General features: G+C 58.9%; 49 protein-coding genes and 4 pseudogenes (1 of these 53 only partly in view). 26 read left to right on the top strand and 27 right to left on the bottom strand.

Going from position 1 to position 42,217, the window contains the following annotated elements:
- From ACODTZ_RS17690 to ACODTZ_RS17630, 13 genes and pseudogenes are all read right to left on the bottom strand, one after another.
- Positions 1-212 (bottom strand): annotated as a pseudogene (locus ACODTZ_RS17690) (IS110 family transposase); the annotation flags it as partial.
- 211 nt (positions 213-423) lie between these two features.
- Positions 424-1,169 (bottom strand): annotated as a pseudogene (gene arsH / locus ACODTZ_RS17685) (arsenical resistance protein ArsH).
- Positions 1,126-1,548: an arsenate reductase (glutaredoxin) gene (gene arsC / locus ACODTZ_RS17680; RefSeq protein ID WP_489027019.1), complete on the bottom strand. Its 423-nt coding sequence runs from the start codon at positions 1,546-1,548 to the stop codon at positions 1,126-1,128. The pseudogene arsH (ACODTZ_RS17685) and the gene arsC (ACODTZ_RS17680) overlap by 44 nt, the downstream one beginning before the upstream one ends.
- Positions 1,549-1,550: 2 nt before the next feature.
- The gene (gene arsB, locus ACODTZ_RS17675) at positions 1,551-2,609 is read right to left on the bottom strand and encodes an ACR3 family arsenite efflux transporter (protein ID WP_489027018.1); all 1,059 of its coding nucleotides are present in this window, start codon (positions 2,607-2,609) and stop codon (positions 1,551-1,553) included.
- A 1-nt stretch (position 2,610) separates the two neighbouring features.
- The gene (locus ACODTZ_RS17670) at positions 2,611-3,138 is read right to left on the bottom strand and encodes an arsenate reductase ArsC (RefSeq protein ID WP_489027017.1); all 528 of its coding nucleotides are present in this window, start codon (positions 3,136-3,138) and stop codon (positions 2,611-2,613) included.
- Between the two features lie 14 nt (positions 3,139-3,152).
- Positions 3,153-3,566, bottom strand: coding sequence for an arsenic resistance N-acetyltransferase ArsN2 (arsN2, locus tag ACODTZ_RS17665; protein ID WP_489027030.1), 414 nt, complete (start codon positions 3,564-3,566; stop codon positions 3,153-3,155).
- Positions 3,567-3,577: 11 nt separating this feature from the next.
- A complete protein-coding gene (locus tag ACODTZ_RS17660; RefSeq protein ID WP_489027016.1) occupies positions 3,578-3,940 on the bottom strand; it encodes an ArsR/SmtB family transcription factor in 363 nt (120 codons plus the stop codon).
- 61 nt (positions 3,941-4,001) lie between these two features.
- On the bottom strand, positions 4,002-4,781 hold the full coding sequence (locus tag ACODTZ_RS17655) for a sulfite exporter TauE/SafE family protein (protein ID WP_489027015.1): 780 nt from the start codon (positions 4,779-4,781) through the stop codon (positions 4,002-4,004).
- Complete coding sequence (locus ACODTZ_RS17650; protein WP_489027014.1) at positions 4,778-5,209, bottom strand: DUF6691 family protein; 432 nt, start codon at positions 5,207-5,209, stop codon at positions 4,778-4,780. The genes ACODTZ_RS17655 and ACODTZ_RS17650 overlap by 4 nt, the downstream gene beginning before the upstream one ends.
- A complete protein-coding gene (locus tag ACODTZ_RS17645) occupies positions 5,206-5,616 on the bottom strand; it encodes a YeeE/YedE family protein (RefSeq protein WP_489027013.1) in 411 nt (136 codons plus the stop codon). Before ACODTZ_RS17645 ends, ACODTZ_RS17650 begins: the two co-directional genes overlap by 4 nt.
- Positions 5,613-5,954 (bottom strand): sulfite-sensing transcriptional repressor BigR, encoded by a 342-nt coding sequence (bigR, locus tag ACODTZ_RS17640; protein ID WP_489027012.1) that lies wholly within the window; start codon positions 5,952-5,954, stop codon positions 5,613-5,615. The genes ACODTZ_RS17645 and bigR overlap by 4 nt, the downstream gene beginning before the upstream one ends.
- Positions 5,951-7,249 (bottom strand): bifunctional sulfur transferase/dioxygenase Blh, encoded by a 1,299-nt coding sequence (gene blh, locus ACODTZ_RS17635; RefSeq protein WP_489027011.1) that lies wholly within the window; start codon positions 7,247-7,249, stop codon positions 5,951-5,953. Before blh ends, bigR begins: the two co-directional genes overlap by 4 nt.
- A 335-nt stretch (positions 7,250-7,584) precedes the next feature.
- Positions 7,585-8,418, bottom strand: a complete 834-nt coding sequence (locus tag ACODTZ_RS17630) for a universal stress protein (protein WP_489027010.1) — start codon at positions 8,416-8,418, stop codon at positions 7,585-7,587.
- A gap of 186 nt (positions 8,419-8,604) precedes the next feature.
- Here ACODTZ_RS17630 and ACODTZ_RS17625 point away from each other — a divergent pair, with 186 nt between their 5' ends.
- Both ACODTZ_RS17625 and ACODTZ_RS17620 read left to right on the top strand, forming a co-directional pair.
- Positions 8,605-8,928, top strand: coding sequence for a TraR/DksA family transcriptional regulator (locus ACODTZ_RS17625; RefSeq protein ID WP_489027009.1), 324 nt, complete (start codon positions 8,605-8,607; stop codon positions 8,926-8,928).
- Positions 8,929-8,954: 26 nt separating this feature from the next.
- Positions 8,955-10,820, top strand: coding sequence for a heavy metal translocating P-type ATPase (locus tag ACODTZ_RS17620; RefSeq protein WP_489027008.1), 1,866 nt, complete (start codon positions 8,955-8,957; stop codon positions 10,818-10,820).
- On the opposite strand, the gene ACODTZ_RS17615 is transcribed toward ACODTZ_RS17620, so the two are convergent.
- Positions 10,817-11,638: a universal stress protein gene (locus tag ACODTZ_RS17615; protein ID WP_489027007.1), complete on the bottom strand. Its 822-nt coding sequence runs from the start codon at positions 11,636-11,638 to the stop codon at positions 10,817-10,819. The genes ACODTZ_RS17620 and ACODTZ_RS17615 overlap by 4 nt on opposite strands.
- Positions 11,639-11,766: 128 nt before the next feature.
- Between ACODTZ_RS17615 and ACODTZ_RS17610 the strand changes: the two genes are divergently transcribed.
- Both ACODTZ_RS17610 and ACODTZ_RS17605 read left to right on the top strand, forming a co-directional pair.
- Entirely contained in the window at positions 11,767-12,225 is a 459-nt protein-coding gene (locus ACODTZ_RS17610; protein WP_489027006.1) for a pyridoxamine 5'-phosphate oxidase family protein, read from the top strand.
- A 359-nt stretch (positions 12,226-12,584) separates the two neighbouring features.
- Positions 12,585-13,232: a BON domain-containing protein gene (locus ACODTZ_RS17605; RefSeq protein WP_489027029.1), complete on the top strand. Its 648-nt coding sequence runs from the start codon at positions 12,585-12,587 to the stop codon at positions 13,230-13,232.
- A gap of 124 nt (positions 13,233-13,356) precedes the next feature.
- Here the strand turns inward: ACODTZ_RS17605 and ACODTZ_RS17600 are convergent, their stop codons facing one another.
- Together ACODTZ_RS17600 and ACODTZ_RS17595 are read right to left on the bottom strand one after the other, a co-directional pair.
- Positions 13,357-15,264 (bottom strand): hybrid sensor histidine kinase/response regulator, encoded by a 1,908-nt coding sequence (locus tag ACODTZ_RS17600; RefSeq protein ID WP_489027005.1) that lies wholly within the window; start codon positions 15,262-15,264, stop codon positions 13,357-13,359.
- Positions 15,242-15,973, bottom strand: coding sequence for a helix-turn-helix domain-containing protein (locus tag ACODTZ_RS17595; protein WP_489027004.1), 732 nt, complete (start codon positions 15,971-15,973; stop codon positions 15,242-15,244). The genes ACODTZ_RS17600 and ACODTZ_RS17595 overlap by 23 nt, the downstream gene beginning before the upstream one ends.
- 121 nt (positions 15,974-16,094) lie before the next feature.
- Between ACODTZ_RS17595 and ACODTZ_RS17590 the strand changes: the two genes are divergently transcribed.
- Positions 16,095-16,838 (top strand): response regulator, encoded by a 744-nt coding sequence (locus ACODTZ_RS17590; protein WP_489027003.1) that lies wholly within the window; start codon positions 16,095-16,097, stop codon positions 16,836-16,838.
- On the opposite strand, the gene ACODTZ_RS17585 is transcribed toward ACODTZ_RS17590, so the two are convergent.
- Positions 16,801-17,244, bottom strand: coding sequence for a hypothetical protein (locus ACODTZ_RS17585; RefSeq protein WP_489027002.1), 444 nt, complete (start codon positions 17,242-17,244; stop codon positions 16,801-16,803). The genes ACODTZ_RS17590 and ACODTZ_RS17585 overlap by 38 nt on opposite strands.
- Before the next feature lie 205 nt (positions 17,245-17,449).
- On the opposite strand from ACODTZ_RS17585, the gene ACODTZ_RS17580 reads away from it, so the two are divergent.
- Positions 17,450-17,959, top strand: coding sequence for an Hsp20/alpha crystallin family protein (locus tag ACODTZ_RS17580; RefSeq protein WP_489027001.1), 510 nt, complete (start codon positions 17,450-17,452; stop codon positions 17,957-17,959).
- Positions 17,960-18,037: 78 nt separating this feature from the next.
- Here the strand turns inward: ACODTZ_RS17580 and ACODTZ_RS17575 are convergent, their stop codons facing one another.
- Entirely contained in the window at positions 18,038-18,685 is a 648-nt protein-coding gene (locus ACODTZ_RS17575; protein WP_489027000.1) for a BON domain-containing protein, read from the bottom strand.
- Positions 18,686-18,793: 108 nt separating this feature from the next.
- Positions 18,794-20,095, bottom strand: coding sequence for an NRAMP family divalent metal transporter (locus ACODTZ_RS17570; RefSeq protein ID WP_489026999.1), 1,302 nt, complete (start codon positions 20,093-20,095; stop codon positions 18,794-18,796).
- 247 nt (positions 20,096-20,342) lie between these two features.
- Here ACODTZ_RS17570 and ACODTZ_RS17565 point away from each other — a divergent pair, with 247 nt between their 5' ends.
- From ACODTZ_RS17565 to ACODTZ_RS17520, 10 genes and pseudogenes are all read left to right on the top strand, one after another.
- Positions 20,343-21,977 carry an MBL fold metallo-hydrolase gene (locus ACODTZ_RS17565; protein ID WP_489026998.1) on the top strand — a complete coding sequence of 545 codons (1,635 nt, stop codon included), beginning with the start codon at positions 20,343-20,345 and terminating at the stop codon, positions 21,975-21,977.
- Positions 21,958-22,284 carry a hypothetical protein gene (locus tag ACODTZ_RS17560; protein WP_489026997.1) on the top strand — a complete coding sequence of 109 codons (327 nt, stop codon included), beginning with the start codon at positions 21,958-21,960 and terminating at the stop codon, positions 22,282-22,284. Before ACODTZ_RS17565 ends, ACODTZ_RS17560 begins: the two co-directional genes overlap by 20 nt.
- Positions 22,277-23,458, top strand: a complete 1,182-nt coding sequence (locus ACODTZ_RS17555) for an acetate/propionate family kinase (protein ID WP_489026996.1) — start codon at positions 22,277-22,279, stop codon at positions 23,456-23,458. The genes ACODTZ_RS17560 and ACODTZ_RS17555 overlap by 8 nt, the downstream gene beginning before the upstream one ends.
- Before the next feature lies 1 nt (position 23,459).
- Positions 23,460-25,880: a phosphoketolase family protein gene (locus ACODTZ_RS17550; protein WP_489026995.1), complete on the top strand. Its 2,421-nt coding sequence runs from the start codon at positions 23,460-23,462 to the stop codon at positions 25,878-25,880.
- Between the two features lie 127 nt (positions 25,881-26,007).
- Positions 26,008-26,433: a copper resistance protein gene (locus ACODTZ_RS17545; protein ID WP_489026994.1), complete on the top strand. Its 426-nt coding sequence runs from the start codon at positions 26,008-26,010 to the stop codon at positions 26,431-26,433.
- A 65-nt stretch (positions 26,434-26,498) separates the two neighbouring features.
- Positions 26,499-27,002 (top strand): annotated as a pseudogene (locus ACODTZ_RS17540) (cytochrome b).
- Between the two features lie 520 nt (positions 27,003-27,522).
- Complete coding sequence (locus ACODTZ_RS17535) at positions 27,523-27,909, top strand: EF-hand domain-containing protein (protein WP_489026993.1); 387 nt, start codon at positions 27,523-27,525, stop codon at positions 27,907-27,909.
- Positions 27,910-28,019: 110 nt separating this feature from the next.
- A complete protein-coding gene (locus ACODTZ_RS17530; RefSeq protein WP_489026992.1) occupies positions 28,020-28,703 on the top strand; it encodes a CBS domain-containing protein in 684 nt (227 codons plus the stop codon).
- A gap of 34 nt (positions 28,704-28,737) precedes the next feature.
- Complete coding sequence (locus ACODTZ_RS17525; RefSeq protein WP_489026991.1) at positions 28,738-28,890, top strand: hypothetical protein; 153 nt, start codon at positions 28,738-28,740, stop codon at positions 28,888-28,890.
- A gap of 27 nt (positions 28,891-28,917) precedes the next feature.
- Positions 28,918-29,895: an ABC transporter ATP-binding protein gene (locus tag ACODTZ_RS17520; RefSeq protein ID WP_489026990.1), complete on the top strand. Its 978-nt coding sequence runs from the start codon at positions 28,918-28,920 to the stop codon at positions 29,893-29,895.
- Between the two features lie 177 nt (positions 29,896-30,072).
- Here the strand turns inward: ACODTZ_RS17520 and ACODTZ_RS17515 are convergent, their stop codons facing one another.
- Positions 30,073-30,624, bottom strand: coding sequence for an NUDIX hydrolase (locus ACODTZ_RS17515; protein WP_489026989.1), 552 nt, complete (start codon positions 30,622-30,624; stop codon positions 30,073-30,075).
- A gap of 376 nt (positions 30,625-31,000) precedes the next feature.
- Here ACODTZ_RS17515 and ACODTZ_RS17510 point away from each other — a divergent pair, with 376 nt between their 5' ends.
- Genes ACODTZ_RS17510 through arsH (ACODTZ_RS17485) form a run of 6 tightly spaced genes read left to right on the top strand, consistent with a single transcriptional unit; the run spans position 31,001 to position 34,516 of the window.
- Positions 31,001-31,354 (top strand): ArsR/SmtB family transcription factor, encoded by a 354-nt coding sequence (locus tag ACODTZ_RS17510; protein ID WP_489026988.1) that lies wholly within the window; start codon positions 31,001-31,003, stop codon positions 31,352-31,354.
- The gene (gene arsN2 / locus ACODTZ_RS17505) at positions 31,348-31,785 is read left to right on the top strand and encodes an arsenic resistance N-acetyltransferase ArsN2 (RefSeq protein WP_489026987.1); all 438 of its coding nucleotides are present in this window, start codon (positions 31,348-31,350) and stop codon (positions 31,783-31,785) included. Before ACODTZ_RS17510 ends, arsN2 (ACODTZ_RS17505) begins: the two co-directional genes overlap by 7 nt.
- Positions 31,786-31,799: 14 nt before the next feature.
- Positions 31,800-32,327 (top strand): arsenate reductase ArsC, encoded by a 528-nt coding sequence (locus ACODTZ_RS17500; RefSeq protein WP_489026986.1) that lies wholly within the window; start codon positions 31,800-31,802, stop codon positions 32,325-32,327.
- Complete coding sequence (gene arsB / locus ACODTZ_RS17495; protein ID WP_489026985.1) at positions 32,327-33,385, top strand: ACR3 family arsenite efflux transporter; 1,059 nt, start codon at positions 32,327-32,329, stop codon at positions 33,383-33,385. Before ACODTZ_RS17500 ends, arsB (ACODTZ_RS17495) begins: the two co-directional genes overlap by 1 nt.
- A gap of 2 nt (positions 33,386-33,387) precedes the next feature.
- Positions 33,388-33,813, top strand: coding sequence for an arsenate reductase (glutaredoxin) (gene arsC / locus ACODTZ_RS17490; protein WP_489026984.1), 426 nt, complete (start codon positions 33,388-33,390; stop codon positions 33,811-33,813).
- On the top strand, positions 33,740-34,516 hold the full coding sequence (arsH, locus tag ACODTZ_RS17485) for an arsenical resistance protein ArsH (RefSeq protein ID WP_489026983.1): 777 nt from the start codon (positions 33,740-33,742) through the stop codon (positions 34,514-34,516). The genes arsC (ACODTZ_RS17490) and arsH (ACODTZ_RS17485) overlap by 74 nt, the downstream gene beginning before the upstream one ends.
- 4 nt (positions 34,517-34,520) lie before the next feature.
- On the opposite strand, the gene arsK is transcribed toward arsH (ACODTZ_RS17485), so the two are convergent.
- Both arsK and ACODTZ_RS17475 read right to left on the bottom strand, forming a co-directional pair.
- Complete coding sequence (gene arsK / locus ACODTZ_RS17480; protein ID WP_489026982.1) at positions 34,521-35,759, bottom strand: arsenite efflux MFS transporter ArsK; 1,239 nt, start codon at positions 35,757-35,759, stop codon at positions 34,521-34,523.
- Entirely contained in the window at positions 35,716-36,075 is a 360-nt protein-coding gene (locus ACODTZ_RS17475; protein ID WP_489026981.1) for an ArsR/SmtB family transcription factor, read from the bottom strand. The genes arsK and ACODTZ_RS17475 overlap by 44 nt, the downstream gene beginning before the upstream one ends.
- A gap of 42 nt (positions 36,076-36,117) precedes the next feature.
- On the opposite strand from ACODTZ_RS17475, the gene ACODTZ_RS17470 reads away from it, so the two are divergent.
- Positions 36,118-36,633, top strand: a complete 516-nt coding sequence (locus tag ACODTZ_RS17470; RefSeq protein ID WP_489026980.1) for a DUF6428 family protein — start codon at positions 36,118-36,120, stop codon at positions 36,631-36,633.
- 116 nt (positions 36,634-36,749) lie between these two features.
- Here the strand turns inward: ACODTZ_RS17470 and ACODTZ_RS17465 are convergent, their stop codons facing one another.
- Positions 36,750-37,655: a LysR family transcriptional regulator gene (locus ACODTZ_RS17465; RefSeq protein ID WP_489026979.1), complete on the bottom strand. Its 906-nt coding sequence runs from the start codon at positions 37,653-37,655 to the stop codon at positions 36,750-36,752.
- A 101-nt stretch (positions 37,656-37,756) separates the two neighbouring features.
- On the opposite strand from ACODTZ_RS17465, the gene ACODTZ_RS17460 reads away from it, so the two are divergent.
- Entirely contained in the window at positions 37,757-38,680 is a 924-nt protein-coding gene (locus ACODTZ_RS17460) for an SDR family NAD(P)-dependent oxidoreductase (RefSeq protein WP_489026978.1), read from the top strand.
- A gap of 68 nt (positions 38,681-38,748) precedes the next feature.
- Here ACODTZ_RS17460 and ACODTZ_RS17455 read toward each other — a convergent pair whose 3' ends face one another.
- From ACODTZ_RS17455 to ACODTZ_RS17440, 4 genes and pseudogenes are all read right to left on the bottom strand, one after another.
- Entirely contained in the window at positions 38,749-39,195 is a 447-nt protein-coding gene (locus ACODTZ_RS17455; protein ID WP_244763870.1) for a carboxymuconolactone decarboxylase family protein, read from the bottom strand.
- Positions 39,196-39,290: 95 nt separating this feature from the next.
- Positions 39,291-39,728: pseudogene (locus tag ACODTZ_RS17450) on the bottom strand (cupin domain-containing protein).
- A gap of 15 nt (positions 39,729-39,743) precedes the next feature.
- On the bottom strand, positions 39,744-40,496 hold the full coding sequence (locus ACODTZ_RS17445) for an SDR family oxidoreductase (protein WP_489026977.1): 753 nt from the start codon (positions 40,494-40,496) through the stop codon (positions 39,744-39,746).
- A gap of 11 nt (positions 40,497-40,507) precedes the next feature.
- Positions 40,508-41,020, bottom strand: a complete 513-nt coding sequence (locus ACODTZ_RS17440) for an RrF2 family transcriptional regulator (RefSeq protein ID WP_489026976.1) — start codon at positions 41,018-41,020, stop codon at positions 40,508-40,510.
- 176 nt (positions 41,021-41,196) lie between these two features.
- Between ACODTZ_RS17440 and ACODTZ_RS17435 the strand changes: the two genes are divergently transcribed.
- Positions 41,197-41,601: a YybH family protein gene (locus ACODTZ_RS17435; RefSeq protein WP_244763874.1), complete on the top strand. Its 405-nt coding sequence runs from the start codon at positions 41,197-41,199 to the stop codon at positions 41,599-41,601.
- On the top strand, positions 41,601-42,217 hold the 5' portion of the coding sequence (locus ACODTZ_RS17430; RefSeq protein WP_489026975.1) for a bifunctional transcriptional activator/DNA repair enzyme AdaA. 385 nt of this gene lie beyond the right edge of the window; only the first 617 of its 1,002 coding nucleotides appear in the window; its start codon is at positions 41,601-41,603; its stop codon lies beyond the right edge, outside the window. The genes ACODTZ_RS17435 and ACODTZ_RS17430 overlap by 1 nt, the downstream gene beginning before the upstream one ends.

The raw sequence follows: 42,217 nt of genomic DNA, 5'->3' as shown, positions 1-42,217 counted from the left end.
TCATGTCCAAATGAGGTCAGTAGCCGCGCCCAATGATGGGAACCACCACAGGCCTCGATCGCGACCGAAGTTGGCGGGCAGGTCGTGAAGAAGTCGATCATCTCCTTGCGTCGCATTTTCTTACGCAAGACCGGCTTTTCTTCACCGTTCACGCCGTGCAGCTGGAAGACATGCTTTGACGTATCCATGCCAATACGAATAATCTTGTCCATGGGCGGCCCCTTCGATTGAGATCTCAACAGCTCATTCTGGCACATTTCGATGCCGTTCAGGGGCCGTCCACTCCATCATCAAGACAAGGCGGCCTCGATCGCGAAGCCGCTATCCGGGTGCGGATGACGCTGGAAGGCGCGATGGTCGCGCATGGCCGCCTTCGTCGGCGGCTACGGTGACAAAACGGAGCTTCGTCGGCGTAGGCTGAGGTCAGATCGACTTCAATTGCACCCGCTGTTCGAGCTTGGCGGCGTTTTCCTTCCGTTCGCTGTAGCGGTCACTCAGGTAAGACGAGGTGTCGCGGGTCAGCAGAGTGATCTTCACCAATTCCTCGCATACGTCGACAACGCGGTCGTAGTAGGACGACGGCTTCATCCGACCTTCCGCGTCGAACTCCTGATATGCCTTGGCCACCGAAGACTGGTTGGGGATCGTGATCATCCGCATCCAGCGGCCGAGGATGCGGAGCTGGCCGACGGCGTTGAACGACTGCGAGCCGCCCGAGACCTGCATAACGGCCAACGTCTTGCCCTGCGTCGGTCGCACCGAGCCAACCGAAAGCGGGATCCAGTCGATCTGTGACTTGATGACGCCAGTCATCGCTCCATGGCGCTCGGGGCTGACCCATATCTGCCCTCGGACCACTCGGACAGTTCCCGAAGTTCCTGAACCTTGGGATGGCTGGCAGGTGCTTCATCGGGCAGGGGGAGACCCTTGGGATCGAAGACCCGGACCTCGCATCCCAAGGTTTCAAGAAGGCGTCGCGCCTCATGGGCCAGGAACCTGCTGTAAGAGACCTCACGCAGTGATCCATAGAGAATAAGGATGCGCGGCTTATGAACGGAGAACTGCGGACGGAGCGCATCAAGGTCGGGGTGGCGCAGATGCTGCTCTTCTAGGGCTGGGAATGGTTCAGACAATGCGCTTTCCCTTCTCGTCGAGCACCTTCTCGCCATCTTCCTTGGAGAAGGCGCCTTTGTGGGTGTCCGGCAAGATATCGAGAACGGCCTCGGACGGACGGCTCAACCGGGTGCCCAGTGGCGTGATGACGAACGGACGGTTGATCAAGATCGGATCCTTGGCCATCGCGTCGAGCAACTGGTCGTCGGTGAGCGCGGGATCGCCAAGCCCGAGTTCCTCGTAGGGCGTTCCGTTCTCTCGGATCGCTTCGTGCACCGTCAGGCCTGCATCGGCAATCATCTTCACCAACTCGGCCCGCGATGGCGGCGTCTTGAGGTACTCGATGACGTCCGGCTCAATGCCAGCGTTGCGGATCAACTCGAGCGTGTTGCGCGACGTGCCGCAGGCGGGGTTGTGGTAGATGGTGACGTCCATGGTCAGTTCCTTTCGGTAACGGCGTTTCGTGAGACCGCGGGCGCGGCCTCGTACCAGCGCTTGGAACGGTTCACGATCCAGACGACGGACAGCATGACCGGAACTTCGATGAGCACGCCGACAACCGTCGCCAGCGCCGCGCCCGACTGGAAGCCGAACAGGCTGATCGCCGCGGCCACGGCCAGCTCGAAGAAGTTGCTGGCACCGATCAGCGCCGACGGCCCGGCGACGCGGTGCTTCTCGCCCGACAGTCGGTTGAGCAAATATGCAAGCCCGGAGTTGAAGTAGACCTGGATCAAGATCGGAACGGCGAGGAGGCCGATGACGACCGGCTGAGCGATGATCTGCTCGCCCTGGAAGCCGAACAGAAGGACGAGGGTGGCGAGCAGCGCGACGAGCGACAGCGGCTGTAGTCTCGTCAGCAGCGTCTCGAGGGATCGTGTCGTGCCGTCCGCAGTCAGGCGCCTGCGGACGATCTGGGAGATTGCGACCGGGATCAGGATGTAGAGGACCACCGAGATCGTTAGCGTGTCCCATGGGACAGTGATCGCCGAGAGGCCCAGGAGCAGGCCTACAATGGGGGCGAATGCGACGATCATGATCGTATCGTTGAGCGCGACCTGCGACAGCGTGAAATGCGGCTCTCCCTTGGTGAGATTGGACCAGACGAAGACCATCGCTGTGCATGGTGCGGCCGCCAGGATGATCAAGCCCGCGATATAGGAATCGATCTGGTCTGCGGGTAGCAGAGGCCGGAAGAGCCAGCCTATAAACAGCCAGCCGAGGAGCGCCATCGAGAATGGTTTCACCGCCCAATTCACGAAGAGCGTCACGGCGATGCCGCGCCAGTATCCGCCGACCTTCGCCAGCGAGCCGAAGTCGATCTTCAGCAGCATGGGGATGACCATCAGCCAGATTAGCACGGCGACCGGAATGTTCACCTTGGCGACCTCGGCGGTACCGATGCCGTGGAAGACGCCAGGCATCACATGGCCAAGCGCGATGCCGACGACGATGCAGAGGAAGACCCAGATGGTCAGATAGCGTTCGAAGGTGGACATATCAGTCGGCCTTTGCGAATTTGACGAAAGCACCTTCGAACGAGCCGATCTGCCGTACATGCTGTTCCAGTGCAAGGCGGTCGATGGAGCCCAGCGGCAGGTTGACGAAGGCTATGATACGGTTCTTCAGGAAGCGGGCCGCCTGCGCGAAGGCGCGCTGGATCTCGATCTCCGTGCCGACGACCGCTGCGGGATCTTCGACGCCCCAGTGCGCTGTCATGGAATGGCCGATCCAAACGGGGCAGGCCTCGCCCGCCGCGCTGTCGCAGACAGTGAAGATAAATTTCATCTCGGGAGCGCCCGCCTCGGCGAAGACTTCCCAGCTTTTCGACGAGAAGCCCGTCGACGGATAGCCCAGGACCTCCAGTTCCCGGAGCGCATCCGGGTTTACTTCGCCCTTCGGCTGGCTGCCCGCCGAGAATGCCTTGAAGCGTCCGCCGCCGTCCTTGTTCAAGATGGATTTGGCGAGGACGGAGCGTGCGGAATTGCCCGTGCAGAGGAACAGCACGTTGTACATCTTGTCGGTCATGGTCTTCGTCCGTTTTAGGTCGGTGGCCGGTTGAGTTTCATGATCGTCGCGGACGCCGGGCAGAGGCCGGATAGCTGTCGGGCGGAAAGAATTCGTTCCGGCACGTTGTCGCGCGTCAGGGTTTCGAATCCTAGCGCCTTGAAGAACGTCGAGGCGGTTGTCGTCGCGAGATGGATCCCTGCTTCCGATGGCGCCCGCGCAATCATCGCCAAGACAAGGTTGCGCCCATATCCGCGCATTCTGAATTCCGGCATGATCACCATGGATCTGAGAAGGACGTCTGGCCCGCATTCTTCCAGCCCCGAGTAGCCGATCAGTACGCCGTCAGGATCACGGCACTCGAAATACTGCCGTCCCGGATCGTGGAGGTCGTCAGCCGGAAGTCCAGCGGCAGCCAGCGCCGTACTGAGGTCGGTTTCGGACGTAATCTGCCGCAGCCTTAGTTAACGCATGTCCCCGGTCCTTCCTGCGTGCAGCATAATGTCAGATCGGCAATCAGTGGCGCGCAAAGCTCGGCGTTCCCGCCGCAGCAGTCCTTAAGGAGGAACAGAGTGAGGGCGCGAAAGCCTTCGAGATCTGCCCGGTAGATAATGGAACGGCCCTGTCTCTCGCTCTTCACAATTCCAGCTCGCGACAGGGTCGCAAGATGTGCAGACATCGTGTTCTGCGGCACGTCCATTATGCGTGCAAGTTCACCAGCAGGGATGCCCGCCGGCTCGGATTTAACAAGCAGTCGGAAGGTTTCGAGCCTTGTCGTCTGTGCGAGGGCGGCCAGCGCAGCAATAGCGTTCTTTGAGTCCATGTATCCAGAATAATGGATATATGGCGTTGGTCAAGCTATCCAGTCGGGTTTTTCTCGGCACTCAAGCAGTTACAGCCCCCAAACTCCGGTAGAAAGTGTAGCCCGCGACGATGAAGATCAGCGCCGCGAAAAGACGGTTGACTATGCTCTTATAGGCGCTCAACCGCGTCGCGAGCATCATGCCGCAGACGCCGCCTGCGATGCCTCCACCGATGAACTCGACGGCGAGCCACCAGTCCACCAACCCGGACGCCGCATAGTTTAGCGCAGTCGCAAGCCCGAAGGTGCCGACGGAAAGGAGCGAGGTGCCGATCGCGTTGATCATCGGCATGCCGGTCGCAAGCATTAGACCCGGGACGATCAGGAAGCCCCCGCCGATCCCGAAGAAGCCTGACGCCGTGCCGGCGGTCAAAGCCACCGCTGCGGTGACAAGACACATTCTAAGATCGATCGGCCGGTTTTCGACGGACGTCGGCTTCCTCGGCTTGAGCATCATGGCGCCGACCATGACCATCAGAACGCCGATTAGGAAGATCAGCCGGTCTCCGTCCATCGCTTTGCCGAGGCTGGAGCCGGCAAATGCGCCGAGCACGCCGAGCGCGGAGAAGACAGCTGCGCAGCGCCACGATACATGGCCTTTAATGGCGTGGCTCGCGAAACTGGCAAAGGCGTTCACTGAGACTGCCAGCGCGCCGGTTCCGATCGCGATATGAGGCTGTGAGACGCCGACGACATAGAGGAGGAGCGGGGTCGCCAGGATCGAGCCCCCGCCGCCGAGAAGGCCGAGCATGAAGCCGACGATCGCGCCGGACCCAACGGCTGCAAGTACGGAAGCGCTCATGTCCTTCTGCTCCAGACCCGGTCGTAAAGTGTCATGCCAACCAGCATGGCGACGACGAACAGCACGGTCTGGGGAATGCCGACCGATAGGGAAGCGACCGCCGGGCCGGGACAGAAGCCGCCGATCCCCCAGCCCAGGCCGAACAGGGCAGAGCCGATAACCAGCGGCCCGTCGATCTTCCGGTTCGTCGGCACATGAAAGCCGTCGTCGAAGGCGGGATGGCGAATCCTCGTCATCATCTGCACGCCGATGAAGGCGACGGCGACGGCGCCGCCGAGGACGAAGGCAAGACTTGGATCCCAGTCACCGAAGATGTCGAGGAAGCCCTGGACTCGAACCGGATTGAGCATGCCTGAAAGTGACAGGCCGAAACCGAAGACGATGCCGGACAAGAGGGCCGCGCCAAACTGATAGATGTTCCTGCTCATAATCCCAGAGCTCGTAGAGCGGTGACCGCGACCACGCCGGCCGACAGGAATATAGCGACCGCCACCATTGATCTCGGCGAAAGTCGGGCAAGCCCAAGCACGCCGTGTCCGCTGGTGCAGCCCGATCCCATCCGTGAACCGAAACCGACAAGCAGGCCGGCGACGATGATCAGCGGCAATGTCGCGGTAATCTCGAGCGTCGGCCATTTACCGAATGTCAGCAGATAGGCCAGCGGGCCGAGCAGCAGGCCGAGTACGAAGGCAAGGTTGGTCGTGAGGCCGACGCCCTGGGTCAAGCGCCCGACGATACCGCTGATGCCGGCGATCCGCCCGTTCAGAAGCAGCAGCATCGCGGCGGAGGCGCCGATAAGCATGCCGCCGGCCAGAGACTGGAGATAAGTGCTCATGTCTCTTCCTTTACACAGAAGATGTCATAGAGGGCGCCGACGAGCTGAGCCGCCTTCACCTCCTTCAGGCGGTAGAAGATTTGCTTTCCCTCGCGTCGTGTTTCGACAATCCCGGCGTTTCGCAGCACCGTCAGATGCTGGGAAAGATGCGGCTGATGGATATCGAGCTTTTCTTCGAACTCGCTGACGGAGAACTCACCGTCGACGAGCGTGCACACGATCATCAGACGCGCCTGGTGCGACAACGTCTTCAGGAGATTGGCAACCTCTCCAGCCCGGCCGGCCATCTCTTCGGGGGAGAGACCTTTGTCCGCTTCAGGTTTGGAAACTGTCCTCATTCCCAGGCTGCTCCCTGCAGAGCGTCGAGTGGAAACTTCAGGTAGCGCTTTCCATTGGCCTCCGGCTCAGGAAGGCGTCCGCCCCGGATGTTCACCTGCAGGGCATGCAGAATGAGCTTCGGCATCGGCAGCGTCTTGTCACGCTTCGTGCGGAGCGCCACGAATTGCTCTTCGGTCACGCCGGCGAGATGCTCGTTGGCCTTCTTTTGCTCGGCTACAGTACTTTCCCAGCGCGGAGCACGACCGTTCGGCTGGTAGTCGTGCCCGGTGAAGATGCGGGTGTCGTCCGGGAGGGCAAGAATATCCTGGATCGACTTCCAAAGGATTCGGGCGTCGCCGCCGGGGAAGTCGGCGCGCGCCGTGCCGCTGTCGGGCATGAACATGGAGTCGTGCACGAAAGCTGCGTCACCGATCACGTAGGTGATCGAGGCCAGCGTATGTCCTGGCGAGAATATAACCTTGGCGTCGATGGAGCCGACCTTGAATGTCTCGCCGTGTGCGAAGAGTTGGTCCCATTGCGAGCCGTCGGTGGCCAGCTCAGGCCAGTTGTAGATGCCTTTCCACAGCGTTTGGACATCGACGACGCGTTCACCGATCGCGGTTCTGGCGCCCGTCTTCTCCTTTAGATACTGAGCCGCGGAGAAATGGTCGGCATGCGGATGTGTGTCGAGGATCCACTCGACGGTCAGGCCTTCATCGCGAACAAAGTCAAGGATCGCGTCAGCATTAATGGTCGCAGTAGATCCTGCCTTCTCGTCGAAGTCGAGAACCGGGTCGACGATCGCGCAGTTGCCCGTCGATGGATCGGAAACGACATATTGGACGCTCCAGGTGCGCTCGTCGAAGAAGCCCTTCACACGGGGACGACGCGCGGCATGTTGCTTGAGCCAGGCGGCGGCGGTGCTGGTGTCGAAGCCATGGGCGCGCCCGAACTCAACGACATCTTCGGCAATCATCCGGCCGTCGAGAGCCTCACCGATTAGATGGAGGCTGAGGGACCTCGTGCCCGACTTGCAATGAGCGAACACCGGGCCTTCGGACGCATCGACTGCCTTTTGAAAGGCCCGGACGTCGGCTTCGGTAATCGTACCGAGCGTGACGGGGACATAAGCGTAGGACAGGCCGCAACGCTCGGCCTCCTGGCTTTCGAGGACCGTGCCAGGCTGGGCGGCGTCTTCGTCGTCGGGACGGTTGTTGATAAGTGTCGCAAATCTCTGTTCACGCAGTGACCTGATGTCGTCGATGGTCGGCTGCGGCGAGACGGAGAGCTTCTCGGAAATCTTGATGACAGACATGACTGGTTCCGTGGTTAAATACATTATATATTATACTATAATGTATAATGAATGGCTTCAAGTGTGCACGATGACCAGAATGTCGCAGAAGATGAGGGGGCGTAGCTCGATGTATGCCGCGGGTCTGGCGCTGTAAGTTTGGGAACGACACTCCAATGATGAAGCGGGTTACTCCTTCGAGAACCAAACTAATTCCGTCAGATTGCGCACCATCAGGCGCCGGGCCCGCGGTCTTCCTTGTTTCCGACGGGCGGCTCGCATTTACTCTGGTTCACACCTTCAACATGCGTCGAAACCTTTATGGTTTGGGGGCGTGACGAGATTAATGCGCGGGGCTACCGCGATAGGAATATCGGCGTTCTGCCATCCTCGATCATATTGCGTGTGACACCGCCGAACAGGGTCTGCTGCCAGCGTGGATGATTGTACGCGCCCATGACGATCAGATCCGCATTAACGTCGATTGCGTGCTGCAGGATGACCTCATCGGACCTTCTGCCGCCGCTGGCCAGCCGGTCCACCTGGACATTGACACCGTGGCGGGCGAGGAATCCTCCAATATCTGCTCCGGGGTCTTCACCATTTATCCGTTCACTGGATACCGGGTCGACCATCGTGACGTAGACGCATTCCGCCGCCTTCAGAAAATCGAGTCCCTGGCGCGCGGCGCGCGATGCCTCATCACTCGAGTCCCATGCCAATAGCACCGCCTTCATCGTCGACCGAAGAGTTTTGGAGCCCCGATTTATGAGGACGGGCGTCGGCGAATGAAAAAGTGCTCCGCCGATGATCCGCTTCCTGAGATCCTCGTCGCTCGCCGCTTGACGGCCGATGAGAACGACGTCGGCATACAAAGCCCGCTCTGCTATGTCTTCCTGCGCCCAGGCAAACTCGGTGTAGATTTCCTGAACCTCGTATGACAACTCACTTCGCGAGAGAATCTCTCGAACCTCGTTTGTCCTTTCAGACAGTTCGTCGATTTCGCGTTGTTGGACGTCGAGCCACGTGATGGAGGTTGCCCCATAGGAGCCATCCATCGGAGCAGCGCCCATGCAGATGACCACGGCGCTGAGATGAGCACCAGCGTCGCGGGCAAACTCGATCGCGGCTTGAAGATCTTCCTTGTAGCTCCTGGAATTCAGGACACTCAACGTCGTGCAAATAGACATGTCGGCCACCTCCTGATCTGATGGTCACATGATAGGGTTGTTCGCACAGCTGTCCTTGATCTGCGTCAACCACCCATCATCGGGTGGGCTGGGTTTGCGAAATTCTGAGATTGAGCGAGATCAAAGCTCCGACCTTCCATGCGTGGCAGAGTTATCCTCGTTAAGCGCGATCAGGAGGAGATCCCAATGGATGCATTTAAAGTGAGGTCTCAGCTGGAGACGTTGAAGCGAGATCTCGTTCGTCGGCTTGAAGCGATTGGCGACGACCTATCCACACCCCTCGATAAAGACAGCGACGAGCGGTCCATCCAGGTCGAAAACGATGAAGTCCTTGCCGCAATGGGACAAGAAGGAGCTGCGCAACTCGGCGCCATAAATGCAGCCCTCGACCGGCTTGCGCATGGAACCTATGGTGACTGTGTTCGATGCCATGCACGTATCGACGAACGCCGGCTTTCAGCAATTCCATATGCTCCGCTCTGTGCCGATTGCGCACGATCCAACGAATGATGGGCACGCTAATCGCGTGAATTTCAATGTTTGTCGCAACGAATGCCAATACCGCGAGGCATGCGGCCGGTGGCAACATGGTGTTTCGCTTGTTGCGCCTGTTGCCACGGGCGGCCTTGCTCGCGTTGCTATCGGCGACATTCATCACGGCCGCCCTGATCTTTTACACCGCAGGGCTCTCTACCGCGTATGTCGCAGCTTTGGTCGCCGTCATTAGTGTCGTTCTTGCATTTCTTTGTGCAGAAGTCGTCGGCAAGGTCAGACAGGGAGACTTTGGGCTCGACTTGATTGCTGCCCTTGCGATGACATCGTCGCTGTGGTTCGGAGAGTATCTGGCCGGCGCGATCGTTGGCCTTATGTACTCAGGCGGGCAGTTTCTCGAAGCATATGCGCATCGACGAGCCGACGCGGGGATGTCGGCGTTACTCGCGCAGGTCCCGCGCACGACGCTCCGGTTTTCGGGGAGCAGCGTCGAGGAGGTCGAGGTTGGCGTCGTTGCCGTGGGCGACAGGCTACTGATCAGAAAAGGCGATCTGGTGCCAGCTGACGGCGTGCTGATTTCGTCGACCGCTTCCATCGACCAGGCGGTTCTGACAGGAGAGCCGTTTCCGATAACACTGGCGGAAGGTGCGACCGTTGCGAGCGGCGGAACAAACGTCGGAGACGTGATCGAAATACGTGTTGTCAATCGCGCCGAAGATAGCACCTATGCCGGGATTGTCCGACTGGTTGGGGCCTCGAAACAATCCAAGGCAAAGCTCATGCGCCTAGCCGATCGCTTTTCGATCTGGTTTCTTCTCGTCACTGTCGCGATCGCAGCGATGGCTGCAATAGTCTCCGGTGATCTGTCACGCGTCGTCGCAGTCCTGGTGGTCGCAACTCCATGTCCACTGATCCTTGCCGTGCCGGTCGCCTTGGCGGCTGGAACGTCCAATGCCGCCAAATTGGGCGTTCTTGTAAAAGGAGCAGGGCCGCTGGAGGCCCTCGCTCAGGTTTCTGTCGCCGTCTTCGACAAGACCGGAACCCTGACGACCGGAAAGCCCAGGGTCAGCGCGATCCATGGTCCAGAAACAGAGGAAAGGATACTTCGTCTCGCCGCTTCGTTGGACCAGGTATCGGGTCACGTGGCGGGCCGAGCGCTTGTCGATGAGGCCCGACGGCGCGGGATGCTGCTGACGACTCCGTCCGAAGTGACGGAGAACGCGGGCGCAGGGATCTCTGGGACTGTGGAGGGTTTACGCGTTAGCGTCGGAAAGGCAGGATATTTCGAGGGTAACGCGCCGGCGAGCGTGCAAAACATGAAGAATGCGATGATTGCCAACGTTTCATTCAACGGGGTGTACGCAGGAACGATTGCTTTTCAGGACACTCTGCGACCAGACGCCATGACATTGTTTGCGCAGTTGCGGGAATTGGGCTTCTCGCGTTTGGTCCTTGCATCGGGGGACGCTTTGCCGGCGGCAAGCGCTGTTGCGCGCTCGTTGAGTATGGATGACGTCAAAGCCGAGCTCACACCAGCGGACAAGGTAGATGTCATCGAAAACGAGCGACGCGGCGGAGCGGTACTTATGCTGGGAGATGGTGTGAATGATGCGCCGGCGCTAGCAGCGGCCGACGTGGGCTTGGCGGTCGGTGTGACGAATCTCGCCGCAGCGGCGGAGGCAGCTGACGTGGTTCTCATCAGGGACGATCTGTCCAAGGTCTCTTTGGCAATCAGGATCGCCCGTCGGTCGCGTAGCATAGCCTTGCAGAGCGTCTATGTTGGTATCGGCCTTTCGATTGTTGCGATGGGATTTGCCGCTGTCGGCCTTCTCCCGCCGGTAGCCGGCGCCTTGCTACAAGAGGTGATCGATGTGGCCGTCATCATGAATGCGCTGCGTGCTCTAACCTAATGCGCCATCAGGACGGGTAAATCACAGCCGCCGAGAAGTTCTCTGGTTACGCCGCCAAGAATGAACTCTCGAAGCCTGGAATGACCAAAGCCGCCGGCCACAAGTAAATCGGCATTGCGCTCGAGTGCCGCGGACTGAATGGCGAGTGCCGCGGACTGCTCACCGGCACGAATTGCAATATCGTCGACCTTGAGCCCGGTGCGAGCCAGGGTTGATAAGAACAACGCACGGGTTTTCTCATCGATCTCTTTATCGTCGGTAACCGTGATGACCTGCACAGTGCTCGCGCGGTCGAAAAACAGACGGGCGCCTGCTATCGCGCGCGCTGCAGTGACACTGCCATCCCACGCAATGGCAATGTTATCGACACGTCCACATACACGTGAGGTGGGGCATAGTATGATCGGTCGCCCGCTGTCGAACAGAAGCGCTTCCGACCGAGAACGTGTGACATCGCACGCTTCCAAGATTGAGAGATCCTGCGTTCGAGCGATCTGGGCAAAGGCGTCACAGACGAATGGCTCCAATGCTCTGAAGTCATGAACGTTCAATGCGACGCCCGCTTTGAGGGCAACCTCACCAATGTGATCCCGAAGCGATTTCCCGCAGTCGTGACTGTAGCGCTCGGCTTGCGCCCTAAGAAGATCCACATCGACGGCTGTTGGGAACGATTGACGAACACTCGATATCTTAACCTGCGGGATGCTTGCCAACAGATCGGCGTTACACTGCAAAGCCAGATCCACTGCGTTGTCAGCTATGGTGAAGGAGCTTGGATCGGGATAGGTCGATAATGGGAGATGGAACTGCGGCTTCATTCTGGCCTCCTGGAGTTGAACGGTCCTCATGATGCATGCAGCGTTGAGAGTTCGCATTGCGCTTCATCAAAGCCGGCTCGCAACAAAAGTCTTATGATCCTGCCATCTCAAACTCGGAGGGCACGGCCATGACGATCAAGCTGACGGAGATCAACCCCGGTGAGTGCTACCGCATTCTTGAGAGTGAGCGCTTTGGTCATCTCGCATGCTGCAAGGATGGCCAACCCTACGTGGCGGCGATCTATTTCGCTTTCTCGGGCGGCATCGCCTACAGCTTCACCATGCCCGGGAAGAAGCTCGACTGGATGCGGGAAAACGACAAAGTCTGCCTTCACATTGAGCAGCGTTCGAGCGCCGGCGGGTGGACGAGTGTCGTCGTCGAAGGTAGGTTCGAGGAGTTTCCTGACACCGACGAGCGACGAGGCGAGAGGCTGCACGCATGGTCTCTCCTCCAAAAGCATTCGGACTGGTGGGAAATAGGCTCGATGAAGCCTCACGAGCTTCCATTGTCCGATTGTTCTCCTCATGTGTTCTACGGCATTGTCGTAACGGCCGTGTCGGGACGCAGCGCGGTCAAAACGGAATGACGATCGCGGATTAAGCCAACGCGTCGCGCAACTCCGCTCTTGAGCACCGCTTCACCGGTCACACGATCGACGGTGTCGTCGCCAGGCATGGAGTGGTTGACGTAGATCACTTTTTCGAACTCCATCAAGCTGCCTTTTCAGTTCAAGCTGTCCTTCCAGATCGCCCGCACTACTCGCGCTGGTCGTGAGGGACGGCAACCGCCTTTTCGTGGCCGCCGACATGCAAACCCAGCAGCAGCCGAGAAGACAATTTACTGTCTGCTGAAATCCAGGGGGTGCTCTCCTGTTTGATGAAGATCAACGACGGAATTCTGCTGCGCTGGCACGATCATCGTGTCGCTAACCTGAAGGAGGTTGTTATGAACGACTTATATCTCAGACAAACGATTATCGATGAACTCGAATTCGAACCGAGCATCGATGCGGCTGATATCGGCGTCGCCACAGACAATGGGATCGTCACTTTGACCGGACATGTGCGCACGTACGCGGAAAAGGAAGCTGCGGAAAGGGTGGTCCGGCGCGTCAAAGGCGTCCGCGGCATTGCAGCCGAGATTGAGGTGCGAATTTTCGGAGCCAAGGAGACTGACGACGACGATATCGCACGCCGTGCTGTGAAGATGCTCGACTGGAATGTCTCCGTGCCGAAGGATTCAGTGCAAGTGCGCGTTCTCAAGGGTTGGGTGACGCTGCGCGGCGAAGTCGAATGGCAATATCAGAAAAACGCGGCCTATGATGCGGTACGCGACCTGGCCGGCGTTGTCGGTGTTTCCAACCTCGTCGAGCTTAAACCTCGTATCACCGCCATCGATATCAAAAAGCGGATCGAGAATGCGTTTCAACGCGATGCGGCGTTGGAAGCCGATGCGATCAAGATCGACGTGAAAGATAGGAAAGTCACGCTTTCGGGCAAGGTCAGGACTTGGTCCGAGCGGCAGGCTGCCGAGCGCGCAGCTTGGTCGGCGCCGGGCATCGCCACCCTCGATGACCGGCTAACAGTTGGCTGAAACCAGATCGCTTTGGGGAAAGGTGGCAACGCTGCCCTTCCCCAGGTGAAGGTGGCGAGACTATGAAGGAAGTGGGTCTTATCCTTTCCGACATAGGCGCGTGCAAGCCCGGCGCACCCAGGTATCATTCGTGCTTATCGAGCAACAGCCGAAGCCGCAGCGACATTTCCGATGCCGTATAGGGCTTCTTCAACCATTCCGCGCCGGCTTCGATCTCTCTTTCGGCAGCGTATGGCTCCGAGAAACCCGACGTGAGGAGAATCTTTACCCTCGGCCAACGCTGTCGAACCTTGCGCGCGAGTTCATCACCGTTCATACCCGGCATAGCAACGTCGGAGAACAATAGCGCCACGGTATGTCCTTCCTCCATTACCTTGAACGCGTCGTACCCGTTCGCGGCTTCGATGACATTGTAACCAAGCGCCTGTAAACGGCTGACCGTCACCCTGCGAACCCTGGCGTCGTCCTCAACTACCAAAATGGTCTCGGTGCCACCTGGGGGCATGGTCTCGGCGTCCTCGTCAATCTCCGGATTTGGGTCCTTTTCAGCGTCTGCGTGTGGGAGAAAGAGGCGCACGGTCGTGCCTTTGCCAGGTTCGCTGTAAAGCTGCAGATGTCCGGCCGATTGCTTCGCAAATCCGTAGACCATACTCAGTCCGAGTCCGGTTCCCGAACCTGTCGGCTTGGTCGTAAAAAACGGTTCGAAAGCCCGTTCCATCACCTCTGAAGACATGCCGGTGCCCGTGTCTGTAACGGATATCAGAACGTATCGACCGGCCCGGATGGCCGGGTACATTCCAGCGTAGTCCGAGTCGATCTCGACACCGGATACCTCCACTGTCAGGCGACCACCGTTCGGCATCGCGTCCCTGGCATTTATAGAGAGGTTGAGAAGTGCGCTCTGGAGTTGCGCCTTGTCGGCAAGGGCACTCAAACGGCGGCCCGGAACAATTGTCCTCAATTCTACGGAGTCGCCGAGCGTTCGCTGGACGAGGTCGGAAAACTCTCCGAGCAATGCGCCGACGTCGAGCACGGTCGGTGCAAGAGCCTGACGTCTTCCAAACGCTAGAAGCTGTGAGGTCAATCTAGCGCCATCGTCGGACGCCGATTGCGCTTCCCGCAAAAGGGACAACTGCCCCGGTTCAGATAGGCGGGTTTCAAGCATCTCGAGATTACCGCTGATGACAGCCAGCAAATTGTTGAAGTCATGTGCTAGCCCTCCGGTCAACTGCCCGACCGCTTCCATCTTCTGCGCCTGCCGCAACTCAGCTTCGATACGATGACGGCTGGTCAGGTCCCTGACGAAACCCGTGAAAATGCGCTTGTCACCAGCGACGGCCTCGCCGACGGACAGTTCCATTGGAAATGTAGACCGGTCCTTTTTGAGGCCGACGACCACCCGCCCGTAGCCGATGATCCGTCGGCGTCCAGTCCGAAGGTATGAATTCAGGTATCCGTCATGCGCCTCCCTGTCCGGGGTAGGCATTAGTATCGAGACATTTTGCCCGACAGCCTCGTGGTCGCTATAGCCGAACAGCTTTTCTGCCGCGGCGCTGAAAGAGGCGATGCGACCTTTATCGTCGATTACGATCATCGCATCGGGCACGGTAGCCAAGATCGACTGAAGGTGTGCCTGTCGCTCACGCAACTCATCCTCAACCTGCCGCATGAAGGTGACATCGTTGTTGGACTGGACGATTAGCGTTTGCGGATCACCAGGGTCGAGACCCGTCCACCGGGACACGATCGCCAGCCTGACGCCATCACTACGCCTGTGGTCCACTTGTCCGGTCCAGAACCCATTTTTTCGCACTTCACTGCGAAGCTCCTCCAGGTCCATCGGGAACTGCGTGTCCAGAAGATCGTGGACGACGTTGCCGAGGGCCTCCGCCGCAGACCAACCGTAGAGCCGCTCGCAACCCGAAGTCCAACGCTGGATCACGCCGTCGTAACCGTGGATGATCAGATTAGCGCCGTCGAACATGCGAATAATCCTTTCGAGGTCAGTCTCATTGGCAGCGTGTTCCAGCATAACGTGCTCCTGCCTCTTCGTCCTCGAAAGCGTTCGGCTCCTCATCGGCGCTGCGAGCCAGCGCCACCCGGCTTGCAACCTTGAACTGATGCTTCTCCACTGGCAAGAGAACGCCTTTGGCAACGAGCTTGGTTAAGGTCCTCGACACGGTCTCGATCGTCATGCCCAGATAATCGGCGATATCGGCGCGGACCATCGGCAAATTGAGCATTCGGCCGTCCCGGCCGCCGTGCCGCTCCAGCCGGTGCAACAGAAAAGTGCAAAGGCGCTGCTCGGCGTTCTTATGCGACAGAAGAAGCATGTGGTCCTGCGCGGCCGATATTTCGTCGCGGAGATGCGACAGTAGCTGTAGTCGGAAATCCGGCACCAGTTGCAGTTCTTCCTCGAGTGTGCGCTTGTTTATTCGCGTGAATGCCACTTCGTCGATGGCCTCGCCTGAAAACATGTAACGGTTGCTAAAAGACAAGCCGACCAGATCGCCGGCACCAAGGAAACCGTTAATGAGCCTGCGGCCATCGGGAAGAAACCGGCAGATGCGGACGTTTCCGGTCACGATGCGAAACACATGGCGAGCAGCATCGCCTTCGAAGAAAATCGAGGCACCCGTTTGCGCGGTCTCGATAGGTTGTCTCAGAAAGAGCGGCGCGAAGTCGATTGCTGCATTTATGCGTGGCTGTTCGAGTGAATGGATGTTTGACACCACTTGCATATGACAGTCCCTCCGCCGTTGTCTGGGGACGAGTTGAGCATCGCTTGGTGACACCGGAATGCGAGAGGCGTAATAATTGATGCGATCATGTGACAGTCTGTAACAACCGAAGAATGCTGGGATGACGGGTGAGACGACCAGGCGGACTCGCATACTTGTCGTGGACGACGATCCTCGCGTCCAGAGGATGCTTGCGCAGTACCTTGGCGAGGAGGGGTTCGACGTCGACGTCGCGGGCAGCAGCGCGCAGATGAACGCCAAAATGAAGGCCGCGAGGTTCGATGCTATCCTGCTAGACCTTGTCTTGCCGGGCGATACTGATGGAATTCAGCTTGCAAGGAGAATCCGTGCGGAGTCAGACGTTCCGATCATAATGCTGTCCGGACGCGACGAGGTCATGGACCGTGTTGTCGGTCTGGAGGTCGGCGCCGATGATTATATTGGCAAGCCGTTCCATCTTCGCGAGGTGCTCGCTCGTGTGCGAACAGTCCTGCGCAGACGGACCGTTTCCGAAGAACTAGCACCCGCGGAAGTCGAGATTTTGCGCTTTGCAGGCTGGCAGCTTGATGTGCAACGAAGGACCGTCACTGACCCTGCCGGTAACGAAGTGGCGCTATCGACAGGGGAGTTTGATATGTTGCACGTGTTCGCCACACATGCAGGGCGCGTCATGACGCGTGACATGCTGATGGATTTGACGCACAAGCGCAGTCGAGACAGCTTCGATCGTACGATCGACGCGCTGATCGTCCGGCTCCGTCGCAAAATCGAGGCGGATCCGGCGAACCCCCGCCTGATCAAGTCAGTCCGCGGCGTAGGCTATCTCTTCACAGCAAGGCTGGAGACGGTTTGTGGTCGACCCTGACCATCAGACCATGATCCCACCGACGAAATCTCTCGTCGTTTTCCATCTCCGCGAAATCGCTTGGAAACCGGGCCCAGATCCGCATGAAAGCGCATCCGGAAGATCTTCTTCTCAGTGCGGTGAAAAGCAGGTCTGTGATGGTCATGTCGTCGATCACGCTTGCTGCTATGAAGAGGGGAATATCCATCAATCGACCGGCGATCGGATGCGCCCCGATCCGGTAAGCGGCAAGCCCGCGCACATAACCGGCAGAATCCTTCAACGAGACGAGCGTCCACCGATCGGCATTAGCCACCAGCCGCGCCCAATCATCGGCAGCAAAGCGCGGGGCCGCCGCCTGGATCAGACCGAAGGTGACTAACGCATCGTCCGCGTGAAACAGACGGACGCAATATCCCGTTGTCATTGCGGCGTTCCTCCTCGACTAGGAGGAAATGTTCGCATGGTTCGACGGTCGGGGCTTTGTTCCAGGTCAATCCGCGTTCCGAGGACGCTCAAATCACAAAAGCCAGGGCGATTGACGGCGATCAAAGACCGAGAACGCAATCGGCTGTTCTATGTGAACGTCACCGCCTTTGAACGACGGAATTCTTGAGAGAAGGAGAATGACAATGGCAGAATCTGCAACGAAACTATCCCCAAAGACAGAGGCGAGGCCGGCCGCGGCAGTTGACCGCTGGTGGCCCTTGGACAGCCTCCGGTCCGAGATCGACCGCGTGTTCAACGACTTTGGCAGTCCGTCGATCTTCGACCGGGCCTTCAGCAGGATGCCTGCCGCGTTCTCGCGTGGTATGCTCGCCGTCGATCTCGCAGAATCCGAAAAAGCCTTTGAGTTGTCGGCGGAACTTCCGGGTGTTGATGCCAAGGATCTTGACGTCACGCTCGCCGACGGTGTGCTTACCATCAAGGGTGAGAAGAACGAGACCAAGGAAGAGCGGGAAAAGGATTATCACCTTTCCGAACGGCGCTACGGGTCGTTCCACAGAAGCCTGGAATTGCCGCGCGGCGTGGACAGCGAGAAAATCGAGGCGAATTTCTCCAAAGGTATTCTCAAGATAACACTGCCAAAGACGCCCGAACGGCAGAAAAACGACAAAAAGATCGCCGTCAAAGTGACTTGACGGTCAACACTCCGCTGCGCCGAATGGGTGGCGTACGGTGAGAGCGGAGAGAGGGAGGGGGTGACCCCTCCCTCATTTTTAGCTGATGGAGATGTGGTTCTCGACGGTGGCGACGCCTGGAACAGACCAGGCCGTCCTTTCGGCGACGCTGCGTTCGTGCCAGGCGCGCACGCCGCCTTCGAGAACGACCTTGTCGTCTTGAACCTTCACCGAGATGCCGCCAGCATCGACTTCGGCACTCCGTTTAAGTGCGTCCTCGATCCGACGGCGGACGTCCGGCACCGTTGGGCACGGTCGGATCGTCAGCAGATTTATGACGCCGACTAGGCCGCCGAGCTTCCTGACGGCACGTTCGGCGGCCGTCCTCTGGAACTGCCAACGCACTTCCCCAGACAAGGTCACCCAGCCGTTCTGCACCTTCACGTGCACCACGCCCTCTGGAAGCGCGGTATTCCAGGCGATGATGTCGATCGCCCGCGAGGCGATTTGGTCGTCCGCATGCTGCTTCTGATCCACAAATCGGACCTCGATCTCCGAGGCGAACGCACGAACCCCTTTAACCCGCGCAGCTACATCTTCTGCGGTTAGTTTTTCAGCGTAGGTAGCGACGTGCCCCGCAAGTGTCGCAATGCCTGTGTCGACCGCAACTCCTATATGGGCGGCGTCGATGCTCGGCTCGAACGCAAGCGCCTCAAGTATATCCTGTTGAATGGAATGGTCGTTCATATCTTCCTCCTTGGTTTCCGCGGCCCATCGCGCCACGGCATCTGAGGGTGCGCCCGTCGCATCCCATCGGCATTGCGCTCGATCAATTGCTGTTCGAGCGTCGGCTAGTCATGCGCTCGGGGGCAGCAACATCAGGAGCGCCGCGACGCTCATGATCAAGACCGCGATCCAGCCGACAAAGGCGTAGGCCGCACTGATGCGATACCTGCCCATCGTCTCGGAACGCCGCGCCACGATCAGGATCACTGCCATAAGCGGTACCGCAAGCACGCCGTTCAATATCGCGCTCCAGAATAAAGCCGTCATCGGCGATATCGGGGAGTATTGTGTACCTAATCCCAACAGGACGCTGACTGCGATCACCGTATAGAGGCCGCTGGCGTCCCGCGCTTTTCTTTCAAGACCGAAACGCCAGCCAAACGCTTCAGCAACCGCATATCCCACGGAACCGGCGAGAACGGGGACACCGATCATACCGACGCCGAGAATGCCGAGTGCGAAAATTAGAGATGCAAAATGCCCAGCAAGCGGCCGAAGAGCACTGGCGGCCTGTGCCGCCGTTTCGATCCGGTTGATGCCCGCAGGGTATAGTGTGGTCGCAGTCGCCAGGATAATAAAGAAAGCCGTCAAATTGGAGTAAAGCATGCCGCTCCAGGTATCCCAGCCAATCCGTCGGAGGTCCGAAGGAGCGGAACCGGAGTACCCAAGGAGGGGGCCGCGACCTTCCATATCCTCGACCTCCTCCGAAGCCTGCAAGAAGAGATAGGGACTGATCGTGGTTCCGAACACGCCAACAACCACCGCCGCGTAGGCGGAATTGAATGTGATGTGCGGCCAGAACGTTCTTTTGACAACCTCGATCCAATCGACGTGAACCGTGAACAACACCGCAGCGTAGGCGAGGAGTGAGATCGTCAGCCATTTCAGAAATCCAACATATCGATAGTATGGAACGAAAACCTGAAGCATCAGCGTTCCAATTACGAATAAAGTGGTCATTAAATGCCGATCGACACCTGTCACTAGCTCGGCTACCTCTCCCATGGCGGCGACATCCGCGGCGATGTTGAGCGTATTGGCGACCACGAGAGCGGTAACGACGCCGACCAAAACCGGCGCTGGAAATGCCTCCTTGATGTTGGCAGAAAGACCCTTGCCGGTCACTCGTCCAATGCGAGCGCAGGGCGCCTGAACAACAGCCATCAATGGGAAGCTTGCAGGCATGGCCCAGAGCATATTGAGGCCGAACTGCGCGCCGGCCTGAGAATAGGTGGCAATGCCGCTCGGGTCGTCGTCGGCAACCCCGGTGATTAAACCCGGTCCGACGCGTGCGAGCGGATGCTCGCTGAAGCGACCGAGCATACGCCGCCAGCTCGGAGCCCGGACTGTCTGTTTCGCGGCATCGGTCATCGTCGGGTCCCTCGCACTACGCCTGGGTTTGTTTTGTCTTGGTCAACACGCGTTATCTTCCTTCGCCCAGCGATTACGCTTTAGTATCGCTGCTTCGACACATTGATTTTCTGAGATGAGCTCGCTGCGAAGACGTCGTTGATTGCGCGACACATAAGGTCACGTGAAGCGCTCGCATGTCTTTGACCGGGATCAAGGCGTTGTCCGAAGCTCCGCGCTAGGGTCATGGATAGACAGAGGAGTTGTCATGGCCAATCCGACCCTTCACTTTCACGGCGCCGCGGGTTCCGTTACCGGATCGTGCTTCCTGCTGACGACGGATGCCGCTCGAATATTGATCGACTGTGGGATGTTCCAGGGATCGAAATCCGAAAAGGAATTGAACTACAACCCTTTCCCGTTTGATGTCGAAAAGATCGACGCAGTGCTGCTCACGCATGCACACATTGATCACTCTGGATTGCTCCCGAAGCTATCCAAGGCGGGCTTTAGCGGTCCAGTCTTTGCGACCGCGGCGACGATCGATCTCTGTGAGATTATGCTGCAGGATTCAGGACATATCCAAGAGACCGAGGTTCGTCAGCTCAACAGGCGGAACCGCAGACGCGCGCGCGAACCGGTCGAGCCAATTTACACGGCCGACGACGCTCGGAGCATGCTGCCGCAGTTCATAGCCGTTCAGTACGACGACTGGCGCGAGACCGCCGGCGGCGTCCGATTCCGGTATTGGAATGCCGGGCATCTATTGGGGTCGGCATCGATCGAACTCGAGGTGGTCGGGTCTGCGGGGCCAATCAGCTTGCTGTTTTCCGGCGATATTGGCTCAACGAACAAGCTTTTCGAGCAAGGTCCCAAGAGCCCGAGTGGCGTTGATTATCTGATTTGCGAAAGCACGTATGGCGACCGTGAGCGAGAGGACTTCGCCATGAAGGGGCGACGCGATCGGCTCAGGGACGTCGTTGTAGCAGCCAACAAACCCAACGGCGTACTTTTGATCCCCTCATTCGCAGTCGAGCGAACCCAGGAAGTATTGACTGATCTCGTCGCTTTGATGGATGAGAAAGGAATTCCGCGGTGCCCGATTATGATCGATTCACCGCTTGCCTCAAAGGCGACCGAAGCCTTCAAGAGGCACATAAGCGCTCTGGCAAACGGGCCTGCACTTCTCCGCGCGCTAAATTCAGCCAACGTCCGCTTCACCGAAACTCCCGAGCAGTCGAAGGCTCTTGATCTCGTCAAAGGCTTCCACATCATCATAGCAGCGAGTGGAATGTGCGAAGCCGGCCGTATCCGACACCGCCTAAAAAACTGGCTCTGGCGCCAAGATTGTACAGTCCTCTTTGTCGGCTTTCAGGCAGCCGGCACTCTCGGCCGCATCCTTCAGGACGGCGCAAAGGATGTGCGCATTCAGGGGGAGGAAATCCGGGTGTCCGCGAGAATGGAGACGCTTGACGCATATAGCGGCCACGCTGACGCCAGCGAACTTGATGAGTGGGTTGCGGAACGGTTGCCCGTCCGAAAGGGAATATTCCTCGTTCATGGAGAGGCGGCCGCGCGAGAGGCTATGACCTCCCGGATCTCCCGACATGCGGGGACGAGCATCCTACTCCCTTCGCTTGACGATGGTTACGAACTAACCAGGATGGGTGCGATTGTAATCGAGAAATCGACAAGACCTCGAATTCAGCCTGCATTGCCTGGCCACCCAGACTGGAACAATGACTATCAGAGTTTTGTTCTGGACCTATCGGACCGCCTGAAATTCATCGCCGATGAAAAGCGCCGCGCCATCTTGCTGCGCAGCCTCCGGCGCGCCTTAGACACTAACGCTCCGACCGCGGGTGAAGACGGGAGGCACACCGATGCTGATCATGGATCGTGACTGCAAGCGCGGGGGCGAACGCTTCGCGATACCCACGCAAGGGGAGATACAAGGTAAGCTTGTCGTTCTCGAGGTGGTAGCCATCACCTGCCTCAAAAGCCTTATCACTTCCAAAAGTGCGGCAGAGATCGCAAGGCTTGAGGAAGAGATAATCTTAACGATGAAAGAGCAGTGCGCGCCATACGGTCTGTCGCCGGAAGACGAGATCGCTGTCGATCAATATGCCCGAGAGTTCTTCGATGCGGCGGAAAAAGCCGCTGTGGAGCCGTTGCACGCGTCTGTCCCAAGAGCCACGCACCATGGATAACGTTGCGCTGACCTTTAATGCGGGCTCGTCCAGCCTCAAGCTTGGGGTATTCAAGGTGGAAGACCACCAGGCAGTACGCGTAGGCGGCGGCTTGGTGGCCCTTGGTGAGGAACCGCGGTTTGCGTACGAGGTCCTGGATCATAAAACCATCGTTGCGTTGCCAGGGCACACTGAGATCGACGCCCGCCTTGTGTCTTTGGTCGTCGACCTGATTTTGGCGAAGAAGCGCGCTCCGGCAATGGTCGGCCATCGCGTGGTTCACGGTGGGCTGGAGTTCGATAGCCCGGCCATCATCCGACCCGACATCCTGTCCAGGATTGAAGGCCTTACGGCTCTCGCGCCGATTCATCTTCCTCCGGCTCTCGCAATTATCCACGCCTTCGAGGAAATCTATCCTGACACGCAACAGACAGCATCGTTCGACACTGCGTTTCATTCGTCGCAGAGCAATCTAGCCTCGCGTTTCGCTATTCCTGGAGATCTGCATGACACAGGCGTCCGTCGATATGGGTTCCATGGCCTCTCGTACAAATATATCTCGGGCGCCCTGAAAAGGCTTGACCCGGATCTTGCGGCCGGCCGCGTCGTCTGCGCTCATCTTGGTAGCGGAGCCAGTCTTTGCGGCATGGTCGATGGCGTCAGCATAGACAGTAGCATGGGCTTTTCGGCGCTAGACGGCATACCGATGGCGACGCGGCCGGGAGCTCTCGATCCAGGAGTGATCCTCCACCTTCTTCGCAACAATTTTCACGATCCCGACCAGTTGGAAGATTTTCTCTATCACCGCTGCGGCCTGCTTGGTGTCTCAGGCAGAAGTGGCGACGTGCGCGTCTTGCTGGGAGATTTTCACCCTGCCTCAAGGCAGGCTCTGGACCTTTTCTGTTTCCGGATTGCGGGTGAGATTGGCAGGCTGGCCGTCTCGTTGGGCGGCGTAGACGCAATCGTTTTCACCGCTGGTATCGGCGAACATCAGCCCGAAATCCGCAAAGGCGTCACGCAACATCTGAGCTTGTTTGGGGTCGCCCTTAGCGAAGCCGCCAACAAGGCGAACGCGACGGTGATCAGTGCGAGGGAGAGCGAAGTCGCGGTGCTCGTCATCCCAACTGACGAGGAACAGGTGATTGCTGACGAAATGGTCGCCTTGATCAACCGTCATAAGGATATGAGGAGCTGACATGGCAGAACGTTCAAATCCTGAACTCACGGACGACGAAATTGAACTGATCGACCGTTATTGGCGCGCCGCCAACTATCTCTCGGTTGGCCAGATCTACCTGATGGACAATCCCCTGTTGCGTGAGCCGCTTCTGCCGGAGCACATCAAGCCACGTCTTCTCGGCCATTGGGGCACGACGCCCGGGCTCAATTTCATCTACGCGCATCTCAACCGCATGATCAAAACGCGTGACCGAGATGTTCTCTACGTCTGTGGTCCGGGTCATGGCGGGCCGGGGATGGTCGCAAATACCTATCTCGAAGGAACCTACAGCGAGATCTACCCTGAAATCCCGGAGGATGCCGACGGTATGCGCATACTCTTCCGACAGTTCTCATTTCCTGGCGGGATTCCAAGTCACGTCGCGCCGGAAACGCCCGGCTCCATTCACGAGGGCGGTGAACTCGGCTACGCGCTTGTCCATGCCTTTGGTGCCGCGTTTGATAATCCCGATCTCTTAGTGGCCTGCGTGGTGGGCGATGGAGAGGCAGAGACGGGAGCACTGGCAGCAGCTTGGCACTCAACGAAGTTTCTCAATCCAGCACGCGACGGCGCGGTTCTGCCGATCCTTCACCTCAATGGCTACAAGATCGCCAATCCGACCATCTTGTCGCGGATGAACGACGATGATCTTCGTAGCCTGTTCAGGGGATATGGCTACGAGCCAATCTTCGTCGAAGGACACGAGCCCACGGACATGCACCGACAAATGGCGGCTGCGTTCGACCGGACATTTGACATTATCGAATCCCTGCAAAGAGCGGCGAGAGGTTCCTCCGCGCCGACCAGCATGCCCAGGTGGCCGATGATCGTGCTTCGCAGTCCGAAGGGTTGGACCGGACCCAAGGAAGTCGACGGAAAGAAGGTCGAGGGCTTCTGGCGCGCTCATCAAGTGCCGGTTTCAAATTGCAGAGGCGATGAGGGACACCGGAGGATCCTCGAGGATTGGATGCTCAGTTATCAGCCTGACGATCTGTTTGATGCCGGTGGGCGCCTCAAGCCCGAACTCAAGGCGTTGGCGCCAGTTGGTGATAGACGCATGGGGGCGACGCCGTATGCAAACGGCGGCCGGATGCGACAAGAACTCATGCTTCCGGACATCCACGACCACGCAGTCCAGGTTGGCGACCGTGGTGCTCCGCAGGTGCAGTCGACGGAAATCCTGGGGCGCTATCTGCGTGACATCGTGAAACTGAATGCCAACGCGAATAACTTCCGGATCTTCGGTCCGGACGAGACCGAATCCAATCGACTGGGTGCGGTGTTTGAAGCGACCGACCGTGTCTGGATGCAGGGGATAGAGGACTTTGACGTCAATCTGGCATCCGACGGCAGGGTTATGGAGGTCCTAAGCGAGCATCTTTGCCAAGGCTGGCTGGAAGGCTACCTGCTTACCGGCCGGCATGGTCTTTTCTCCTGCTACGAAGCGTTCATCCACATCGTTGACTCGATGTTCAACCAACACGCCAAGTGGCTCAAAGTATCGCGAGGGATCGCCTGGCGCGAGCCGATATCATCGCTGAACTATCTTCTCACGTCGCATGTCTGGCGGCAGGACCACAACGGTTTCTCCCACCAGGACCCAGGCTTCATCGATCTGGTCGCCAACAAGAAGGCCGACATCGTCCGTATCTATCTCCCGCCGGACGCCAACACGCTTCTTTGGGTCGGCGATCATTGCCTGAAAACCTATGACCGCATCAACGTAATCGTTGCGGGAAAGCATCCGGAACCACAATTTCTAAGTATGGAGGAGGCGGCGAGCCACTGTGAGGCAGGCATCGGCGTCTGGGAGTGGGCGAGTTTTGAAGACGATACAATTGCGCCGGACGTTGTCATGGCCTGTGCAGGCGACGTGCCGACGATGGAGACTCTCGCGGCCGTCATGTTGTTGCACGAGGCAATACCGCACCTGAAGGTCAGAACCGTGAACGTCGTCGACCTACTTGCTCTGCAGGACCCCGGGCAGCACCCTCACGGTCTCTCCGATCAGTGTTTCGACACCATCTTCACATCCGACAAACCGGTCATCTTCGCCTATCACGGCTATCCTTATCTGATACATCGACTGACGTATCGCCGCTCGAACCATCGAAATTTCCATGTACGAGGCTTTGTTGAGGAAGGTACGACGACAACGCCGTTCGACATGGCTGTATTGAACGAACTGGACAGGTTCCATTTGGCCCTTGAGGCCATCGCGCGCGTGCCTGGCCTTGCTGAGAAACACCCTGACACAGTCGCTGATTTGCACGAAAGGCTCATCAAGCACCGGGCTCACGTTCGCGAATACGGGGAGGACATGCCCGAGATACTGGGCTGGCGTTGGAGCAGGGAGAATCGACGCGAGTTAGGGTCTGCGATTGGTCAAATAGATTAAGGCGGGTAACAACTTGGCCGATCAGCCGGGCCTCATCCGATACAAGGTATCCGCTTCGTTCAGGATCGCGTCAGTGTGTCTGTTTATCCACTCTTTGCCCGATCAACCCAGGAGGAAGGGAAGAGACATGACATCTGGTAAAAAGGCAATTTTCGCGGTCTTGCTCGGCTGTCTAGCAAGTCCTGCTTGGGCCGCGACAACAGTTAAAGTGGTGGAAAGCGGCGAAGGCGGCGGTCCAATGACTGTCACGCTCGATCAGTCGACAATCAAAGCAGGCGATATCAAAATTGAAGTGCATAACGACGCGATTGGCGAAGAGCATGAAATGGTGCTCGTCAAGCTAAAGTCGGCTGACCAAAAGATCCCCGTCGTGGCGGGAAAGCACCGGATCGACGAAAAGAAATTGAAGAGCCTTGGCGAGGTCTCCGAACTCAAGCCGGGCGCGGATGGGCAGCTGGAAACAAAGCTTGTCCCCGGATCATATCTCTTGCTCTGCAATATCAAAGGACACTACGAAGCCGGAATGCATACGGTTCTTACAGTTATTGAGTAACGAAACCCGCGACATCGTTGATGTCGAGCTCGTGCTTGACATCAACATCCAGGAGACGCGCAATCATGCATAACACGGCCAGCAGCCCGATATCCTATTCCGTGCCACAACGTGTACTGCACTGGCTTACAGCGCTGCTCGTATTTTTCAATTTACTGTTTCCCGACGGTATGAATGAATGGCACCGAAGCTTTAAGCGCACGGGATCAGCTACAGCGCAGCAGGTGGCATCCGCTAATGTTCATGCCTATGTTGGTGTGGCCATTCTTCTATTGGTCTGTCTTCGTCTGGCGCTCCGGCTTATGCAGGGGGCTCCTGCGTCTCCACCTGCGGAACCGGCCATCATCGCAGTGGCAGGAAACTAGCACATGCTGTTCTCTATTGTCTTTTGATTGCCCTACCTGTGACTGGGATAGCGGCCTACTACCTGGGTTACGACGGCCTCGGAGAAATCCACGCGGAGATACTCAAGGCAGCTCTGTGGGCTTTTTCTTGCGGCGCATGTGCTCGGCGCTCTCGTGCATCATTTCTATTGGAAAACCAACGTTCTTCGTCGAATGTCATGGTGAATGCTGATCCAGCCTACTTACTCTCGTGCGAACTGCTGTGATTTTAATGCACCAATTTGATCCAGCGCAATGTCGAGCGGCTATCGGGTGGTAGCCTCGGATGGCTGAACCGGCTTAGGGCAGGGCAGCACACCGAACGTGAGGTGCGCCGATGACATCCACGACTCTCATTAGATACGAGTGCGTCCCCGGACCGGACGGTCTTTTTAGTGTTGTCGATTTAGACAGCGGTCTGCCCGCAGACGTTGGCGCGACGGCGATCCTGCTCACTCACAAGGAAGCTCGGCAACTCATCAAGAGCTTGAGATTGCCGCATGAGAAAATGCATTCCACGTCATGTTGGACGGAGCGTATGAGGCCGACCGCCCAAGCGACAGCAGACAGAGTCGTGGCCTCGGCCCGCTCGCTCGTCCATCCATAATCTCTGCGGGTGTGCAACCCCTAGACCCGAAGTCGGCGAGCAACTGCAAAGCTGATGCGGAGACCGCTCAATTTGCAAGGTCAATCAAGGAGCACAGATATGATACCGCTCAAGAGGCTGATTGCAATTTCGATAACGGCAACGCTCGCCCTTTCGGGAGCAAGCTCGGGCCATGCACAGTCGAGACCGCCATCTGCTGAGAAGGCGCAGTCCAGTTCACACAGCGATATGATGCCAGGCACCGAATTAGGCGCTTCCGAAACGATGGGGCAGGGCATGATGGCGCCGACGATAATGGAAATATCGTCTTGCGGGGCGACTGGGCCGATGATGCAGCTCATGTTCGCGATTGGCGATACGAATGGCGACGGTGGGCTTTCATTCGAAGAGGTAACCGCAATTCATAAGCGCATCTTCGAGCAGGTTGATCAAAACAATGATCATAAAGTCACCTTGCAGGAAATGCAGGCGTTTTGGCGACGATAGGATTGGCTGCCTGTTAGCGGCCAAGCAAGCGTTTCGCTTCATTTGATCCGCGTCAAAGCGTGTCAGCAGAACCTCGCTTCTAATAACCGATATAGCGAAGGAGACGTGACATGTTGGCCAAGGACATTATGACGAGCCCTGTGACGACGATTAATGAAACGGCTACCGTTAGGCAGGCGGTCAATCTGATCAACGAAACCAGAATTGGCGCGCTTCCTGTCGTCGATGATAGCGGCCGGCTGACGGGAATAGTAACGGAGGGAGATCTGTTACGCCGGATTGCTTCGTCATGGATGCGGCATACCGTCCCGCATTCGCGCGATCGAGAAGACGCGCTTGCGGATTACATCAAAGCTCGAAGCTGGCGGATCCACGACGTTATGAGCTCACCCGTTGTTAGCGCGACGCCAACCGCAACCATCGCCCAGCTTGCCGAACTTCTCCAGGCCCACAACATCAAGCATCTCCCCGTGGTGGAGAGGGGTCTGATCGAGGGAATTATCAGCCGATGTGACCTCATGCGGACGCTTGTCGACAGTCCCGTTGACTGCGCCGCGGCGGGAGATGATGCACTCGTCGTCGCTGTGCGCAGCCGACTTGAAACTGAACTGGAAATTTCGCCAACTATGGTCACGGCGACCGTTTCCGATGGAAAGGTGACCTTATGCGGCGTGCTTGAGAGCCAGCGCGAGCGCGATGCCGCTCGGGTTGCTGCCGAAAGTGTCAGAGGAGTAACAGTCGTGGTGAACAACATCTCCGTTGCTTATCATATGTTCAGTCGTCCGAAGCCTTGACGGTCAGATTGGCTCATACCGAAGGGCGGTTGGGATGCTCAAATCGATTGCAGATATCATCATTTCCCGGGCATTCCTCATCGTTTTGGTCCTGATGGTGGTAGCTGTCATGGGCGTGTTGCTTGTTCGCGCGCCGAGCAGCAACGAAAGTCGATCTGTTGTCGAGCACTATCTGGGAGCACCGTGAGCTGCCATGGATGCAACGTACCCACCAATGCAGCTGATTCAACGTCTGTTGCCGAGCGGCGTGAAACTCCGCACGACAAGCCCGCTACCGGATGGGCTTTTTGGCTTCGTCTGGGCCACCGGAAGGGCTCATCAGGTAGCTGTCGCAGCGCTCTCGTTTATTCTCTTTCTCATCGGTGCAGTTCCACTGGAGCTGCAACGCCGGATTGTGAATGCGGCGACTGAGGGCGCCGCCTATGAATCCTTGCTCATTCTCGTCTCAGTTTATCTGGCAGTGGTGGTTTTTGAAGGGGGAACAAAATTCTTCCTCAATCTCTATCGCGGCTGGCTTGGCGAAGTAGCGACCTTGTGGCTCCGCACGCTAGTGCTTAGCAAAGCCGAAACGCCGCCTGCTGAAACGATGCTGGAAGGTGTCGAGCTATCTATCGTCCTTGCAGAGGCGGAGCCGGTTGGAAGCTTTGTGGGTACCAGCATCTCGGAGCCGTTGCTGCAAATCGGCATACTAACGACGATTGGCGGGTATCTCATCTATCTACAGCCTCTGATGATGCTGGCAGTTGCCGCGACCTTCGCGCCTCAGTTGTTGTTCGTGCCCCTTCTTCAAGCGGTCATTAATCGGAGAGTAGAAAGCAAGATTGCAATAATGCGCGAGGTTAGCGAAGACATGGTTCACTCGATAGAAGGGCAGGACGAGAGCGATCCCCAATCCTTCCGCATCATGGCTGTCTTTACAGCGAACATGGGCATCTTCCGCTTTAAGTACGCTATGAATTTTCTCATGAATCTGATGGCGCAGCTTGGCTACGTCGGCATTTTCGTTCTTGGCGGTTACTATGTCGTGACCGGAAAAACCGAGATTGGCACGGTCGTGGCATTCGTTTCTGGCTTGGCAAAGATCGTAGATCCCTGGGGGGCAATCGTCGACTGGTATCGGGATCTAAGGGTAACACAGGTCAAGTATCGACTTATTCGCGACGCTGCCATCGGAGCACGAAGCAAAGTTTAGGGGATGACCTCAGGGCGCGATGTTCCGAGGAATTCCCCTTATGCCCATTGGGGCCAAGCGGCGTCGGTGGCAATGACGGTGCATCTTGTGCAACTAGCGCAGACTCCGCTTGCGCCGTCAATTGCTTTAGAAATTGATGATGCTGCTATCGAGCCGGCGAACTGAGCGGGCGGGATTCTAACCCATGTGATTTTGGAGAATGGCTTTGACGCCTTGACGCCGTCCCTTTGGCTTGAAATCGACCAGTAGCGATTTCAACTCAAGCTCGCGGACCCTCCGAGCGGCCTCATCCGGCGCCACCCAGGCAAGCTGGCGTTGCCCTTTCTCCTTAAATGCATCCTTCTGCGTGGTAACCTCGATCTGAAAGAGATCGACGATCGTTGGAACTACATTCCCGTCCTCCAGAAACTTGAGGTATGTGTATCGACCGACTGCGGTCTTATGGACAGTCCCTTTGACGCCAGCTTCCTCCCACGCCTCGATTGCTGCCGCTTCGTGGGGCTTCTTCTTTTTCATCGGCCAGCCTTTCGGTACGATCCACCGACCAGTGTCCCGGGAAGAGATAACGAGCACTTCGATTTTTGAAGTCGCCCCTAAGTAGCGAAAGCAGACTGCGCCATATTGCTGCCGAAACGCACCTGAGAAGAGCTTCTCGGGTTCGCCGGCGAGCTGCTCCAAAAGGGACGGTCGCTTTTTCGTGATATTGTTACTCTGCTTCTTTCCCGGCATGTGGATCACCCATGGATCACTGGATGATAGTGGTCTGAGATAGCGAGACATAGCGCGGGCTTCGCTCGTGGCACGCATAAGAGTCGAAATCCACAGGATTGGCGGGTGCAATCAATAATCTTGGGTCGCGTTGTGAAAAAAAGGGGGTGCAAGACATGTTAGGCGGTTTAGCATGCTTCGAACACAGGCGCGCCTACCCACCGATTTTGCTCATGGCAAATCCTTACGACGCAAGCAGGTCCGCGTGCAAAGCTGACTTGTTTTCAATTCCTTAGGTTTCCGAGGCTCGGGTCAGCGGTTCGGATCCCATCAAGATACTAATGAAACCCCGAAGTCGGAGGATTGACAATTTCCATATATCCAATAATCTGGATATATGGAAATTAATAGCGCGATAACGGCCCTTGGGGCCTTGGCCCAGAACACCCGCCTTGAGACGTTCCGTCTACTCGTCCGCCACGAGCCGGAAGGCATTCCGGCAGGCGAACTCGCCCGGCTCCTCGATGTCCCGCAGAACACTATGTCGGCGCATCTAGCGACGCTGTCCCGTGCAGGGTTGGTCAAGAGCGAGCGCCAGAGCCGATCGATCATCTACCGTGCCGACCTCGACGGCCTGCGCGACCTGACCTTGTTTCTACTCAAAGACTGCTGCGGCGGCTCGACGGAGCTTTGCGCGCCGCTCATCGCAGCACTGACGCCATGCTGCGCCCCGGGGGCGAGGCCATGCTGAGCGTGATCGCGTTGCACGAAGTGGCCGGTAGCGACGCTCGTCTCCGTGAGGCGCTCCGTGCCGCAGATCTCCCGACCGATGACATTGAAGACGACGGCCGCGCTTTCTTTGAAGCAGCCTCAGGCGACGGCCAAACGATCGGATATGCCGGCCTTGAACGCTGCGCCGGCGATTATCTGCCGCGGTCTGTTGTCGTTCTGCCGGCTCATCGGGGTCATGGGGTCGGCCGAGCCATCGTCGAGGCAACGCTACGAGACGTCGATGGCGATGTGTTCCTCGCTACGACGAGCGCAGCGCGGTTCTTTTCGAGCATCGGGTTTTCAGAGGTGTCGCGGACCGAAGTGCCTCCCGCGGTGCTCGCGACCCGACAGCTCTCATCCATCTGCCCATCGTCGGCGACCATCATGATGCTCATCAGGCCGCCGACCTAACACGGACCACGACCATGACTGATAAGACGTATAACGTGCTTTTCCTCTGCACGGGCAATTCCGCTCGCTCAATTCTTGCCGAGTCCATCCTCAACAAGGAGGGTGGCGGCCGGTTCAAGGCATACTCCGCCGGCAGCCAGCCTAAGGGCGACGTCAATCCGTACGCCCTAAGGGAATTGGAGACACTGGGTTATCCATCGACGGGTTTCTCGTCGAAGAGTTGGGACGTGTTTGCCGCATCTGGCGCGCCGGACATGGATTTCATCTTCACGGTTTGCGACAGCGCCGCGGGCGAGGCCTGTCCCGTCTGGATCGGCCATCCGATGACAGCCCACTGGGGCGTCGAGGATCCTGCCGCCGTCTCCGGCCTGGATATCGACAAGCAGCGTGCCTTCGCGCAGGCGGCCCGCTTCCTCAAGAACCGGATCCTTGCATTCCTGAACCTGCCGCTGGCGTCCATCGATCGGCTGGCGCTGGAGACCAAGCTCCGCCAGATCGGCGCAATGGACGGTTCGACCTCGCCACAGGGAAAGTCGGCCTGATGTCCACCTTCGAACGATACCTGACCATCTGGGTCTTCCTCTGCATCGCCGTAGGCGTTGCCCTCGGCCACCTGATGCCCGGCGTCTTCCAGGTCATCGGCGCCGCCGAGATTGCCAAAGTCAACATCCCGGTTGCGGTCTTGATCTGGCTGATGATCATTCCGATGCTGCTGAAGATTGATTTCCGGTCGTTGGCGCAGGTTGGCTCCTACTGGCGGGGGATCGGCGTCACGTTGATCATCAACTGGGCCATCAAGCCATTCTCGATCGCGTTGTTGGGATGGCTGTTCGTCGGCTGGCTGTTTCGGCCCTATCTGCCGGCAGACCAGATCGACTCCTATATCGCTGGCTTTATCATTCTTGCCGCCGCACCCTGCACGGCCATGGTCTTCGTCTGGTCGAACCTGACGCGGGGTGAGCCGCTGTTCACGCTCTCGCAGGTGGCCTTGAACGACGCGATCATGGTCGTCGCTTTTGCGCCGATCGTCGGCATGCTACTCGGCCTATCGGCCATCACCGTGCCGTGGGCGACGCTTGCCCTGTCGGTCGCGCTATATATCGTCGTGCCGGTCATCATCGCGCAGGTGCTGCGGAGCTACCTGACGGCCGACGGCACGACGGGTGCGCTCGACCGCTTGCTTGCGAAGCTGCAACCGATGTCGCTCGTCGCGCTTCTTGCCACGCTCGTGCTTCTCTTCGCCTTCCAGGGCGAGCAGATCATCGCCCAGCCGGCTGTCATCGCCTTGCTGGCCGTGCCTATCCTCATCCAGGTCTATCTGAACTCCGGGCTGGCCTATCTCTTGAACCGCATAGCTGGCGAGCGCCATTGCGTCGCCGGGCCGTCAGCGCTCATCGGTGCCAGCAACTTCTTCGAACTTGCGGTTGCCGCCGCGATCAGCCTGTTCGGTTTTCAGTCGGGCGCCGCACTCGCCACAGTCGTCGGCGTCCTGATCGAGGTGCCCGTGATGCTGTCGGTCGTCTGGATCGTGAACCGGTCGAAGGATTGGTACGAGGCATCACCCGCAGTTTCCCGCAACACCATCATTGAAAGACCCTGACCATGGACGCCACCATCTACCACAACCCTGCTTGCGGCACGTCTCGCAACACGCTGGCGCTGATCCGCGCCGCCGGGATTGAACCCACCGTCATCGAATACCTGCAGAACCCGCCATCGCGCGAGCTGCTTTCGACGATGATCGCAGATGCCGGACTGACGGTTCGAGAAGCGATCCGCGAGAAGGGCACGCCCTATGCTGAACTTGGGCTCGACAATCCGGACCTCTCCGACGATCAGTTGCTGGACGCGATGATCGCGACCCCGATCCTGATCAACCGACCATTCGTCGTCACGCCGCTTGGCACCAGACTTGCCCGCCCTTCGGAGGTCGTTCTCGACATTCTGCCGGTCGATGCCTTCAAAGGACCGTTCACCAAAGAAGACAGCGAACAGGTCTTCGACCAGGAAGGACAGCGCATTGTTTGAGACATTTCCCGCTTTGCATGACGGCCATCTTCAGCCGATCGCGCCAGAATCGCTGCGGCCAGCGTTCTCCACCCACAAGCCAAGGATCCTGATCCTCTATGGATCGCTTCGGGAGGTGTCGTATAGCCGCCTCCTAGCCTTCGAAGTCCGTCGCCTGCTCGAATGCCTCGGATGCGAGGTGCGGATATTCGATCCGGCTGGATTGCCGCTCCCGGACGAGGCACCCGTCAGCCATCCCAAGGTTCAGGAACTGCGCGACCTCACGCAATGGTCGGAAGGCCAGGTCTGGATCAGCCCCGAGCGCCACGGCGCGATGACAGGAATCATGAAGGCGCAGATCGACTGGATCCCGCTGTCGCTCGGCTCCGTCCGCCCCACCCAGGGCAAGACGCTGGCGGTGATGGAGGTTTCCGGTGGCAGCCAGTCCTTCAACGCCGTGAACCAGTTGCGCATCCTTGGTCGCTGGATGCGGATGATCACCATCCCCAATCAGAGCAGCGTGGCGAAGGCGTTTCAGGAATTCGATGCCGATGGCCGGATGAAGCCGTCATCCTACTATGATCGCGTCGTCGATGTCTGCGAGGAACTGGTGAAGTTCACCATCCTCACGCGCGACGCCTCGTCCTGCCTCACGGACCGGTATAGCGAGCGGAAGGAAGAGGCGGCCGAGCTGGAGAAGCGGGTTTCGCTGAAGTCGATCTGACGGATCAGACCGTCGCGGTGGCAGGCTGCCGGCAGGACGCTGCCACCGCAACGAATGCCGCGATGCTGATCGCCCCGAGGCATGCGTTTGCGACGAGGGCGAAGCTCAGCCCGAGATTCTCCATGGCCGCCGCAAACACGAAGGGCGCGCCGGCGCCGACCGCTAGACGGGCGGCAGCCATCTTGCCGGTGATCGCACCATATCCGTCTGATCCGAACAGATATAGCGGCAGGCTTCCCTGCGCGATGCTGTTGATGCCGGAACCGAGCCCCAGGCATATGGCGAAGGCGACCGCACCCGGCAGCCAGTTGCCTGTCATCAGCAGGATCAGGACGCCACAGACGATGAGCACGGCCGAGAGCACGGCGAGTGCGGGCGGCGACAGGTTTCTCCCAAAAACCATGTTGATCAGACGGCTCAGGACCTGAGCAGGGCCGAACAGCGAGCCGATCACAACGGCTGCGGTGCCCAACCCGATCGATCCCAGCATCGGCACCATATGGGCAAGGATCGCGGCGAGCGTGAAGCCGAGAAGCGCGAAGGCAAAGGAGACGACCACCATCGAGCGGCGCCGGGCGTGCGGCGGGATCGCGCCGATGACTGTCTCGCGCGGTCGGGCCGTCGCGTCCCCTACCTTTTGTCCGAGGCTTCGGATCCAGAAGTGCAGCGGCATGCAGAGGAACAGGTTCAGCGCCGCAAAGACGAGGTAGATCTCCCGCCAGGACAGATAGCCGGTGAGCGCCGCCGAGATCGGCCAGAAGATCGTCGAGGCAAAGCCGCCGATCAATGTCAGATAGGTGATGCTGCGGGAGGCTGTGCGCGGATCGCTCTCAACCAATGCCGCAAATGCCGCCTGATACTGCACCATGCCGGACGACACCTCGAGCAGGATGATACCGATCGCGAAGACTGCGACCGAGGGCGACCAGGCGCATAGGGCGAGCGTCAGTGCAGCAAGGGCCGAGCCGATGGTCATGATCGTCGCCGCGCCGATCCGGTCCATCTGCTTGCCGATATAGGTGGCCGATAAGCCGCCGATAAACAGGGATACGGAGAACACGCCGAACACTTCCGCCAGCGACAAGCCGAGATCCGCCGCCATGCCGGGCGCCAGGATGCTGAAGCTGTAATAGAGCGTGCCGTAACCGATGATCTGCGTCAGGCCGAGAGCCGAGACAAGCCTAGCCGAGATTTTCGAACTAGGCAACGACGTCACCCTTGTCGGCCGGGATGCAGCAGTCATCGGCACGCTCGACGTTCTCCCTGATCGCCGGGTGACCTGCGCAGCAGTCTTCCATCAGGAACTTGACGAGATCGGCAAGCGCGTCATAGCCGGCGCTGTAGATGATTGAGCGGGATTCCCGTCGCTGGGAGATCAATCCCGACCGCTCCAGCTCCTTCAGATGGAACGAGACATTCGTGGCGGAAACGCCCATGCGCTCAGCGATCACGCCTGCGGCCAATCCTTCAGGCCCGGCCACGACCAGCGCTCGGACGATGGCAAGGCGCGTCTCCTGAGAGAGCGCCGCAAATGAGGAAAGGGCTTGACGTTCGTTCATACTTCAACAATCCTTGAACTATTGGATAGAGGGATAGCGCACATGAACGCGATCGACAAGACCGTTTCGACTGACATCAGTCTCGGCCACCTCCTCGATGTGCTCGCGGTGGCGCCCGATGCCCCGCTGGTCTTCAATTACGGGGGCAGTTCGGTCCGACCTGGCTACCACGTCACCGAGGTGAAGGCGGGGCGGTTTTCGGCGCTCGACTGCGGGGCCAATCCGGAAGCCTGGTCGGAGATCTTCGTCCAATTGTGGGATATCGACGAAGATGGTCGGACACACATGCCGGCCGGCAAGTTCGCAGCGATCATCCGCAAAGTTTCCGAGCATGTCCGGCTCGAGCCAACGGCAAAGTTGACGTTCGAGGTTAGCGACGGGGAGCGGCCGATGGCCCTCTACTGCGCGGCCGCGCCGAGGCTCGTCGCCGGCACCTTCGAGGTTTGCCTCTCTGCACGGCCAGCGAGCTGCAAGCCGAGAGATCGGTGGCTGGCAGAGGAACACGCAAAGCCCTCCTGCTGCGCACCGACAACCGGAGAATCAAGGTGCTGCACGTAACTATGCTCGTTGAGTGATGACGTGATCTTCTTGCTGATCCGCAGCGGATTAAGCTGCTAAGTTTTACCGGATTTCACTCGTTACAATAATGGGTCGATGGTTCGATCCCGCTCGAATCAGGGTGTTTGGTCTAACGATTGGAGTCTCAAGAAGTCGAGAAACGCGCGCATGCCCGTACCAAGATGGCGGTGCCGCGGATAGTACAGGCAAAGGCCGGGGTAGGGTGGCGTCCAGTCGACCAGCACCTGCCGCAGTTTTCCGTCGGCAAGAGCGTCGGCCGCCATCCACCGCGTCACGTAAGCAAGACCGGCGCCGTCCAGCGCCGCGGCCAGAAGAAGTCTGGACTGATCGACGACGAGATTGCCGGTGGTCGCCATGACGACATTCTCGCCGCGGCGCTGGAACTCCCATCGATAGATCGAGCCACCCGCCATACGCAGTTGCACGCATTGGTGAAGCGCGAGGTTTGAAGGACTCTCGAGTGGCGGAGCATCCTTCAGATAGCAGGGCGACCCTACTACGATGTGCTGCTGATCCGGACCGATCGGGATCGCGACCATCTCGTCGGGGACGAGTTCAGCCGCCCGGACGCCACAGTCGAACCCTCCTTCGGCGATGTCGACCAACCTCCCCTCGGACCGGATTTCAAAGCGCATCGTGGGCTGAAGCTTCATAAAGCGGGTCAGCAGCGGCATCAGCACCTGCTCGGCGGCATTGGCGTCGCAGTTGACCCGCACGAGCCCGGAGAACGATGTAGTCTGTTCGCGCAGCTCCTCGACTGCCAGTCCTATCTCTCCGATCGCGGGCATGAGGCGTTGCGCAAGTCTCCGCCCCGGCTCCGTCAGCGAAACATTTCTGGTGGACCTGTGAAAGAGCTTCACCTTGAGACGCCGCTCCAGTCCGGCGACCGCGTGGCTCAGTGCCGACGGCGTCTGGCCGAGCGTTCTTGAGGCGGCACGAAACCCTCCGTACTCGGCAACGGCAAGGAAAGCCGCAAGCTCGCCCGGCGGAAGCGAACTCACTGTTCGAATTATCTCATCATTGTGTGTAGCGTCTGCCATCTAGTTCACGAATGCCACGCGTTTATCTTCCGGGCAAGTCGAATGTCTGAAGGAGTACGACCATGACTTCATCCATCCCATTTGGGTTTTCATCGACCGCCTCCGACGTTCTGGAAGGTGTCGACCTTACCGGGCAGAATATCATCGTGACCGGAGGTGCTGCGGGTATCGGGCTGGAGACAAGCCGCGCTCTAGCCGCCGCAGGCGCGGCCGTGACGATTGCGGCCCGCCGTCCGAACGAGGCTGAGAGAGCTGTCACCGAGATGAGGCAGGCCATGCCCGCCGCTCGGCTGTTCGTTCGTCGCCTTGATCTCTCCGATCTTTCTTCCGTTAGGGAATTTACGGAAAGCTGGGACGAACCCCTGCACGTCCTCGTCAACAACGCCGGTGTCATGGCCATTCCGGAACTGCAGAGGACCTCTGAAGGTCGGGAGATGCAGTTCGCCACCAACTATCTAGGTCACTTCGCGCTTGCGCTCGGCCTACGGAAGCATCTGGCCAGCGCGAACGGCGCCCGCGTCGTTTCCATCGCGTCGACGGGCAACCTGTTTGCGCCCGTGTTCTGGGACGATCCCGACTTCCGCTTCATTCCATACGATCCGCTGCTCGCCTATGGGCAATCGAAGACGGCCTGCATTCTGATGGCCGTGGGGATTACGAACAATTGGGCCGGCGACGGCATCACGTCGAACGCTTGCAACCCCGGAGCGATCGCAACCGGCCTTCAGAAGCACACCGGCGGTCTTCGGACGCCCGAGCATCTGCGCAAGACGACAGAGCAGGGGGCGTCAACGTCGGTGCTGCTCGCGGGCTCGCCGCTTGTGGAGGGAATTTCCGGCAGATATTTCGACGACTGCCAGGAGGCTCCTCTCGTCGACGAGCGTGGAGCCGGGCCGTTCAGGGGAGTGGCACGATACGCAGTCGACCCGGAGAACGCTTTTCGTCTCTGGGGGATGGCGACGCGGATAGTCTCATCGCCGCTGTAGTTGGCGCAACCTGCAGAACCTTTGCGCGGTTCGGCAGGCTACTTCCTTCCCGAGTGTTGTGGGCCTGATCAAGCCTTTGCGGCCACTGGAAGACGGAACGGTGCACCAAGCCGATTGAAGGCGTTCATCGCAGCGATGGTGATCGTCAGATCGACCAGATCCTTCGGTTCGAAAGCTGCAGCGGCAGCGGCATAAGCCTCGTCCGACGCATGGGTCTGGCTGACGTTGGTCACTTCCTCTGCCCAGGCGAGAGCGGCGCGTTCCTGGTCGTTGAACAGGTGAGGCACCTCGTGCCACACCGGAACCAGCGTGATCTTGTCGACGGACATCGTCTTGCGCAGATCGCGGCTATGCATGTCGATGCAGTGGGCGCAGCCGTTGATCTGCGACACGCGCAGGAAAACGAGGTGGACTAGCTCGGCCGGCAGGTTTGTCTTGGCGGTGACATAGTGGTGAACACCGAAGAGCGCCTTGGCACCCTCGGGGGCGACTTCGGACCAATTCATTCGGGACATCTTGTTTTCCTTTCTTGAGGACGCGGCTTTCCATTCGCCGGAGAAGCCGTCGTCGGGTGATCTGTGGTTTAGCGAATGGTTTTCGGAGGGACGCTCTACGGCTTGCGCGGCGTCGTCAGGACGATGTCGTCGGTATCGACGACGAAGACGGCGAGCAGCTTCGCCGGTTCGATCTTGCTGGCATTGGCGCTGACGTCGTGGCGGTCTCCCGGCAGCTCGGTGAAGTTCTGGCCGGCGGTAAAGGTCTTCGTCTCGCCACCGTTCACGGCGCTCTGGATCGCTCCCTCAAGGACCGTGGCGTAGATCAGCGCGGACTTCGCATGCGTGTGGGCGGAGCTCTAGCCGCCGGGGCCATACTCGACGAGGACGCCCTTGACGCTCTTGCCGGGAACGTCGGGCAGGGGATGCTCGTAGACGAGGGTCACCTTGGCATCCTTCGTGTCGTATGCGAGGCCGGACTTTTTCACGTCATGAGCGGACGCGGTGGCAAGGAACGCCGCGAGTGCCGCAGCCGCATAGAGAATGGTCTTCATGATCGTGCGCTCCTCTCAAGCCTTCAGCCATTCAGCGATGGTGATCCGGCCCTTAATGCACTCTTCGCCAGGAACCAGTGAGCCTTTGGCGACAGGGGCGCCGAAGTAGTCGACTGCGGCGTCTGCGGTCACCTTCCTGCCGTCACCCTTCGCAGCGAGATACGCCCGGACAAAGGATTCGAACGATGCGCGCTCGGGTCCCGCAAGATCGATGGTTCCATTCTTCGGTTCGCCGAGCGCGGCTTCCACCAGAGCGGCGGCGACGTCGCTGGCCGCGATCGGCTGGAAGTCGATTTCCGGCACCTTCACCGCGCCGTCGGCTGCATAGGCGCCGGTCAGGGTTTCGATAAACTCGTGGAACTGCGTTGCTCGGACGATGGTATAGGCCTGGCCCGAGGTCGCGACGGCCTCTTCCTGCGCCACCTTGCCGGCCATGTAAGGATTGGCCCCAAGCTGGTCGGCATTGACGATCGAGAGGGCGACGTGATGGCGCACGCCCGCGGCCTGTTCGGCGCTCGTCAAGTTCCGGCTGGACGTCTCGAAGAAGTCGGTGATGACGTCCTTGTCGAACGACATCATGTTCGAAACGTCGATGACGGCGTCGGCGCCCGCGAGGGCGGCTTCCAGTCCTTCTCTCGTGTAGGCATTGATGCCGTTGCGGGAGCTTGCGGCGACCGCTTCATGGCCGGCATCCTGCAGCAGCTCGACTGCCTTCGAGCCGATCAGGCCCGTCCCGCCGATGACGACGACCTTCTTTAACTTGGTCATGGTGCTTTCTCCTATGACGAGGCGCGATTACCCGTCTTGCGTTCGTGGAGTTCGAGAAAGGCGCATCCGCGAGCGGCGATGCCGCCGTCGTCGTCTGCGCCGAGGTCCGCCAGAAGGCCCGCGACGGACACCTTGGCGAGTTCCGCGCGATAGGCCTTCTCGGCCTTCAGCATCGCGGCGTTGATCTGGCAGGGCTTGGTGAAGTAGCGCTGCGGAAGAGGGTTCGGTCCACGCTGGCGGATCTCTGCGCATCGGAACGCGGGCGCTGGACCCTCGACCGCGAGGACGATGTCGAGAAGGCTGATGTCCTTCGGCGCCCTGGCCAGACGGTAGCCGCCCTTCGGGCCCGGCGTCGTCGCGACGATCCCGGCGCCGGAAAGCGACTGCAGGTGCTTCAAGAGGTAGCTCGTCGAAACGCCGTGCAATTCCGCCAGGGCGGCCGCCGAAAGCACGCCGTCCTCAGACAAGCCGGCCAGGAACGCCACGCAATGGATGGCCTGTTCTACGCCTTCGCTCAGTTTCATGTTGCATCTCCTAATCGTGGATATAAAATGTCTATGATTTAGATCGGTGTCAATACGGGATCGAAATGACTGCTGGAAAATCGGAATATGAGATCAGAAAACGGAGTTTCGGGCGGACGGTGCCTGACCATAGTCGGCAAGCTCACAACGAGCTGAAACACATTGCAGGAGCAACAATGACGACCAAACTACAACTCTCGTCGACGCCAGAGGGCATCGTCCCCGCACTTCTCGCCCACCTCAATTCGCTGGACGTCGAGACCATGCTCGGCTTCTACGACGCCGAAGGGATGATCGTCGATGCTTCCGGAATGCCGCATGTCGGCAGAGAAGCCATCGGCAAGGAGCTCGCGAAGTACTTCAGCCTCGGCCTGCAGATGTCGATCACCCAGCGCCACCTGTTCGTCGCCGGCGACGTTGCGTCTCTTATCCTCGACTGGTCGTATGTCGGAACGGCAAGGGATGGTACCGAGATCAACATGGTCGCGACAGCCACCGATATCGCGCGGAGGGGATCGGACGGCCTCTGGCGCTACCTGATCGATAATCCGTTCGGCTCGATGCAGAGGAACCCAGCCTGATGGCGGACGCCGCGGAAACATCGGTTACGGCGACAGCGCTCGCGTTCCGCGGCGTCGTCACCACCGGCGTCTACTGCCGGACAAGCTGCGTTTCTCGTCCTCCTCGACCGGAGAACATGCGCCGGTTCGCTTGCGTTTTGGAGGCGGAGGCTGCGGGCTTTCGTCCGTGCCGTAGATGCCGCCCAGACAACGACGAGTTCGCACGAAGAAACAGCGATCTCGTCGCGGAGGCCTGTAGACTGATTGATGCCGGAGACAGTTCGCCTTCGGTGTCCGCCCTCGCACACGCTCTCGGGATCAGCGAGGGACACTTCCACCGGATTTTCCGAAAACACATGGGGATGACTCCGCGCGCATATATTCAGGAAAGGCGCGCAGAGCTTTTGCGGGATGGACTGAAGCCGGGCAAATCGATCACGTCGACATTCTACGAAGCGGGATACGGCTCAAGCGGACGCTTTTATGCCGTCTCGAACAAGGCGCTCGGCATGGTCCCGGCCGACTACAGGGCAGGTGGGCGCCGGGAAAGAATCAGGTTTGCCATCGGCCAGACCTCCCTGGGCTCGATCCTCGTCGCGTCGAGCGACAATGGCGTCGTCGCGATACTGCTCGGCGA

Source organism: Rhizobium sp. FG113 (assembly GCF_057809895.1).
This window is presented reverse-complemented; position numbering and strand designations above follow the sequence as displayed.

Coding starts and splice junctions, on each gene's coding strand:
- ACODTZ_RS17550 (WP_489026995.1), top strand. CDS start 23,460: ATGGCAGAACGTTCAAATCCTGAACTCACGGACGACGAAATTGAACTG.
- blh (WP_489027011.1), bottom strand. CDS start 7,249: ATGTCTGTCATCAAGATTTCCGAGAAGCTCTCCGTCTCGCCGCAGCCG.
- ACODTZ_RS17630 (WP_489027010.1), bottom strand. CDS start 8,418: ATGTCTATTTGCACGACGTTGAGTGTCCTGAATTCCAGGAGCTACAAG.
- ACODTZ_RS17455 (WP_244763870.1), bottom strand. CDS start 39,195: ATGTCCCGAATGAATTGGTCCGAAGTCGCCCCCGAGGGTGCCAAGGCG.
- ACODTZ_RS17645 (WP_489027013.1), bottom strand. CDS start 5,616: ATGAGCACTTATCTCCAGTCTCTGGCCGGCGGCATGCTTATCGGCGCC.
- ACODTZ_RS17445 (WP_489026977.1), bottom strand. CDS start 40,496: ATGACCAAGTTAAAGAAGGTCGTCGTCATCGGCGGGACGGGCCTGATC.
- ACODTZ_RS17615 (WP_489027007.1), bottom strand. CDS start 11,638: ATGAAGCCGCAGTTCCATCTCCCATTATCGACCTATCCCGATCCAAGC.
- arsN2 (WP_489026987.1), top strand. CDS start 31,348: ATGCTGAGCGTGATCGCGTTGCACGAAGTGGCCGGTAGCGACGCTCGT.
- ACODTZ_RS17525 (WP_489026991.1), top strand. CDS start 28,738: ATGCTCAAATCGATTGCAGATATCATCATTTCCCGGGCATTCCTCATC.
- ACODTZ_RS17595 (WP_489027004.1), bottom strand. CDS start 15,973: ATGCAAGTGGTGTCAAACATCCATTCACTCGAACAGCCACGCATAAAT.
- ACODTZ_RS17575 (WP_489027000.1), bottom strand. CDS start 18,685: ATGAACGACCATTCCATTCAACAGGATATACTTGAGGCGCTTGCGTTC.
- ACODTZ_RS17475 (WP_489026981.1), bottom strand. CDS start 36,075: ATGAACGAACGTCAAGCCCTTTCCTCATTTGCGGCGCTCTCTCAGGAG.
- ACODTZ_RS17625 (WP_489027009.1), top strand. CDS start 8,605: ATGGATGCATTTAAAGTGAGGTCTCAGCTGGAGACGTTGAAGCGAGAT.
- bigR (WP_489027012.1), bottom strand. CDS start 5,954: ATGAGGACAGTTTCCAAACCTGAAGCGGACAAAGGTCTCTCCCCCGAA.
- ACODTZ_RS17580 (WP_489027001.1), top strand. CDS start 17,450: ATGGCAGAATCTGCAACGAAACTATCCCCAAAGACAGAGGCGAGGCCG.
- ACODTZ_RS17555 (WP_489026996.1), top strand. CDS start 22,277: ATGGATAACGTTGCGCTGACCTTTAATGCGGGCTCGTCCAGCCTCAAG.
- ACODTZ_RS17565 (WP_489026998.1), top strand. CDS start 20,343: ATGGCCAATCCGACCCTTCACTTTCACGGCGCCGCGGGTTCCGTTACC.
- ACODTZ_RS17590 (WP_489027003.1), top strand. CDS start 16,095: ATGACGGGTGAGACGACCAGGCGGACTCGCATACTTGTCGTGGACGAC.
- arsC (WP_489026984.1), top strand. CDS start 33,388: ATGGACGCCACCATCTACCACAACCCTGCTTGCGGCACGTCTCGCAAC.
- ACODTZ_RS17605 (WP_489027029.1), top strand. CDS start 12,585: ATGAACGACTTATATCTCAGACAAACGATTATCGATGAACTCGAATTC.
- ACODTZ_RS17560 (WP_489026997.1), top strand. CDS start 21,958: ATGCTGATCATGGATCGTGACTGCAAGCGCGGGGGCGAACGCTTCGCG.
- ACODTZ_RS17600 (WP_489027005.1), bottom strand. CDS start 15,264: ATGCTGGAACACGCTGCCAATGAGACTGACCTCGAAAGGATTATTCGC.
- ACODTZ_RS17570 (WP_489026999.1), bottom strand. CDS start 20,095: ATGACCGATGCCGCGAAACAGACAGTCCGGGCTCCGAGCTGGCGGCGT.
- ACODTZ_RS17520 (WP_489026990.1), top strand. CDS start 28,918: ATGCAGCTGATTCAACGTCTGTTGCCGAGCGGCGTGAAACTCCGCACG.
- ACODTZ_RS17610 (WP_489027006.1), top strand. CDS start 11,767: ATGACGATCAAGCTGACGGAGATCAACCCCGGTGAGTGCTACCGCATT.
- ACODTZ_RS17510 (WP_489026988.1), top strand. CDS start 31,001: ATGGAAATTAATAGCGCGATAACGGCCCTTGGGGCCTTGGCCCAGAAC.
- ACODTZ_RS17440 (WP_489026976.1), bottom strand. CDS start 41,020: ATGAAACTGAGCGAAGGCGTAGAACAGGCCATCCATTGCGTGGCGTTC.
- arsH (WP_489026983.1), top strand. CDS start 33,740: ATGCCTTCAAAGGACCGTTCACCAAAGAAGACAGCGAACAGGTCTTCG.
- ACODTZ_RS17530 (WP_489026992.1), top strand. CDS start 28,020: ATGTTGGCCAAGGACATTATGACGAGCCCTGTGACGACGATTAATGAA.
- ACODTZ_RS17670 (WP_489027017.1), bottom strand. CDS start 3,138: ATGACCGACAAGATGTACAACGTGCTGTTCCTCTGCACGGGCAATTCC.
- ACODTZ_RS17535 (WP_489026993.1), top strand. CDS start 27,523: ATGATACCGCTCAAGAGGCTGATTGCAATTTCGATAACGGCAACGCTC.
- arsB (WP_489026985.1), top strand. CDS start 32,327: ATGTCCACCTTCGAACGATACCTGACCATCTGGGTCTTCCTCTGCATC.
- arsC (WP_489027019.1), bottom strand. CDS start 1,548: ATGGACGTCACCATCTACCACAACCCCGCCTGCGGCACGTCGCGCAAC.
- ACODTZ_RS17585 (WP_489027002.1), bottom strand. CDS start 17,244: ATGACAACGGGATATTGCGTCCGTCTGTTTCACGCGGACGATGCGTTA.
- arsK (WP_489026982.1), bottom strand. CDS start 35,759: ATGACTGCTGCATCCCGGCCGACAAGGGTGACGTCGTTGCCTAGTTCG.
- ACODTZ_RS17435 (WP_244763874.1), top strand. CDS start 41,197: ATGACGACCAAACTACAACTCTCGTCGACGCCAGAGGGCATCGTCCCC.
- ACODTZ_RS17650 (WP_489027014.1), bottom strand. CDS start 5,209: ATGAGCAGGAACATCTATCAGTTTGGCGCGGCCCTCTTGTCCGGCATC.
- arsB (WP_489027018.1), bottom strand. CDS start 2,609: ATGTCCACCTTCGAACGCTATCTGACCATCTGGGTCTTCCTCTGCATC.
- ACODTZ_RS17470 (WP_489026980.1), top strand. CDS start 36,118: ATGAACGCGATCGACAAGACCGTTTCGACTGACATCAGTCTCGGCCAC.
- ACODTZ_RS17655 (WP_489027015.1), bottom strand. CDS start 4,781: ATGAGCGCTTCCGTACTTGCAGCCGTTGGGTCCGGCGCGATCGTCGGC.
- ACODTZ_RS17660 (WP_489027016.1), bottom strand. CDS start 3,940: ATGGACTCAAAGAACGCTATTGCTGCGCTGGCCGCCCTCGCACAGACG.
- ACODTZ_RS17500 (WP_489026986.1), top strand. CDS start 31,800: ATGACTGATAAGACGTATAACGTGCTTTTCCTCTGCACGGGCAATTCC.
- ACODTZ_RS17460 (WP_489026978.1), top strand. CDS start 37,757: ATGACTTCATCCATCCCATTTGGGTTTTCATCGACCGCCTCCGACGTT.
- ACODTZ_RS17515 (WP_489026989.1), bottom strand. CDS start 30,624: ATGCCGGGAAAGAAGCAGAGTAACAATATCACGAAAAAGCGACCGTCC.
- ACODTZ_RS17545 (WP_489026994.1), top strand. CDS start 26,008: ATGACATCTGGTAAAAAGGCAATTTTCGCGGTCTTGCTCGGCTGTCTA.
- ACODTZ_RS17620 (WP_489027008.1), top strand. CDS start 8,955: ATGTTTGTCGCAACGAATGCCAATACCGCGAGGCATGCGGCCGGTGGC.